Source organism: Pseudarthrobacter sp. NPDC058119 (assembly GCF_042884655.1).
In the GTDB taxonomy this organism is placed as follows: Bacteria; Actinomycetota; Actinomycetes; order Actinomycetales; family Micrococcaceae; genus Arthrobacter.
This window is the reverse complement of record NZ_JBHVTN010000001.1, coordinates 880,859-937,211: the sequence shown is the minus strand read 5'-3', so window position 1 is coordinate 937,211 and position 56,353 is coordinate 880,859. Positions and strand designations below refer to the sequence as shown.

At 67.5% G+C, this 56,353-nt stretch carries 53 protein-coding genes (2 of these 53 cut by a window edge); 31 read left to right on the top strand and 22 right to left on the bottom strand.

The window, feature by feature from the left end; translation table 11 throughout:
• The 10 genes from ACFVTD_RS04470 to ACFVTD_RS04425 form a co-directional block, all read left to right on the top strand.
• On the top strand, positions 1-486 hold the 3' portion of the coding sequence (locus tag ACFVTD_RS04470) for a histidine phosphatase family protein (protein WP_387558597.1). The gene continues 195 nt to the left of window position 1, outside the view; 486 of the gene's 681 nt are visible here — the last part of the coding sequence; its start codon lies off the left edge, out of view; the stop codon is at positions 484-486.
• Positions 487-488: 2 nt separating this feature from the next.
• Positions 489-1,100 (top strand): TlpA family protein disulfide reductase, encoded by a 612-nt coding sequence (locus ACFVTD_RS04465; protein ID WP_387558594.1) that lies wholly within the window; start codon positions 489-491, stop codon positions 1,098-1,100.
• A gap of 15 nt (positions 1,101-1,115) precedes the next feature.
• Positions 1,116-1,871, top strand: a complete 756-nt coding sequence (locus tag ACFVTD_RS04460; protein WP_387558591.1) for a cytochrome c biogenesis CcdA family protein — start codon at positions 1,116-1,118, stop codon at positions 1,869-1,871.
• Positions 1,871-3,628 carry a cytochrome c biogenesis protein ResB gene (locus tag ACFVTD_RS04455; protein WP_387558588.1) on the top strand — a complete coding sequence of 586 codons (1,758 nt, stop codon included), beginning with the start codon at positions 1,871-1,873 and terminating at the stop codon, positions 3,626-3,628. The genes ACFVTD_RS04460 and ACFVTD_RS04455 overlap by 1 nt, the downstream gene beginning before the upstream one ends.
• Positions 3,628-4,716 (top strand): c-type cytochrome biogenesis protein CcsB, encoded by a 1,089-nt coding sequence (gene ccsB, locus ACFVTD_RS04450; RefSeq protein WP_387558585.1) that lies wholly within the window; start codon positions 3,628-3,630, stop codon positions 4,714-4,716. The genes ACFVTD_RS04455 and ccsB overlap by 1 nt, the downstream gene beginning before the upstream one ends.
• Before the next feature lie 172 nt (positions 4,717-4,888).
• Positions 4,889-7,024: an Hsp70 family protein gene (locus tag ACFVTD_RS04445; protein WP_387558582.1), complete on the top strand. Its 2,136-nt coding sequence runs from the start codon at positions 4,889-4,891 to the stop codon at positions 7,022-7,024.
• Between the two features lies 1 nt (position 7,025).
• A complete protein-coding gene (locus tag ACFVTD_RS04440; protein WP_387558579.1) occupies positions 7,026-9,113 on the top strand; it encodes a LuxR C-terminal-related transcriptional regulator in 2,088 nt (695 codons plus the stop codon).
• Positions 9,114-9,276: 163 nt separating this feature from the next.
• Positions 9,277-10,332: an IniB N-terminal domain-containing protein gene (locus ACFVTD_RS04435; protein ID WP_387558577.1), complete on the top strand. Its 1,056-nt coding sequence runs from the start codon at positions 9,277-9,279 to the stop codon at positions 10,330-10,332.
• A 109-nt stretch (positions 10,333-10,441) separates the two neighbouring features.
• The gene (locus ACFVTD_RS04430) at positions 10,442-12,310 is read left to right on the top strand and encodes a dynamin family protein (RefSeq protein WP_387558574.1); all 1,869 of its coding nucleotides are present in this window, start codon (positions 10,442-10,444) and stop codon (positions 12,308-12,310) included.
• Positions 12,307-13,812 carry a dynamin family protein gene (locus ACFVTD_RS04425; RefSeq protein ID WP_387558571.1) on the top strand — a complete coding sequence of 502 codons (1,506 nt, stop codon included), beginning with the start codon at positions 12,307-12,309 and terminating at the stop codon, positions 13,810-13,812. Before ACFVTD_RS04430 ends, ACFVTD_RS04425 begins: the two co-directional genes overlap by 4 nt.
• An 8-nt stretch (positions 13,813-13,820) precedes the next feature.
• Here ACFVTD_RS04425 and ACFVTD_RS04420 read toward each other — a convergent pair whose 3' ends face one another.
• Positions 13,821-14,390, bottom strand: coding sequence for a hypothetical protein (locus ACFVTD_RS04420; RefSeq protein WP_387558568.1), 570 nt, complete (start codon positions 14,388-14,390; stop codon positions 13,821-13,823).
• Between the two features lie 5 nt (positions 14,391-14,395).
• A complete protein-coding gene (locus tag ACFVTD_RS04415) occupies positions 14,396-14,785 on the bottom strand; it encodes a PLDc N-terminal domain-containing protein (protein WP_387558565.1) in 390 nt (129 codons plus the stop codon).
• A gap of 61 nt (positions 14,786-14,846) precedes the next feature.
• Here ACFVTD_RS04415 and ACFVTD_RS04410 point away from each other — a divergent pair, with 61 nt between their 5' ends.
• Positions 14,847-15,158, top strand: coding sequence for a DUF4229 domain-containing protein (locus tag ACFVTD_RS04410; protein WP_387558562.1), 312 nt, complete (start codon positions 14,847-14,849; stop codon positions 15,156-15,158).
• On the opposite strand, the gene ACFVTD_RS04405 is transcribed toward ACFVTD_RS04410, so the two are convergent.
• The 5 genes from ACFVTD_RS04405 to ACFVTD_RS04385 all read right to left on the bottom strand — a co-directional run bounded on the left by ACFVTD_RS04405 (position 15,155) and on the right by ACFVTD_RS04385 (position 19,577).
• Positions 15,155-16,036, bottom strand: a complete 882-nt coding sequence (locus ACFVTD_RS04405) for a 1,4-dihydroxy-2-naphthoate polyprenyltransferase (protein ID WP_387558559.1) — start codon at positions 16,034-16,036, stop codon at positions 15,155-15,157. The two genes, ACFVTD_RS04410 and ACFVTD_RS04405, sit on opposite strands and share 4 nt — an antisense overlap.
• Positions 16,037-16,111: 75 nt before the next feature.
• A complete protein-coding gene (locus ACFVTD_RS04400; protein ID WP_387558556.1) occupies positions 16,112-17,335 on the bottom strand; it encodes an AMP-binding protein in 1,224 nt (407 codons plus the stop codon).
• Between the two features lie 12 nt (positions 17,336-17,347).
• Positions 17,348-18,301: a 1,4-dihydroxy-2-naphthoyl-CoA synthase gene (locus tag ACFVTD_RS04395; RefSeq protein ID WP_387558553.1), complete on the bottom strand. Its 954-nt coding sequence runs from the start codon at positions 18,299-18,301 to the stop codon at positions 17,348-17,350.
• Between the two features lie 22 nt (positions 18,302-18,323).
• Positions 18,324-18,764: a VOC family protein gene (locus ACFVTD_RS04390; protein WP_387558550.1), complete on the bottom strand. Its 441-nt coding sequence runs from the start codon at positions 18,762-18,764 to the stop codon at positions 18,324-18,326.
• Between the two features lie 51 nt (positions 18,765-18,815).
• A complete protein-coding gene (locus tag ACFVTD_RS04385) occupies positions 18,816-19,577 on the bottom strand; it encodes a CPBP family intramembrane glutamic endopeptidase (protein ID WP_387558548.1) in 762 nt (253 codons plus the stop codon).
• Between the two features lie 208 nt (positions 19,578-19,785).
• Here ACFVTD_RS04385 and ACFVTD_RS04380 point away from each other — a divergent pair, with 208 nt between their 5' ends.
• Positions 19,786-21,246, top strand: coding sequence for an amino acid permease (locus tag ACFVTD_RS04380; protein WP_387558545.1), 1,461 nt, complete (start codon positions 19,786-19,788; stop codon positions 21,244-21,246).
• Positions 21,247-21,359: 113 nt separating this feature from the next.
• Here the strand turns inward: ACFVTD_RS04380 and ACFVTD_RS04375 are convergent, their stop codons facing one another.
• Complete coding sequence (locus ACFVTD_RS04375) at positions 21,360-22,127, bottom strand: dienelactone hydrolase family protein (RefSeq protein WP_387558542.1); 768 nt, start codon at positions 22,125-22,127, stop codon at positions 21,360-21,362.
• A gap of 126 nt (positions 22,128-22,253) precedes the next feature.
• Here ACFVTD_RS04375 and ACFVTD_RS04370 point away from each other — a divergent pair, with 126 nt between their 5' ends.
• A complete protein-coding gene (locus tag ACFVTD_RS04370; RefSeq protein WP_387558979.1) occupies positions 22,254-23,309 on the top strand; it encodes a DNA polymerase IV in 1,056 nt (351 codons plus the stop codon).
• Between the two features lie 156 nt (positions 23,310-23,465).
• Here the strand turns inward: ACFVTD_RS04370 and ACFVTD_RS04365 are convergent, their stop codons facing one another.
• A complete protein-coding gene (locus tag ACFVTD_RS04365) occupies positions 23,466-23,642 on the bottom strand; it encodes a CsbD family protein (RefSeq protein WP_043452369.1) in 177 nt (58 codons plus the stop codon).
• Between the two features lie 123 nt (positions 23,643-23,765).
• On the opposite strand from ACFVTD_RS04365, the gene ACFVTD_RS04360 reads away from it, so the two are divergent.
• The 4 genes from ACFVTD_RS04360 to ACFVTD_RS04345 all read left to right on the top strand — a co-directional run bounded on the left by ACFVTD_RS04360 (position 23,766) and on the right by ACFVTD_RS04345 (position 27,467).
• Positions 23,766-24,440 carry a pentapeptide repeat-containing protein gene (locus ACFVTD_RS04360; RefSeq protein ID WP_387558539.1) on the top strand — a complete coding sequence of 225 codons (675 nt, stop codon included), beginning with the start codon at positions 23,766-23,768 and terminating at the stop codon, positions 24,438-24,440.
• Between the two features lie 118 nt (positions 24,441-24,558).
• Positions 24,559-25,785, top strand: coding sequence for a thiolase family protein (locus tag ACFVTD_RS04355; protein ID WP_387558536.1), 1,227 nt, complete (start codon positions 24,559-24,561; stop codon positions 25,783-25,785).
• Entirely contained in the window at positions 25,785-26,591 is an 807-nt protein-coding gene (locus ACFVTD_RS04350; protein ID WP_387558533.1) for an enoyl-CoA hydratase/isomerase family protein, read from the top strand. Before ACFVTD_RS04355 ends, ACFVTD_RS04350 begins: the two co-directional genes overlap by 1 nt.
• 3 nt (positions 26,592-26,594) lie before the next feature.
• Positions 26,595-27,467 carry a 3-hydroxyacyl-CoA dehydrogenase family protein gene (locus ACFVTD_RS04345; RefSeq protein WP_387558530.1) on the top strand — a complete coding sequence of 291 codons (873 nt, stop codon included), beginning with the start codon at positions 26,595-26,597 and terminating at the stop codon, positions 27,465-27,467.
• Positions 27,468-27,491: 24 nt separating this feature from the next.
• Here ACFVTD_RS04345 and ACFVTD_RS04340 read toward each other — a convergent pair whose 3' ends face one another.
• On the bottom strand, positions 27,492-27,725 hold the full coding sequence (locus ACFVTD_RS04340; RefSeq protein WP_141159459.1) for a DUF6480 family protein: 234 nt from the start codon (positions 27,723-27,725) through the stop codon (positions 27,492-27,494).
• A gap of 72 nt (positions 27,726-27,797) precedes the next feature.
• Here ACFVTD_RS04340 and ACFVTD_RS04335 point away from each other — a divergent pair, with 72 nt between their 5' ends.
• Complete coding sequence (locus ACFVTD_RS04335) at positions 27,798-28,406, top strand: GNAT family N-acetyltransferase (RefSeq protein ID WP_387558527.1); 609 nt, start codon at positions 27,798-27,800, stop codon at positions 28,404-28,406.
• A gap of 7 nt (positions 28,407-28,413) precedes the next feature.
• Here the strand turns inward: ACFVTD_RS04335 and ACFVTD_RS04330 are convergent, their stop codons facing one another.
• Positions 28,414-29,283 (bottom strand): SGNH/GDSL hydrolase family protein, encoded by an 870-nt coding sequence (locus tag ACFVTD_RS04330; protein WP_387558976.1) that lies wholly within the window; start codon positions 29,281-29,283, stop codon positions 28,414-28,416.
• 212 nt (positions 29,284-29,495) lie between these two features.
• On the opposite strand from ACFVTD_RS04330, the gene ACFVTD_RS04325 reads away from it, so the two are divergent.
• Both ACFVTD_RS04325 and ACFVTD_RS04320 read left to right on the top strand, forming a co-directional pair.
• A complete protein-coding gene (locus tag ACFVTD_RS04325; RefSeq protein ID WP_387558973.1) occupies positions 29,496-30,215 on the top strand; it encodes a tyrosine-protein phosphatase in 720 nt (239 codons plus the stop codon).
• A 70-nt stretch (positions 30,216-30,285) separates the two neighbouring features.
• Positions 30,286-32,406 carry a S1 family peptidase gene (locus ACFVTD_RS04320; RefSeq protein ID WP_387558524.1) on the top strand — a complete coding sequence of 707 codons (2,121 nt, stop codon included), beginning with the start codon at positions 30,286-30,288 and terminating at the stop codon, positions 32,404-32,406.
• Positions 32,407-32,421: 15 nt separating this feature from the next.
• Here the strand turns inward: ACFVTD_RS04320 and ACFVTD_RS04315 are convergent, their stop codons facing one another.
• Positions 32,422-32,865: a PaaI family thioesterase gene (locus ACFVTD_RS04315; protein WP_387558521.1), complete on the bottom strand. Its 444-nt coding sequence runs from the start codon at positions 32,863-32,865 to the stop codon at positions 32,422-32,424.
• Between the two features lie 143 nt (positions 32,866-33,008).
• On the opposite strand from ACFVTD_RS04315, the gene paaZ reads away from it, so the two are divergent.
• Together paaZ and ACFVTD_RS04305 are read left to right on the top strand one after the other, a co-directional pair.
• Entirely contained in the window at positions 33,009-35,120 is a 2,112-nt protein-coding gene (paaZ, locus tag ACFVTD_RS04310; protein WP_387558518.1) for a phenylacetic acid degradation bifunctional protein PaaZ, read from the top strand.
• Positions 35,121-35,298: 178 nt separating this feature from the next.
• Positions 35,299-35,694, top strand: a complete 396-nt coding sequence (locus tag ACFVTD_RS04305; RefSeq protein WP_387558515.1) for a VOC family protein — start codon at positions 35,299-35,301, stop codon at positions 35,692-35,694.
• 78 nt (positions 35,695-35,772) lie between these two features.
• On the opposite strand, the gene ACFVTD_RS04300 is transcribed toward ACFVTD_RS04305, so the two are convergent.
• The 4 genes from ACFVTD_RS04300 to ACFVTD_RS04285 form a co-directional block, all read right to left on the bottom strand.
• Positions 35,773-36,078, bottom strand: a complete 306-nt coding sequence (locus tag ACFVTD_RS04300) for a hypothetical protein (RefSeq protein ID WP_387558512.1) — start codon at positions 36,076-36,078, stop codon at positions 35,773-35,775.
• Between the two features lie 103 nt (positions 36,079-36,181).
• On the bottom strand, positions 36,182-36,811 hold the full coding sequence (locus ACFVTD_RS04295) for a TetR/AcrR family transcriptional regulator (RefSeq protein WP_387558509.1): 630 nt from the start codon (positions 36,809-36,811) through the stop codon (positions 36,182-36,184).
• A 97-nt stretch (positions 36,812-36,908) separates the two neighbouring features.
• Positions 36,909-38,261, bottom strand: coding sequence for a phenylacetate--CoA ligase PaaK (gene paaK / locus ACFVTD_RS04290; RefSeq protein WP_387558506.1), 1,353 nt, complete (start codon positions 38,259-38,261; stop codon positions 36,909-36,911).
• Positions 38,262-38,268: 7 nt separating this feature from the next.
• Entirely contained in the window at positions 38,269-38,745 is a 477-nt protein-coding gene (locus tag ACFVTD_RS04285; RefSeq protein WP_387558503.1) for a hotdog fold thioesterase, read from the bottom strand.
• A 267-nt stretch (positions 38,746-39,012) separates the two neighbouring features.
• Here ACFVTD_RS04285 and pta point away from each other — a divergent pair, with 267 nt between their 5' ends.
• A complete protein-coding gene (pta, locus tag ACFVTD_RS04280; protein ID WP_387558501.1) occupies positions 39,013-41,082 on the top strand; it encodes a phosphate acetyltransferase in 2,070 nt (689 codons plus the stop codon).
• Between the two features lie 122 nt (positions 41,083-41,204).
• Here the strand turns inward: pta and ACFVTD_RS04275 are convergent, their stop codons facing one another.
• Positions 41,205-42,536, bottom strand: coding sequence for an MFS transporter (locus tag ACFVTD_RS04275; RefSeq protein ID WP_387558498.1), 1,332 nt, complete (start codon positions 42,534-42,536; stop codon positions 41,205-41,207).
• A 261-nt stretch (positions 42,537-42,797) separates the two neighbouring features.
• Between ACFVTD_RS04275 and ACFVTD_RS04270 the strand changes: the two genes are divergently transcribed.
• The 4 genes from ACFVTD_RS04270 (at position 42,798) to ACFVTD_RS04255 (ending at position 47,715) form a co-directional block, all read left to right on the top strand.
• On the top strand, positions 42,798-43,520 hold the full coding sequence (locus ACFVTD_RS04270) for a GntR family transcriptional regulator (RefSeq protein ID WP_387558495.1): 723 nt from the start codon (positions 42,798-42,800) through the stop codon (positions 43,518-43,520).
• A gap of 165 nt (positions 43,521-43,685) precedes the next feature.
• On the top strand, positions 43,686-45,032 hold the full coding sequence (locus ACFVTD_RS04265; RefSeq protein ID WP_387558492.1) for an L-fuconate dehydratase: 1,347 nt from the start codon (positions 43,686-43,688) through the stop codon (positions 45,030-45,032).
• Entirely contained in the window at positions 45,029-46,513 is a 1,485-nt protein-coding gene (locus ACFVTD_RS04260) for an aldehyde dehydrogenase (NADP(+)) (RefSeq protein ID WP_387558490.1), read from the top strand. The genes ACFVTD_RS04265 and ACFVTD_RS04260 overlap by 4 nt, the downstream gene beginning before the upstream one ends.
• Positions 46,510-47,715 carry a fumarylacetoacetate hydrolase family protein gene (locus ACFVTD_RS04255; RefSeq protein WP_387558487.1) on the top strand — a complete coding sequence of 402 codons (1,206 nt, stop codon included), beginning with the start codon at positions 46,510-46,512 and terminating at the stop codon, positions 47,713-47,715. Before ACFVTD_RS04260 ends, ACFVTD_RS04255 begins: the two co-directional genes overlap by 4 nt.
• 70 nt (positions 47,716-47,785) lie before the next feature.
• Here ACFVTD_RS04255 and ACFVTD_RS04250 read toward each other — a convergent pair whose 3' ends face one another.
• Complete coding sequence (locus ACFVTD_RS04250) at positions 47,786-48,076, bottom strand: hypothetical protein (protein WP_387558484.1); 291 nt, start codon at positions 48,074-48,076, stop codon at positions 47,786-47,788.
• A 138-nt stretch (positions 48,077-48,214) separates the two neighbouring features.
• On the opposite strand from ACFVTD_RS04250, the gene ACFVTD_RS04245 reads away from it, so the two are divergent.
• Both ACFVTD_RS04245 and ACFVTD_RS04240 read left to right on the top strand, forming a co-directional pair.
• On the top strand, positions 48,215-49,375 hold the full coding sequence (locus ACFVTD_RS04245) for an acetate kinase (RefSeq protein WP_387558481.1): 1,161 nt from the start codon (positions 48,215-48,217) through the stop codon (positions 49,373-49,375).
• Between the two features lie 5 nt (positions 49,376-49,380).
• Positions 49,381-49,941 carry a GNAT family N-acetyltransferase gene (locus ACFVTD_RS04240; protein ID WP_387558479.1) on the top strand — a complete coding sequence of 187 codons (561 nt, stop codon included), beginning with the start codon at positions 49,381-49,383 and terminating at the stop codon, positions 49,939-49,941.
• A 3-nt stretch (positions 49,942-49,944) separates the two neighbouring features.
• On the opposite strand, the gene ACFVTD_RS04235 is transcribed toward ACFVTD_RS04240, so the two are convergent.
• The 4 genes from ACFVTD_RS04235 to ACFVTD_RS04220 all read right to left on the bottom strand — a co-directional run bounded on the left by ACFVTD_RS04235 (position 49,945) and on the right by ACFVTD_RS04220 (position 54,465).
• Positions 49,945-51,141 (bottom strand): NAD(P)/FAD-dependent oxidoreductase, encoded by a 1,197-nt coding sequence (locus ACFVTD_RS04235; RefSeq protein WP_387558476.1) that lies wholly within the window; start codon positions 51,139-51,141, stop codon positions 49,945-49,947.
• 4 nt (positions 51,142-51,145) lie between these two features.
• Positions 51,146-51,352, bottom strand: coding sequence for a DUF2945 domain-containing protein (locus ACFVTD_RS04230; RefSeq protein WP_043452340.1), 207 nt, complete (start codon positions 51,350-51,352; stop codon positions 51,146-51,148).
• Positions 51,353-51,448: 96 nt separating this feature from the next.
• Complete coding sequence (locus tag ACFVTD_RS04225; protein WP_387558473.1) at positions 51,449-52,333, bottom strand: alpha/beta fold hydrolase; 885 nt, start codon at positions 52,331-52,333, stop codon at positions 51,449-51,451.
• Positions 52,237-54,465: a S9 family peptidase gene (locus ACFVTD_RS04220; protein WP_387558470.1), complete on the bottom strand. Its 2,229-nt coding sequence runs from the start codon at positions 54,463-54,465 to the stop codon at positions 52,237-52,239. Before ACFVTD_RS04220 ends, ACFVTD_RS04225 begins: the two co-directional genes overlap by 97 nt.
• A 154-nt stretch (positions 54,466-54,619) precedes the next feature.
• On the opposite strand from ACFVTD_RS04220, the gene ACFVTD_RS04215 reads away from it, so the two are divergent.
• Together ACFVTD_RS04215 and ACFVTD_RS04210 are read left to right on the top strand one after the other, a co-directional pair.
• Complete coding sequence (locus ACFVTD_RS04215) at positions 54,620-55,180, top strand: hypothetical protein (RefSeq protein WP_387558467.1); 561 nt, start codon at positions 54,620-54,622, stop codon at positions 55,178-55,180.
• Positions 55,181-55,193: 13 nt separating this feature from the next.
• On the top strand, positions 55,194-56,353 hold the 5' portion of the coding sequence (locus tag ACFVTD_RS04210) for an FAD-dependent monooxygenase (RefSeq protein ID WP_387558465.1). 460 nt of this gene lie beyond the right edge of the window; 1,160 of the gene's 1,620 nt are visible here — the first part of the coding sequence; it begins with the start codon at positions 55,194-55,196; its stop codon lies beyond the right edge, outside the window.

Sequence of the window (56,353 nt, the reverse complement as noted above, 5' to 3'; positions counted from 1 at the left end):
GCGCAGGAAACCGCACGGCCGACGTCGGAAGCGCTGCGCCTGCAGATCCATACCGACCAGCGCATCATCGAGGCGGAAAACTACTTCGAGGGCATGAAGGTCACCAAGGCCGAACTGCGCCGGCCAAAGCACTGGCCGCGGCTGGTCAACCCGCTGCGCCCGTCGTGGGGCGAGCCGTACAAGCAGCAGGCGGCAAGGGTGGCGGCTGCAGTCCAGGACGCGCGGCTGCAGGCCATCGAACTGGCCGCCGGAGATTTTGGTGCCGCAGGCCCCGAGGCGATCCTCGTGAGCCACCAGCTGCCCATCTGGGCGGCCCGCCTGAGCGCCGAAGGCCGCCCCCTGTGGCACGATCCGCGCAAGCGCGAGTGCACCCTGACATCCCTAACGTCCCTGGTTTTCGACGACGACGGCTCGCTTGTGCGGGTGGAGTACAGCGAGCCTGCGGCGTCCCTTCTTCCCGGTGCCGCCAGCACCCCTGGAGCCTAGCAGTGAGCAACAACAACCTTCCCTCGCGCCGCAGCCTGCTCTCGGCAGGCGGCCTGGCCCTGACCGCGCTGACCCTCGGCCTTTCCGGCTGCGCCCAGGAGGATGCACTGGCCAAGCAGGCCAAGGCAGGCGACAACAAGAACTATGTTGCCGGTGACGGCTCCGTAACGGAGTTCGCCGCCGCGGACCGCAAGGAAGCCGTGCAGATCCAGGGCGCGCTCTTCAGCGGCGACAAGGTGACCCCAGCCGATTTCCAGGGCAAGGTCAGCGTGCTGAACTTCTGGTTCGCCGCCTGCGCACCATGCCGCGTGGAGGCACCGCTCCTGGAGGAGCTGCACCAGGAGTTCAAGGACCAGGGCGTGCAGTTCTTCGGCGTTAACCTCCGGGACGAGAAGCCCACGGCCGAAGCATTCGAGAAGACCTTCAACCTGACCTACCCCAGCTTCGACGACAAGGACGGCGGCGTCCTGCTCTCCGTGTCTGGCCTGGTCCCGCCCGGCGCCGTCCCTACTACCCTGGTGCTGGACAAGCAGGGACGGGTGGCCTCCCGCGTCCTCGGCGAAATCGAGAAGGGCACCCTGAAAGCCCTCATCACCGCCGCCGTGGCGGAATAGGGACGGCCCGGGACCGTGAACAGCCCCTTCGCCGAAGCCATCCTCAGCGGCTCCCTCCTGCTCGCCATACCAGTGGCCCTGCTGGCAGGCCTGGTGTCCTTCCTTTCGCCCTGCGTCCTTCCCCTGGTTCCCGGCTACCTGGGCTACGTGACCGGCCTGAGCGGCGTGGACCTGCAAAAGCAGAAACGCGGGCGGATGCTGGCGGGCATTGGATTGTTCGTCCTGGGCTTCTCCGTGATCTTCGTCCTGCTGGGTGGTGCGTTCGGCCAGCTGGGCACCCTGATCACGGGCAGCCAGAATGCCTGGATCACCCAGCTCCTGGGGGTCCTGGTCATCATCATGGGCATCGTCTTCATGGGCGGCTTCAGCTGGCTGCAGCGTGACGCGAAGATCCACGCCAAGCCGCCCGCCGGACTCTGGGGAGCGCCGCTGCTGGGCCTGACCTTCGGCCTGGGCTGGGCCCCCTGCATCGGGCCAACCTACTCCGCCGTGCAGTTGCTCAGCCTCTCCGGCGGATCCTCTGCCGCCAAGGGTGCATTCCTGGCCTTTGTCTACAGCCTGGGACTTGGCATACCGTTCCTGCTGATCGCACTGGCCCTGCGCCGTGGGATGGGCGTCATGGCGTTCTTCCGCAAGCACCGCCTGGCCATCCAGCGGACCGGCGGCGGGATCCTGGTGGCGCTCGGGATCCTGATGGCTACCGGGGTGTGGGGTGCCTGGGTGACCGGGCTGCAGTACTGGTTCCAAACCGACGTGAAGTTGCCGATCTGATGAGCGAGCGTGTGAACGTAAAGAAGAAGCAATCCGCCCCCGTAGCAGCGGCGAAAGCCCAGGCCTCCCTTCCGGCCCTGGGACCCAAGGGCATGCTGCGGTGGGCCTGGACCCAGCTGACCAGCATGCGCACAGCGCTGTTCCTGCTGCTGCTCCTCGCCGTCGCCGCCGTCCCTGGATCACTGTTCCCGCAGCGGCCCGCCAACCCGGCCACGGTCACCCAGTACATCAAGGACCACCCGGAGTACGGCAAGCTGCTGGACACCCTGCAGCTTTACGACGTCTACTCCTCGGTGTGGTTCTCGGCGATCTACCTGCTGCTGTTCATCTCCCTGATCGGCTGCGTGGTGCCCCGCGCCATCGCCCACTACAAGGCCATGCGCTCCCAGCCGCCGCGGACACCGCAGCGGCTCTCCCGGCTGCCCGAATACGGCACCCTGGTGATCCCCTCCGGCGCCGCCATCCCGGCGTCGGACGCCATCAACGGTGCTGCGGCGGTGCTGCGCAAGCGCGGCTACCGGGTGGAGGTCAGGGATGCCGACGGCGCCCTTCCGTCCCTGGGTGCCGAACGCGGCTTCATGAAGGAAGTGGGCAACCTGGTCTTCCACACCGCACTCATCGGCGTGCTGGTGTCCGTGGCCGCCGGCGGCCTGTTCGGGTACAGCGGCCAGCGCATCCTGGTGGAGGGCGACACGTTCGTGAACACCCTGGTGGGCTACGACCAGTTCAACCCGGGCACCAACTTCCAGTCCAGCCAGCTCCAGCCCTATTCGCTGCAGCTGGACAAGTTCAACATCACGTTCGACCGTGAATCCAAGGGCAAGTTCGGCCAGCCCATCGACTTCGCCGCCACCGTGACCACCAAGGAAGACCCGGACGCTCCGCCCAAGCAGGAGACCCTGAAGGTCAACGACCCCGTGAGCCTGGGCGGCACCAGCATCTACCTCACCGGCAACGGCTACGCCCCGGTGGTGACCATCCGGGACGGAGCGGGCAACGTGGCCATGCAGGGACCCGTGGTGGCAAAGCTGCAGGGCGAGAACTACTACTCGTCCGTGGTGATCAAGGTCCCCGACGCCCAGCCGGACCAGTTGGGCTTCGTGGGCTTCTTCCTGCCCACCGCGTTCGTTACGGACAAGAATGTCTCCTTCAGTGCCGACCCCGAGCTGTTCAACCCGCAGCTGACCCTGAACTCGTACTACGGCGACCTCGGCCTGAACAAGGGCGCCCCGCAGAACGTCTTCGAACTGGACGTCAAGAACCTGACCCCGCTCAACGCCCGGAACCTCGCAGCCGGCGGCATCACACTGGCACCGGGCTCCACCTACACGCTGCCCGACGGCAAAGGCAGCATCAGCTTCGACGGCGTCAAGCGGTACATCGGCGTGGACATCCACCACAACCCCGGGCAGCTGTACGCCTTGGTCTTCGCCCTCCTGGCCGTGGCCGGCCTGATCCTCTCGCTGTACGTGAACCGCCGCCGCGTCTGGGTCCGCACCGGCACCGCAGACGACGGCCGCACCATGGTGGAATACGGCCTCCTGGCCCGCGGCGAGGACCACCGCCTGGCCGGTGAGGCGGCAGCGCTGCGGAAACTCTTCGCCGCAGAGTGGCAGCTGCCCGAAGAGACTGCCTCCGAGGACGCTGCGTCCGAAGCCGCCGCCCCGTCCCAGCAAACTCCCAGCCGGACAGGCGATAATGTCGCAGGCTCCGTCAGCACCCCAGCAGGCCCCACCGGGCCCGAAAAGGACCAGTAATGCCATTTGGAATCAACGAAACCATGGGCCAGTACAGCGAACTCTTCATGCTGCTGGCGGCGGGCACCTACACGGTGGCCTTCATTGCCTTCGCCTGGGACCTGGCCAAGAGCAGCAAGGCCCTGCGCGCCGTGGACCTCAAGGCCGCCCAGGCCGGGGCCACCGCCAAGGTTCCCGTTGGAGCCGGCGTTGCCACGGGCTCTGCCGGGGGCCGCCTGGGCGGGCCCGCCGACCGTGCCGAGCGCCCGTCGTCGTCCACCGCCAAGGCCGGCGGGGCAGGAACCGACGGCATCGTAACGGCCGACGGCGACATGAAGTATGCCGCGGAGCGCCGGGCCCCGGCGCGGGTCGCAGTGGCCCTGACCACCCTTGCCGTCCTGATCCACGCCGCCGGCGTAGTCACCAGGGCGCTGGGAGCCGGGCGGGTGCCGTGGGGCAACATGTACGAATTCCTCACCACCGGCGCATTCCTGGTGGCTGCCGTCTTCCTGCTCTCGCTCATCCGCCGCGACCTGCGCTTCCTGGGCACCTTCGTGGTGGGCCTGGTGATCATCATGATGGTCGCCGCCTCGGTGGCCTTCTGGACCCCCGTTGGCCACCTGGTTCCCGCCCTGCAGAGCTACTGGCTGGTCATCCACGTTTCCATCGCAGTGCTGTCCTCGGCCCTGTTCACCCTGACGTTCGCGATGTCGGCACTGCAGTTGGTCCAGTCCCACCGGCAGAAAACCGTTGCCGCCGGCGGGGCGGACAAGCTGGGTTTCATGCGCCTGGTGCCTTCCGCGCTGAGCCTTGAGAACCTGTCCTACCGGATCAACGCCATCGCCTTCATCGGCTGGACCTTCACCCTCATGTTCGGCGCCATCTGGGCCGAGAAGGCCTGGGGCCGGTTCTGGGGCTGGGACACCAAAGAGGTGTGGACGTTCGTGATCTGGGTGGTCTACGCCGGCTACCTGCACGCCCGTGCCACCCGCGGCTGGACCGGCACCCGCGCCGCCTGGCTGTCGATTGTGGGCTACTGCTGCGTGATCTTCAACTTCACCATCGTGAACACCTTGTTCAACGGGCTCCACTCCTACTCCGGCCTCTAGGAGGGCCTTCCCGGCCTGCAGCGGCCGGGAAATCACCCACAAAGCGGCACCTGCCCGCCAAATAACCATTCGATGTAGCAACAGGGCTGTCCCCGGGTCCCTCGGAATGCTACGTTGGTGACGTCCACTGTGATGAAGCTTGCATGTGGACCGCCAGCCTTCCGAGGTAACAATGAGCTACGCACTGGCCGTAGACGTCGGGACCAGTTTCACGGCAGCCGCCGTGGTCCGCTTCCACCAGGGTCCTTCCGCGGTGCCCGAGTGCCTGCCCCTGGGCGGGCGTGGAACCTCCGTGCCCTCCGTGGTCTACTTCCCGGAGGAAGGCACTGTCCTGGTGGGCGAGGCTGCAGAGCGCCGCGGACTGGACTCGCCGGAACGCGTTGCCCGGGAATTCAAGCGCCGCATCGGCGATGCCGTCCCCATCATCCTGGGCACCCTGGCGCTGCAGCCGGAGGACGTCTTCGCCACCGTAGCCCGCTGGGTGGCGGACCGGGCCGCAGAGCGCGAAGGCGGTCCGGCGTCGGCAGTCTTCCTGACCCACCCCGCCGCGTGGGGCAGCCACCGGCTGTCCGCGATCCGCGAGGCCCTCACCGCCCACGGCGTGGACAACGTGACCCTCCTCCCCGAACCCGAGGCAGCAGCACTGCACTACGCATCGCAAGTGCGCGTGGAGGAAGGCAGCACCATCGCCGTGTACGACCTCGGCGGGGGCACCTTCGACACCGCCGTCCTGAGGAAGGCCGGCAGCAGCCGCTTCGAACTGCTGGGCCGCCCCGAAGGCATTGAAGACCTCGGCGGCGCGGATTTCGACGCCGCGGTATTCAGCTACGTCGCCGCCCACACCGGCAATGCCCTCGCGGACCTTGACGCCACCGATCCCGCAGTCCTGGGCGCCCTGGCCCGGCTTCGGCGCGAATGCGTCGAAGCCAAGGAAGCGCTGTCTGCGGACAGCGAGGCAAGCATCCCGGTGCTCCTGCCCGGCGTGCAGCAGCAGGTCCGCCTGGTCCGTTCAGAGTTTGAGGCCCTCATCGAAGAGCCCGTGCGGGAAACGGTGGACGCGCTGGAACACTCCCTGGCCCAGCTCCACCTTGCGCCGGCGGACCTGTCCACGGTGCTGTTGATCGGCGGTTCGTCGCGGATCCCGCTGGTGGCGCAGGTGGTCTCCGAGGAGCTGGACCGGCCCATTGCAGTGGACGCGGACCCCAAGTCCTCCATCTGCCTGGGGGCGGCCGTGGCGGCGCTGCTTGCCCACACCGCAGCAGCCCTGGAATCGGCCGCACCGGCAGGAACTGGAGCCGCGGAAACCGTTGCGGCACGGACTGAAGCGGGCATCGGAGGGGCTCCCCCCGCCGTCGTACCTGCCGCCCTCCCGCCTGGTCCCACCGGACCGGAGATGCCCAGCTGGTCGCGGAAATATGCGACGGCGGGAGCCGGGCCCGGGCAGGGCACCGGCCGCCGTGAGTGGCACGGTGGAAGGGGCGCCCATGCCCCGAAACCCACCGTCCGCATCACGGCCGTCGCCGCGGCGGCTGCGCTCCTGACGGTCCTCACGGCAACTGCCGCCCAAAGTCCCGACGGGTTCGGAAGCCTGACCGCCATGTTCGTGCCGCAGGCCGGGGCGAGCACGGAGGGCGGCTCCACGGGCCCGGCAGCTGCGGGCGCAGGGGAAACCCCAACAGTGGGTGCGCCCCAGCCACTCGCAGGCATCGAAGCCAGTGTCCGGAAGCCGATCGGGCAGGAACCCGGACTCGACGTGTCCGCCTCACCCACCACCCGGCAGGCCCCGGGCGGTGAAGCGGCCGTGGGCGGAGCAAACCCGGGCGGCCCGGAAGCCGCTGGCGGGAACCCACCTCCCGCGGACACGGGTGCAACAGGGACGGGAATCATTCCCGATTCAACCACCGTGGGCCCGGCAATGCCGCCGGGCACCCCCGGGCCCGCACCAACAGATCCTGCCCCCGTCGACACGGCGTCGCCGGACACCACGACGCCCACGCCGACGGACAGCACCCCGCCGGCGACGACGGACCCGGCAACGTCGACGCCCGGCGGCACCGGCGACCCGTCGGGTTCCGGCACCCCTACCCCTGATCCCGGCACGTCGTCCCCAGGCACCGGGGAACCGACCCCCACAGTAGTGCCCACCACCATGGCGGCTCCGTCCCCGACGGGTGACCCCGTCGTTCCCCCCACGGCTGACCTGACGCCCACCCCGGCCGTTGCACCGTCGCCCACTCCGGAGGACACCACCGCCAGTCCCATTGAAACTGCCGTCGCGACGGCCTCGACCACCTCAACGGGGGCCTGACATGGATGGAAACCTGCAGCGGGCAGAGCGGCCCGTACCACTGCACACCGCACCGGACCACCAGGGGCACCCACCCCATGTGGCGGAGCTGATGGCCAAACAGCTGAAAGGCGCGAACGCTGCCCTGCGGGAGCTGCTGCTGGCCCTCTCGGTCGGCTTCGCCCTGCCGGGCCCGCTGCCCGCGGACCTCCAGCACAAGTTCATGAGCGGCACCGTGGAGGACCTCGACTCCCTGGTGGACCGCGCCGAAGCAGCCGGACTGCTGACTCCGGACGGGACGGTGGTGGGGACCGCCCAACACGCGCTGCTGAGCGCCGCGCCCACCGCCAAAGTCCACGCCCTCCAGCGTGAGCTGGTCACGGTCTTCGCGTCCGCCGGCCAACCCCTTGGCAACCTGGCCCGCGAGCTGGCCAGGGGCGGCCTGGCGGATCACCGCGTGGCCGCGGAACTGGAACAAGCGGCTGACGCCATGCTTGAAACCGACCCCCGGCTAGCCACGCAACTCTACGAGGAAGCACTCCTGGCCGGCGCCGATCCACTTGCTGTGGCGGCCAGGCGCGCCCAGGCCGCCGCCGGTGACGGGGAACTCGACGCAGCGGCACGCATCATCGACGCCCTCCTGGTCAGCCCGGATCCGCCGGATGTGCGCCGCGGAGCCGACGTCGCAGCGTCCGTGTGGGCGCAACGCGGCATGCTGGCCCGCGGCGCAGACGTCTACAGCTGGCTCGGCCCAGGACGGGTGGGCCCCTCCGCGCCGCTCGCCGCCGTCGCAATGATCGGCGCAGGTGACCGGGCCGCGGCGGAGGCCTTCTTCCAGCCCGATGCTCCGGCGGCCTCGCCAACGCTCCTCGCAGCCGCCCTGGTGCAGACCGGCCAGGGAATCCTCGCATCGCTGGGAGACAAGCCGCACCAGGGCATCCCCATCCTGATCCACGCCTCGGACATGCTGAACTCTGCGGGCACGGCCCTTCCGCTGCCGGAGACGCCTGCAGCGCTGGCCGCCCTGCTGGCCCTGCACAGCGGGGAACCGCACCTGGCCGAAACGGTCTGCCGGGCAGCCGCAGCAGCCGGGCAGGGCGGCCATACTGCCCAGCCCAGGCTCCTGCTGCTCCAGGCCTGGGCAGCCATGATGCAGGACAAGCTTGAGGACGCCCGCCTGGCGGCCACGGAGGCGGCCAAAGCAAATCATTGGCCGCTGGTCCCACGTGATGAGTTCATGGGAGCGGCACTGGAAGTGGGGCTCGCCCGCAGGAACGGCGATGTTCCTGAACTGATCAGGGCGTGGGAGCGGGCGCGCGAAGCCATGCTCCACACATCGGTGGACCTGTACAACCTGTTGCCGTGGGGGGAACTGCTGATCGCAGCGGCAAGGCTGCGCGAGACGCGCCGCGTGGCGCAGTACCTCGAAGACGCCTGGAAGCTGCTGGGGCGCCTGGGCGGCCCTGCACTGTGGGCCGTTCCCCTGCACTGGTCCGCCGTGCAGGCTGCGCTGCTGAGCGAAAGCCCGGCCGATCTCGCCCCGCACGCAACCGCACTGGCACGGGCGTCCGCCCACAGCCAGCTCGCCGCGGTCCTCGCCACGGCAGGCAAAGCCTGGGTCTCCGTGCTGGCCGGCAGGTTCCGGACCGCGGAGGTGGAGGGGGCGGCAAGGCTGCTCGGTGCGGTGGGAATGCCATGGGAGGGTGCTCGGCTCGCCGGCCACGCCGCAGCGCGGGCCGAGGAGCGACGGGACATGATGCGGCTGCTTTCGTGCGCCCGGGACCTTCATCCGCAGGGGAGTCCCGTCGGCGCAGCTTCGGGGGCAGCAGAAGTGCAGGCAGGCAACGCCGGCGACAGCGGAGGCAAAGGGGCCCCGCCGGACGCGTCCGGTTTGAGCGAGCGCGAAAAGGAAGTGGCCAGGCTGGTGCTTGAAGGCAAGACGTACCGGGAGATCGGCGAGGCAATCTACATCTCACCCAGGACGGCGGAGCACCACATAGCCAGGATCCGGCGCCGGCTGGGGGCGGAAAACAGGTCCGACCTGCTGGCCCGCCTGCGCCTGTCCCTCGGCGTGGAACATTCCCAGCAGCTGAATCCACAGCAGGAATAACCCTAATACCCCTAGGCGCGGAGGTGGTGGTGCCCCGGAAGGGCATTTACGGGTAGGGGGGATGCGCCCGATGCCCTGTCCCCGGCGACGAATCTAGGTTGGAAGCACCCAGATACGTTCACCGGATGATCCACAACTCAACGAAGATGTGAGGACCACGCATATGCCAACACTCGCAAATGACCTTGTCCAGTTCCTCATGCAACTTTTTGGGAACCGGGAAGCGATCCAGGAGTTCCTGGATGACCCGGAACGGGCGCTTGAGGAACACGGGCTGGCCAACGTGTGCTCGGCTGACGTTGACGCCGCGATGCCAGTCGTCCTTGACTACGCGCCCATCACCCTCAACGCACTGTCCTTCGTCCGGGGAAACGCCGGCAGCGTGTGGCACGGGTCCGCAGGTGCTTCCGCCACGCATGCCGGAAGCGCCTCCGCGATCCACGCCGGCGGGATGGCTGCCGGCTATGGCAGCGCCAACTACGACCACGATGACCACGCCCACGCAGTACAGCAGCTCCAAAACGTGGTGAACCACTTCTCTTACACCACGCAGACCACCATGCTGGACGACCGGGATACCATCACGGACCAGTCCGTAAACCAGAACATCTGGGCGCATGGGGACGTGGAGCAGTGGTTCGACACCCACGCCGTGGTGGCTTCGGGAGACCGCGCCGTGGCCGCCGGCGACGACGCCGCTGTCCGGGACTCCAACAATGCCAGGGATTCCTACAACACCGACCACTCATCCGATTACTCCACGGACAATTCCGTCCATGCCGGCGGCGACGTCGGCATCGGAACCGAGGAGACGGACATCTCCGGCTCCTTCAACAACGACCTCGGCCTGGACGTGGACGATTCCTTCAACGACAGCTCGGACAATTCCTACCACCCGGACTATTCGGACCACTCCGTCAACACCGAGATGGACCTCGACGCCAGGGACTCGTTCAACGACAATTCCGGCAACTCCACGAACAGTTCCGTGGATGTGGACGATTCCTTCAACCAGGACAGTTACACCAGCACAGCAGTTGAGGTCCACGTGGACGACTCCTTCCAAGACAACCGGGCCACGAGCATCGTTGAGGACAACCTGGTGGTCGCGGACAATCAACTCGACTTCACGGAGGACAACTCCACCCACACTGATGTTGACCTGGACAACCACCCCACCATCGATGATGCAGTGGTTGACGACTCCACCGCGCTGTAACACGCTAGTTCCGTAAGGCGAACCGCCCGGCGGGCGGGCACTGGGCAGGGGACACTGGGCAGGGGGACACGCTGTGGCAGAGGCAGGACCGGCAAGGCCACCGGGGCCCATGACCGCCGGGCAGCTGGTCAAGCTCCTGGAACAGGGGCTCCAGCTGGTGGGCGACGGGGACCGCGCCGACCTCCGCCGGAGGCTGGGCCAGGCCATGGCCCGGCTGCAGGACCCCAGCATCAGGGTCATCGTGGTGGGGGAGTTCAAACAGGGCAAGAGCAAGCTCATCAATGCTTTGCTGAACGCTCCGGTCTGCCCGGTGGACGACGACATTGCCACCTCGCTGCCCACGATCGTCCGCTACGGAGATCCGGCCTCGGCCGCCGTCCTGGTCCCCGCTGCGGATACGCCGGCCGGGGACGCTGCAGGGCCGCCCCCGGAGGACAGCGTGGAGCGCCGCCCCGTCGAACTTTCAGACCTGCCGGCACTTGTTTCGGAGCAGGGCAACCCGGGAAACAGCCGCAATTTCACAGCTGCCGAAGTCTGCCTGCCCCGCCGCATCCTGACCGGGGGCCTCACCATTATCGACTCCCCGGGCGTTGGCGGCATGGGCTCCGCCCACACCCTCACCACCCTCACCGCCCTCCCCACCGCGGATGCCATGCTGCTGGTCTCGGACGCATCCCAGGAGTACACCGAGCCGGAGCTGCGGTTCCTGCGCCAGGCCATGCGGATCACCCCCAGCGTGGCCGCTGTCCTGTCCAAGACCGACCTCTACCCCGACTGGCGGCGTGTCGAAGAGCTGGACCGGGCCCACCTGGAGCAGGTGGCACCGGACATCCCGCTGTTCCCGCTGTCGGCCGACCTCCGCCTGGAGGCGTCACGTCTCCAGGACGCCGAGCTCAACAGTGAATCGGGCTTCCCGGACCTGGTGGCCCACCTGCGCAACGACGTCGTGGGAAAGGCCCAGCGCATCCAGCGGCGCTCCGTCAGCCAGGACCTGCTCTCCGTCACCGAAAACCTCCGACTGTCCCTGCAGTCCGAGCTTGAGGCGCTGGAGAACCCCGGCGGCACCCCGCAGATGCTCGCGGCCCTGGAACAGGCCAAGACGGAGGCGGACGAACTGCGGAAACGGTCCGCGCGGTGGCAGCTGACGCTTAGCGACGGCATCAACGATCTCATCGCCGACATGGAGTACGACCTCCGTGACCGCCTGCGCCGGATCCTGCGGGAAGCCGAGACCGCCATCGACCAGGGCGACCCCGGACCGGTCTGGACGCAATTCTCCCAGTGGCTTGAGGAATGCGTCGCCGCTGCGGTTTCGGACACGTTCGTCTGGACCAGCGAGCGGTCGCAATGGCTGGCGGCACAGGTGGCCGAGCACTTCGCCGCCGACGAAGTGGCCCTGCCCGTCCTGCATGTCTCGGAGTCCGGAGACGCGCTGGACCCGGTGGACCAGATGCCGGAGCTGGACCCCGGCCGCGTGAACCCGATCCAAAAAGTCCTCATCGGCATGCGCGGGTCCTACGGCGGCGTCCTGATGTTCGGCCTCCTGACCGGGATTTTCGGGATGGCCCTGATCAATCCGCTCTCGGTGGGCGCCGGGCTGCTGCTGGGACGCAAGGCCTACCGGGAGGACAAGGAAACGCGGCTGAAGCGCCGCCAGGGGGAGGCGAAGGCGCTGGTCAGACGGCAGTTGGACGATGTGACATTCCAGGTGGGAAAGCAGTTAAAGGACAGGTTGCGCCTGGTGCAGCGCACCATCCGGGACCACTTCACCGAGATCGCCGACGAATACCACCGGTCGCTGTCGGATTCGGTGGCAGCAGCCCAGAAGGCAGCCAATTCCTATGCCCAGGAAAAGGAGGGCCGCATGCGGGACATCAGGGCCGAACTAAGGAAGGTTGATGCCCTGCACCGCGCCGCTGAAGCGGTGGCCGCCGAGGTTTCCGCCGCTGGAAGCCGTTCTGCAGCGGGGGTGGGATGACGGCGTCAACCACGGCCGGAGCTGCAGGACTGATCCGGGAGGCACTTGAGGTCTATGCGGATGACCCGCTCGCCACCAAGGCGTTGCGGGGCCATGCACAGCGGTTGGCCGAGCCCCTGAGGATTGCCATTGCAGGAATGGTGAAAGCCGGAAAATCCACCCTCCTGAACGCCATCATCGGCGAGGAAATCGCCCCCACCGACACCGGCGAGTGCACCCGGATTGTCACCTGGTACCGGTACGGCCACACACCCCGCATCACGTTGCATCCTTTCGACGGCGAGCCCCGGAACCTCCCCCTGAAGCGCGCAGACGGCCGCCTGGTCTTCGTCCTCGACGGCGCTCAGGCGGAAGAAGTTGAACGCCTCGACGTCGAATGGCCTTCCCCGGCCCTGCAGGCCATGACCCTGATCGACACCCCCGGGATCGCCTCCCTTTCCCAGGAGGTGTCCGCGCGGTCGGTCAGGTTCCTCACCCCGGAAGATTCGGCGTCGGAAGCTGACGCCGTGATCTATCTGCTGCGGCACCTGCACGCATCCGATATCAGGTTCCTCGAGTCCTTTCGCGACACGGCGGCCGGCCGCTCGGGCACCGTCAATGCCATCGCGGTGCTCTCGCGGGCGGACGAGGTGGGAGCCGGGCGCATCGATTCGCTGTTGTCCGCCGGTGCCATCGCGGAACGGTACAGCCGGGACCCCAGCCTCCGGAAGCTCGCGCTCGGCGTCGTCCCCGTGGCGGGGCTCCTGGCCCAAAGCGCCCGCACCCTGCGCCAGGCGGACTTCGAAGCCCTCCAGCTCCTGGCCACCGTTGACCGGGCTGCCCGCGAGAAGATGATGCTCTCGGCAGACAGGTTCCGCCGCTCAGCGGAACCGCTGGAACTGGCGGAAGACGCCCGCGCGTCACTGCTGGAACGCTACGGGCTCTTCGGCATCCGGCTGTCGGTGGTCCTGGTCCGCAACGGGTTTGGCGACCCCACCCCACTGGCCCACGAACTGGCCAGGCGCAGCGGACTGGATCCATTGCTGGAGCTGCTGGACCGCCAGTTCAAAGCGAGGGCAGAAGCACTGAAAGCCCGGACGGCGCTGGCAGCCGTGGAAAGCCTGCTGGCCAGCCGGCCCCGGGAAGGGACCGAACGCCTGGCAGAGGCCCTGGAGCGGCTGCAGGCCAACGCACACGAATTCCGCGAGCTGAGGTTGCTGGCCGCGCTCCGGACTACGGGCGTGGAACTGGCCCCGGAGCTGGCGGCGGAAGCCGAACGGCTGATCGGGGGCCTGGGCGCCGAAGCAAGCCAGCGGCTGGGCGTGGCGTCCGGCACGGGTCCGGAGGCGCTCGCCACCGAGGCACGCCGCGTGCTGGCCCGCTGGCGCAGGGTGTCCGAGAACCCCCTGACCGCACGCTCCGCCGTGGAAGCCTGCCGCGTAGTCATCCGCAGCTGCGAGGGCGTGCTGGTGGATTGCACCGGCAGGGAAACGGGCACGGCCCGGCAGCCGCAGTCAGCGTAGGGGTACGCTCAGCCCTGCCCGCGCCCGCCCTTCAGCCACGCTGCTGCAGGAGGCAGGAACAGGAGCACCAGTCCTGCCAGGGCCAGGAGCAGCCCCGCGCCCCACAGCATCACCACGTAGCTGCCCGCGGCACCCCCGGGGACCAGGAATGCGGAGGCGAGGACCATGATGGGCACATGGATGGTCAGCAGCAGGACCAACGTCCAGCGGGCCCAGGTCCTGCGGCCCAGCACGGCGGCCAGCACAGCGGCCTCAAGCACCGTCACCAGGAGCAGGGCGAGGATGCTGCCCCAAAACACGATGTTCGCCGCGGTGCCCACCGATTCGGCGTCGCGGCCTGCGGCCATGCCCGCCACCACCCCGCGAAGCCGCTGCAGGTTGGAGTCGCGGGCTGCGAAGGACCCCAGCAGGACGGCCAGTCCGGCGGCGAAGCTGAAGAGCCAGAATGCGCGGGCGGCACGGATGGTGCGCGGCACCGCGGGGGTGGCCGGGATGGGCGGTGGGGCGGAGTAGGACAGACCGGGCCTTGGTGGGGGAGCGGACAGGCGCCGTTCTTCGCCGCCGGCTGGGGACGCCATGGGCGCTATTTCAGTCCGTCGGTATCGTGTTCGTCCGTGCCGTGCTGGTGCTTCCCGCCGTCCTCCTTGGCCTTGGACTCGAGGTCGTCGCGGAGTTTCCGGAGGCGCTCGGCCTCGGCCTGGTTGCGGCGGCGTGCCTCAAGGTTGCGGAGGAAGTCCGGGTCATCATCCGGAGCGGTGGGGTGCGGGTAGCTGGGCCGTGGCTGCACAGTGCCCCGCGGCCGGCCGATCAGCAGCCACAGGATGGCGCCGAGGACGGGCAGGACAATTTGGACGATGATCCACGCGGGTTTCGAAATCCCGCGGGTCAGGCGGCCTTCAGTGCGGATCACGTCCACCAGGCCATACACAAAGATGACGAGGACTGCGACGGCCAAAGCCACACGGAAGAGCATGCCATTAAGTCTATCGTCAGGACGCGCAGGGGCCCCTGGCCGGGGCGGCTAAACTTGAATAGTGGCCTTTTTGAAATATTCCCTGATCCGCCTGGCGATCTTCCTGCCCTTGTTCGTCCTGTTCATGCTCCTGCAGGTCGGGGCGCTGATGGCCGTCATCTGTGCCGCGCTCATTGCCTTCGCCATCAGCTACCTCTTCTTCCAGAAGCAGCGCGACGCCGCCTCCGCAGCCCTGCAGTACCGCTTTTCGGGGAAGGCCAAGCCGATGCGTTCCGCCGGCGAGGTCCAGGACGCCAACGCCGAAGACGCCCTGCTGGACGCCAACCCTGACATCACCATCAACAACGCCAAGGGCAGCGGCAAGAAGAGCTAGAACCCGTGGCTGAGGATCAGCCCCAGTGAGAACAGCACGCTGTAGCCGAGGTTGATCAGGCCGGTCTGCTTCAGGACCGGGATCAGGCTCTTGCGCTTGCGCCCGTTGATCATCAGCCAGGCCGGCATAAGGCACGCCGGAATGAGCAGCAGCACAATCAGGATCCACGGCCGGCCGGGTGCCAGGATCACCACCAGCAGGATCGCGACGGCGAGCATCAGGACGTAGCTTTCGCGCGCGTGCTTGTCGCCAAGCCGCACGGCCAGGGTCTTCTTGCCCGCCTGCATGTCCGTGGGAATGTCCCGGACGTTGTTGGCCATCAGCAGTGCGGTGGCGATCAGGCCGGTACCGATGGCGCCGATGACCGCGGACAGGCTGATGTGCCCGGCCTGGGTGTAGGTGGTGCCCAAGGTGGCCACCAGGCCGAAGAAGACGAACACGAACAGGTCGCCCAGGCCCATGTAGCCGTAGGGGTTCTTGCCGCCCGTGTAGCCCCATGCCGCCATGACGCAGCCCAGGCCCACCAGGATCAGCCACCAGGCCTGGGTGAGGACCACCAGGACCAGGCCGAACACCATGGCCAGCGCGAACGTTCCGAACGCCGCCCATTTGACGTGTTCCGGCTTGGCGGCGCCGGAGCCCACCAGCCGCAGCGGGCCCACACGGTCGTCGTCGGTGCCGCGGATGCCGTCCGAGTAGTCGTTGGCGAAGTTCACGCCCACCTGCAGCAGGAGCGCCACCAGCGCCGCGAGGATGGCGTTGGGCAGGAGGAACGAGCCCATTTCATAGGCTGCGGCAGAGCCGATCAGCACCGGCGCGATCGCTGCCGGCAGCGTCCGGAGTCGGGCGCCTTGGATCCATTGGGCGGCTGTTGCCACGGTTAGTACCTCGTGTTGTTTCGGTAAGACGGCTGGATGGAACGTGCGCACCCGCCGCGGTGGTGCAGGTCCACTCTACTTTCCCCCATGCTGCGTGCTGAGTTCGGCGGTCATGGCGAGCCGGTCAGGCTTTCCGTTCGGCAGCATCCGCAGCGCCGGCGCGGTGAGGACCGTTTTGGGCGCCAGGACCCCCAGTTCCTGCTGCCAGTGCCGTTGAAGAACGACGGCGGGATCCCCGGCTTCCTGCCCGGAGCCAGCTTCCCCGGCGGTACCCCCGGCGGCTCCACCGTTGGGTGCCAGCGCCACGTAGGCCGCCACCGCCTGGCCCCATTCGGCGGAAGGCACGCCGGCCACGAAAGCTGCCGCGACGGCGTCGGACTTTTCCAGCTGCTCCTGCACGTGGCCGGCCGAGACCTTGACGCCGCCGGTGATGATGACGTCGTCGGCACGCCCCAGCACGGTGAGGCGGCCGTCGTCGTCGATCGAGCCAAGGTCGCTGGTGCGGTACCAGCGCACGCCGTCCTCCTCGAAGAACGTCCCGGTCTCTTCATCAGGGGCTTCGATGTACCCGGCAGCCACGGTGTCCCCGCCCAACAGGATCCGGCCGTCTTCCGCCACCCGGACGGAGACGCCTTCCAGGGGGTAGCCGTCGTACACGCAGCCGCCGGACGTTTCCGCGGAACCGTACGTGGTGACCACCCGCACTCCGGCGTCCCGCGCTGCAGCCAGCAGCGCCGGGGACGCAGGCGCCCCGCCCAGCAGGACCGCGTTGAAGCGCCGCAGCACCGCTAGGGTCTCGGGGGAGGGCTGGTCCAGGAGCCGCTGGAGCTGCGTGGGGACCAGGGACGTGAACCGGATCCTGTCCGTCAGTTCCAGCGCGGCGGCGGTGAAGGCCTCCGGGGTGAAGCCACCGGACATGTCCATGACCCAGGGCCGGGTGCCGGCAAAGAGGGACCGCACCAGCACCTGGATGCCGGCGACGAACTGGACGGGCAGGGCCAGCAGCCATTGCCCCTCGCCCTTGAGCCGCAGCGCGGTGGCCATCGAGGAGGCCGCCAGGCACTCCACGGTCAGCAGGGTCGCCTTGGGCGCCCCGGTGGAGCCCGAGGTGCGGACCACGGCCACGGCGTCGTCGCAGCCTGGGGTCTCCACGTGCCCGACGACGAGGCCGCCGTCCGGCCCCACGGACAGTTCGACGGCGGGGCCCTCGCCATGGAGGGCGGCCGCGAGGGCCTTCAGCGCGGGTTCGACGTTGAGCGGCCCGCCGTGGGCCGTGCTCGGTGAGTCTTCGCTGTTCATTGCCGTCCTGCCTTAGAAATAGTGCGGGAAGCGTGACCAGTCGGGGTCGCGTTTTTGCAGGAAGGCCTCCTTGCCCTCCACGGCTTCGTCCGTCATGTAGGCCAGCCGGGTGGCTTCGCCGGCGAACACCTGCTGGCCGGCCAGTCCGTCGTCGGCCAGGTTGAACGCAAACTTCAGCATGCGGATGGCCTGCGGGGACTGCCGTGCGATGTCCGCGGCGTACTCCAGGGCCACCTCCTCCAGGCGCCCGTGGTCCACGGCCTCGTTGACAGCGCCCATGCGGACCATGTCGTCTGCGGAATATTCGCGGGCCAGGAAGAAGATCTCGCGGGCCGTTTTCTGGCCCACCTGCCGGGCCAGGAGCGCCGAGCCGTAGCCGGCGTCGAAGCTTCCCACCGTGGCGTCGGTCTGCTTGAACTTGCCGTGCTGCCGGGAGGCGATGGTCAGGTCTGATACGACGTGCAGTGAGTGGCCGCCGCCGGCCGCCCAGCCATTGACGACGGCGATGACCACCTTGGGCATGGTCCGCATGAGCCGCTGGACCTCAAGGATGTGGAGCCTGCCGGCACGGGCGGGGTCGATGGTTTCCTGGGTCTCGCCGTCGGCGTACCGGTAGCCGTCCCGGCCGCGGATACGCTGGTCGCCGCCGGAGCAGAAGGAATGGCCGCCGTCCTTGGGGGAGGGGCCGTTGCCGGTCAGCAGGACGGTGGCGACGTCCGGTGTCATCCGGGCGTGGTCCATGGCCCGGTAGAGCTCGTCCACGGTCCCGGGCCGGAAGGCGTTGCGGACCTCCGGGCGGTTGAAGGCGATGCGGACCGTTGGCAGGTCACGCACCCAGCCGCCGTCGGAATCCCGCTCCACCTGGCGGTGGTACGTCATGTCCTGGAAGTCGTCAAAGCCGGAGACCACCCGCCAGCGCATGGGATCGAAGACATCGGACACCGGGGCGGGGATCTGGTTGCTCACCGTCCAAGTCTAGTAATCGGCGTCAGCTGATGCAGAACTCGTTGCCCTCAGGGTCCGCCATGGTGTGCCAGGAGTGCGGGCCCTGCCGTGCCGACCAGAGGAAGGAAGCGCCCCGGGCCTCGAGTTCGCGCCGCACCTCGTCCTTGTCCCGGCCGTCCAGCCTGACGTCCCAGTGCACCCGGTTCTTCACCGTTTTTCCCTCGGGTGCGGTCTGGAACAGGATGCGCCGCTCGGGGGCTTTCGACTCGATCTCCTCCGGCGGCCGGATGGCCGCGCCGTCCTTCCACACCAGGTTCCCGCGGTGCGTCATGGTCTGGTTTTCGGTGGCGTAGCCCTGCTCGATCATCGAGCGGATGAAGCCTGCGTCCTGCGGCTCCACCGCCCACTGCAGGGTTTCGGCCCACCAGTCGGCGAGCTCGTGCGGGCTGGCGGAATCGACAACGATCTGGATGTTCAGTCCCATCCGTCCACGGTAAGGGCGGGCGGCGCGTTGGGGAAGGTCCGGTGCAGGTGCTCAGGCCTGGACGTTCTGCATGTGGCTGATCAGTTCCGGCGGGATGGCGTACACCAGGACCACTGCCAGGAGGTTCTTGGCGGCATGGACGAAGTAGGAGAACATCACGTTCTTCCCGGTCCACATATAGACGAACACCAGCGTGGCGCCCATGGCCAGGTAGGGGAGCAGCGCCGTCAGGGTCACCGCCTCCTGGCCCACGATGTGGAGCGCGGCGAAGAGCGCCACCGAAAGCGCGCAGCAGATCCAGATGTTCACGCGCCGGGACATCTTCCCAATAAGGAGGTGGCGGAAGATGTACTCCTCCACGAACGGACCCACCACCACCAGCAGCGGAACCATGAGCCAAGCCGGGACCTGCTGCATCAGCGCCTGCAGCCCCGCCTGGTTGGCGGAGGTTTCAACCTGCCCGTTGGCGGCCACCACGACGGCGGTGAGGATCATCATGGCGATCACGGCTGCCGGCACCATCAGCAGCGTGAACCAGGGCCGGGTTGCCAGGACCTTGAGGTCCCGGACCACCACGCCGCGGGCGGCCAGGAATGCCAGTATTCCCACCGAAGCATAGAACAGCAGGTTCACTGCGTAGGACGCCGCTGCGGGGGACGGGGCGAGCTGCCGAAGCAAAGGTGCGAGTACGTTGCCGGCAACCGCAAAGAAGCCGGCGATGGCAACGTAGAGGCCCAGTGTGGCCAGGTCCAGCCGGGAAAATCGGTACAGCTGCGGCTGCGGGGCGGGCGGTAAGCGGTGGGCTGTGGCCATGCCCCAAGCCTATCGCCGGGGGCGGCCGTGTAGTGCGCGTCACGTACCACCCCGGACCGTCTTGTAAGATGGTCACGTCGCGTGAAGCTTCGGCAGTTCGGCCGATCCACCCTCACATCTGCTGGTCCCAAGGCCTAAAGGCCGAATTTTGTGAGCTTGATCATACGAAGACCGGATGCGGCCAACCCCCAACCCACAAGGAACAGTTGTGCCTCAAAGTACCCCCACAGACCTCAAGAACAGCACGGCGCCAACCTCCGCCGTCGACCCGTCCCTCAGCGCCGAGGGCTACAAAAAGACCCTGGGCCGACGCCACGTCACCATGATCGCCATGGGCGGCGCAATCGGCGTCGGCCTCTTCATGGGTGCCGGCGGACGCCTTGCCTCCACGGGCCCCGCCCTGATCTTCTCCTACGCCATCGCCGGCGTCATTGCCTACCTGCTCATGCGGGCCCTGGGCGAGCTCATCATGTACCGCCAGACCTCCGGCTCGTTCGTCAGCTACGCCGGCGAAATGTTCGGCAAGAAGGGCGCCTTCCTCTCCGGGTGGATGTACTTCATCAACTGGGCCATGACCGGCATTGCCGAGCTCATTGCCATCGGCCTGTACTTCCAGTTCTTCTTCCCCAACGTCCCCGTTGAACTGTCCGCCATCGCAGCGCTGGTGCTGCTGGTGGCCGTGAACCTGTTCAGCGTGAAGGCATTCGGCGAGTTCGAATTCTGGGCTTCCGTCCTGAAGGTTGCCGCAATCGTCATCTTCCTGGCCGTGGGCACCTTCATGGTGGTCACCAACGCCAAGGTGGGCGAGGGCCACGCCTCCGTCAACAACCTCTTCGCGGCCGACGGCGGCATGTTCCCCAAGGGCGCGCTGGTCATGATCCTGGTCCTGAACGCGGTGATCTTCGCCTACAACGCCATCGAACTGGTGGGCATCACCGCAGGCGAGATGCAGAACCCGGAACGCGAAGTTCCCAAGGCGATCCGCGCCGTCGTCCTGCGCATCGTCGTTTTCTACGTCGGCTCCGTGACCCTGCTCGCCATGCTGCTTCCCTCCGACCAGTACCATGCCGGCACCTCGCCGTTCGTCACGGTCTTCGGACAGATGGGGCTGCCGTGGATGGGTGACGTCATGAACATGATCGTCATCACCGCCGCCCTGTCCTCCTGCAATTCGGGCCTGTACTCGATCGGCCGGATCTTCCGCACCATGGCCAACAACGGACACGCCCCGCAGTGGCTGACCCGCATGTCCACCCGCCACGTGCCTTACGCGGCCATCCTGGCCATCGGCGCCGTCTACCTGGTGGGTATCCTCCTCAACATCTGGCTGGGCGGCTCGCACGCCTTCGACCTTGCGCTGAACACCGCCTCCATCGGCGTGATCTTCACGTGGGGCTCCATTTTTGCCAGCCAGATCGCGCTGCGGAAGAAGAAGGGCAACGTCTCCAGCCTGCCCATGCCGGGCTCACCCTGGACCAGTTGGGCCGGCCTCATCGCCCTGCTTGCCATCACCGTGCTCATCGGTTTTGACACCATGACCAGCAAGGACGGCGAAGTGTTCTACCTGGGCCTGTGGACGCTGGCCACCATCCCGTTCTTTGCCGTGGTCCTGTGGCTGGGCTGGCAGAAGGTCAAGAACAACCAGCCCAAGAGCGAGCTCTTCAGCTAGCACTCCAGACAACGTTCGACGGCGGGCGGCCCACTTTGGTGGGCTGCCCGCCGTCGTGCGTTAAACCTCATCGACTGCTGAGCAGGCGCCCTTTTGGAGCCTCACAAGGGCCGTTACGGAGCACTCGATTGGGCGGTGGGGTCCTCTTCCTTCAGGTGCCGTGCGAAGAAGTCCACAATCCGCTGCCAGGCCTCGGGCGCGGACTCCGGGTCCGGCCCCACTCCCATGACCCGCATCAGCGGGCTCAGGAGTACCGGCCCCATTTCTTCGTCGTTAAGGAAGGCGTGGCCGGCGCCGGGAAACTCCTTCACGCTGTGCTCGATGCCCAACTGGTCCAGGGCTGCTTCGAGCCGCCCCGCGGCCCCCTTCAGGGACCTGTCTGCGCCGCCGTAGTTGGCCACGATGGGGCAGGAACCGCGCAGCGCCTCCACCAGGTCCTGCTGCTGCTTGCCCGGGAGCCGGCCGTAGTTGACGGAGGCGGCGTCGAACCCGTCCCGCGCGGTGAGCAGGGCAAAACCGCCGCCCATGCAGAAGCCGATCACCCCGGTCCTGCCGTTGCCCAGGTCCGACTTCGCCAGCCACGTGCGCGCGGTGGCGATGTCGATGAAGGGCAGGCCCGTCCTGGCCGCCATGGCGCGCATGGTTCCTACCAGGCAGCGCCGCGGGCCGCCGTCGCTGTACAGGTCCACCGCCAGGGTGAGGTATCCGGCCTTTGCCAGCCGGTCCGCGTGCCGCCGGGTCTGGTCATCCAGGCCGAATGCTTCATGGATCATCACGACGCCGGGAAAAGGCCCTTCTCCTTCCGGTACGGCCAGGTAGCCCTTCAGGGAGGGCGAGCCGCCGGCAGCGGCGCTTTCTGCGCTCAGGTCTACGTTCGTCATTGGCCAAGGCTAATCGGCCGCTCCCGGGATGTCGCGCGGGTTGCGCCTGCGAATTACGACGGCGGGTGGCCGGGGTGGTGCCGGGCGGTCCGCCGGGGGAGACTTGGGCCTGTGAGCGAACCGTGGGTGCTGCATGTGGACCTGGACCAGTTCATCGCGGCCGTCGAGGTGCTGCGCCGCCCCGAGCTGGCGGGCAGGCCGGTTATCGTCGGCGGCCGTGGCGATCCCACCGAGCGCGCCGTAGTGTCTACGGCGTCCTATGAGGCACGGGCCTACGGCGTGGGGTCCGGCATGCCACTGCGGATCGCGGCGCGGAAAGTACCGGACGCGGTGATCCTGCCGGTGGACCACGAGGCCTACCTGGAAGCATCGGACGAAGTCATGACAGTGCTCCGTTCCCAGCCGGGAGCCACGGTACAGGTGCTTGGCTGGGACGAGGCATTCGTCGGCCTTGAAACGGCCGATCCCGAAGCCTTCGCCCGCCGGCTGCAGGAGGCAGTCCTGGCGGAAACCCGGCTGCACTGCAGCGTCGGCATCGGCGACACCCTGGTCCGGGCCAAGGTCGCGACGACGTTCGGTAAACCCGCGGGCGTTTTCCGGCTGACGGAGGGCAACTGGCTGGGGGTCATGGGGGAGCGGCCCACGATTGAGCTGTGGGGTGTGGGAAAGGCGGTGTCCCGCCGTCTCGCCACCCTGGGCATCAAGACCGTTGCCGAACTGGCAGCGGCCAACCCCGTTGACCTGGTTCCCGAATTCGGTCCAAAAATGGGGCCCTGGTATGCACAGCTCGGCCGGGGCGACGGTTCCCGGACCGTCGATGACACGCCCTGGGTGGCGCGGGGGCACAGCCGTGAAACAACCTTCCAGCGGGACCTGACGGAGCCGCAACAGATTGACGACGCCGTCCGCGAGCTTGCCGCGCACGTCCTGGAGGATGTCGCTGCCGAGGGGCGGCCCGTGGTGGGCCTGACCCTGAAGGTGCGCTACGCCCCCTTCACCACGAAGACCTATGGCCGCAAGATCCCGGTGACCACCGATGCCGCAGAGGTGTTGGCCAAGGCCCTTGAGCTGGCCGAGAAGATCGAGCCGGGGCGTCCTGTCCGGCTCCTCGGGCTGCGCGCCGAAATGACCATGCCGGACGACTCCCGCCAGGGGCACACCCCCACCCGCAGCGGCTGGTAACCCTATCGACTGCTGAGTAGATGCCGTTTACGGACTCAAAACGGCATCTACTCAGCAATCGATGGTGGGGGACAGCGAAACGGCGGCAGATCCAATGGATCCGCCGCCGTTTTGGCTGTGGCAGCACGCCCTTCGCTGCGGCTGCCCCAGCGAGGACTAGTCTCGCTTGAATTCGTCCTTGACGCTTTCGCCCACCTTCTTGGCATCCGCCTTGACCTGGTCGGCCTGGCCTTCTGCCTTCAGGCGGTCGTTGTCGGTCGCGTTGCCTGCAGCTTCCTTGGCCTTGCCGCCCAGGTCCTCTGCCGCGTTACTGATCTTGTCTCCGAGGCCCATGGTTCCGGCCTCCTTTCGTTTCCGTCGATCAACCGTGCCCCTTCACAGTAAGCAAAGCCTGCTTACTGTTTCAAGCCCTCCCGTGTGGTGTTCCTTGCCGGGGCCGGCGCTAGGCTCGGGGCTATGGATAAAGTGCGTGGCAGGCGGCCCGCGGCAGTTGTGGCGCCCAGGCTCTCCCCGGTGCAGCTGCCGGACCTCGAAGACTCCCCGGAAGTCACCATCCAGCACGCCGGCAGGCATGACAATGTTCGGTTCAGCCGCATTGACGGTGATGGGCTGGAACTTGGCGGAACGGTCTTTTCTGAATGCCTTTTTGAGGGTGCTTCCTTCAATGAGGCGCAGCTGCGCGGTGCCTCATTCCGCGACAGCATCCTCGGGGAGCTGTATGCACCCGTGTTCCGCGGGGCCCGCAGCACCTGGCGAGAGGTCGAGTTCCGCAATCCGCGCCTGGGCTCCGCGGAACTCTATGAGAGTGGCTGGCAGTCCGTCCGGATCGACGGCGGCAAGGTGGACTTCCTCAACCTCCGGGGGGCCAAGCTCACCGACGTGCTGATCAGCGGCTGCATCATCAACGAACTGGACCTGGGGGCTGCCACCGCCACAAGGGTGAAGCTGGAGGACTGCACCATTGGATCGCTGGACCTGGCCGGAACCACATTGAAGGACTTCGACCTCAGGGGCACGGAATTCCGGAAGATCAGCGGCCTGGGCAGCCTGTCAGGGCTGGTCATCGACGAGTACCAGTTGGGCCTCCTGGCGCCCCTAATCGCCGCGCATCTGGGGGTAACTGTCCTGTAACCGGATGCGCAGCATGACCCCGCCGTGTACCATTTACAGAACGAACGGTCGGTAAGTGGAGGATTCCGCTGTGCCAACCGCCGATGACAGTGCTGTTTATCGCGTGAAGGGTGTTTCCATGGCTGCAACCGCAGGTCCACAGGCTTTCCTTGTTGGCGGCGTCCGAACGCCCGTGGGCAGGTACGGTGGGGCGTTGTCCGCCGTGCGGCCGGATGATCTTGCGGCCCTGGTGGTCCGCGAGGCAGTGGAACGGGCAGGGCTCGACCCGGAGAGCATCGACGAAGTCATTCTGGGCAACGCCAACGGTGCGGGCGAGGAAAACCGCAACGTGGCCCGGATGGCCACCCTGCTCGCCGGGTTGCCGCTTCATATTCCCGGAATTACGGTCAACCGGCTCTGCGCGTCGGGTCTGAGCGCCATCATCCAGGCCAGCCACATGATCAAGGCCGGCGCTGCGGACATTGTGATCGCCGGCGGCGTGGAATCCATGAGCCGCGCCCCCTGGGTCCAGGAAAAACCCACTGCTGCGTTCGCCAAGCCTGGCCAGATCTTCGATACCTCCATCGGCTGGCGTTTCACCAATCCCCACTTCCAGCGCGGCGAGCTGTCCCGGGACGGGAAGATGACCTACTCCATGCCCGAAACGGCGGAGGAGGTGGCCCGCGTCGACGGCATCTCCCGCGACGACGCTGACGCGTTTGCCGTCCGGTCCCACCAGTTGGCCCTCGACGCCATCGAAGCCGGCCGGTTCAAGGATGAGATCGTGCCGGTCACGGTCAAGACCCGCAAATCCGAGACTGTGGTGGACACGGACGAAGGCCCCCGCCCCGGCACCACCCTGGACGTCCTCGCCAAGCTCAGGCCCGTGGCGCACGGTGGCTCCGTGGTCACGGCCGGGAACTCCTCATCCCTGAACGACGGAGCCTCCGCCATCATCATCGCCTCCGAAGCAGCCATCGAACGGCTTGGCCTCATTCCCCGGGCACGCATCATCGACGGCGCCTCTGCCGGCTGCGAGCCCGAGATCATGGGCATCGGCCCAGTGCCCGCCACCCAGAAGGTGCTCAAGCGGAGCGGCCTGAGCGTCGGCGACCTGTCCGCCGTCGAGCTTAATGAAGCCTTCGCCACGCAGTCCCTGGCCTGCATCCGCCGCCTGGGATTGGAACCGGAAATCGTGAACCGCGACGGCGGCGCCATCGCCCTGGGACACCCGCTCGGTTCCAGCGGCTCGCGGATTGCCATCACCCTGCTGGGGCGGATGGAACGCGAGGATGCCAAGTACGGCCTGGCCACCATGTGCGTCGGCGTGGGACAGGGCACCGCGATGCTGCTGGAGAAGATCTGATGGCGGCCCCGGTGGACCTCGCCACAGGAAACTTCTCCGCGCTCCTCGTCGAGGAACGCGAAGACCGGGTGGTGGTACTGCTCAACAGGCCCCAGGTAAAGAATGCGATCGACCAGCAGATGGTGGACGAACTCCACACCGTCTGCGCAGCCCTGGAACAGAACCCCAAAGTGCTGATCATCGCCGGCGTGGACGGGGTCTTCGCCTCCGGCGCCGATATTGCCCAGCTGCGCGAACGCCGGCGGGACGACGCCCTGCAGGGCATCAACTCCACCATTTTCGTGCGGATCGCCAAGCTGCCCATGCCGGTCATCGCCGCGCTGGACGGCTACTGCCTCGGTGGCGGCGCGGAACTTGCCTACGCCGCGGACTTCCGCATCGGCACCCCCAGCGTCCGGATCGGCAACCCGGAAACGGGGCTGGGAATCCTGGCCGCGGCCGGTGCCAGCTGGCGGCTCCGGGAACTTGTGGGCGAGCCGCTGGCCAAGCAGATCCTGCTCGCGGGGCTGGTCCTCGGCGCCGACGAAGCCAAGGCCGCCAACCTCATCACGGAAATCCACGACCCCGCCGATCTCCTGGACGCGGCCCACAGCCTGGCCAACAGGATCGGGCGGCAGGATCCGCTGGCCGTCCGCATCACCAAATCTGTGTTCCACGCGCCCGCCGAAGCACACCCGCTCATCGACCAGCTGGCCCAGGGAATCCTCTTCGAGTCCCAGGCCAAATTCGACCGGATGCAGGCGTTCCTGGACCGCAATGCGGCGAAGAAGGCAGCCGCCTCCGCCAACCCCGCCGACGGAAAGTAGACCATGAGTAATTCATCAGTAGCCCCCGGCCTTCCCGCCTTCGTCGGCGTGCTGGGCGGCGGCCGCATGGGCGCGGGCATCGCCCACGCCTTCCTGATCAAGGGCGCCAACGTGCTGGTGGTGGAGCGCGACGACGTCTCCGCCGAAGCCGCGCAGGAACGGGTGCAGTCCGCTGCATTGAAGAGCATGGAGCGCGGTGCAGTGGATGCCAACTTCGAAGAGCTGGTGACCCGGCTGACCGTCAGCACCGACTACGACGCGTTCAAAGACCGCCAGCTGGTGGTCGAAGCCGTCCCCGAGGACTGGGACCTCAAAGTCACGGCTTTGAGGGGAATCGAGGAACGGCTGGGCCAGGACGGCTACATCGCGTCCAACACGTCCTCGCTGTCCGTGAACGGCCTGGCCCGTGAATTGAAGCGGCCCGGGAACTTCCTCGGCCTGCACTTCTTCAACCCTGTACCGGCATCCACGCTTATCGAGGTGGTGCTGGGCGAACAAACGTCTCCCGAACTCGCTGCCGCGGCAAAAACCTGGGTGGAGGCACTCGGCAAGACCGCCGTCGTCGTCAACGATGCTCCGGGTTTTGCCTCCTCCCGCCTTGGCGTAGCCCTTGCTTTGGAGGCGATGCGGATGGTGGAGGAAGGCGTGGCGTCGGCGGAAGACATCGACGCCGCCATGGTGCTGGGCTACAAACACCCCACCGGCCCGCTCAAGACCACTGACATCGTCGGCCTGGACGTCCGCCTGGGCATCGCCGAATACCTGCAGTCGACGCTGGGCGAGCGGTTCGCGCCGCCGCAGATCCTGCGCGACAAGGTGGCGCGCGGTGAGCTCGGCCGCAAGACCGGCAAGGGATTCTTCGACTGGCCCAGCTAGGCTGACTGCCGGCCGGAAAACGCCCTAGTCGAAAAAGCCCACGATGTAGCCGATGAAGTACAGCAGGAACAAAAGCACGCCCGCTCCGATGGCCGCCAGCCAGAAGATCTGCTGCCCCCTGCCAGACCCCGGCTGGCGGGGCTCCTGGGTTCCCGCCACCGAACCTTCGCCCGGTGGGGTTTCTCCCGGGGGCACGCCGCCGCCGGGCTCCAGGCCGGTGATCTTGTCGTCTTCCGGGTCCGGATTGGTTCCTGACACGTTAACTCCCTTGCTCGCGGTCTGGGCTTTCCCAGCGTAACCGGCCCCGGTGGATGGTCCTAGGCTGGTGCAGTGACTTTCCTTGAACCCCTTACCCTGACCGGCCGGCATGTAATCCTGGAGCCGCTGGCGGTGGAACACCACGACGGCTTGCTGGAAGCAGCCAGGGACGGCGAGCTTTGGAAGCTCTGGTACACCTCGGTTCCGGAACCGGACGCCATGGCCGCGGAGATCCGGCGCCGGCTCGCCCTGCAGGAGCTGGGCTCCATGCTGCCCTTCACCACCCGGCTCATTGATCCGGGAACGGGTGGGCCGGGCCGCATCATCGGCATGACCACCTACATGAACATCGACCCGGCCACGCCCAGGGTGGAGATCGGCTCCACCTGGAACGCAGCCTCCGTGCAGGGGACAGGAACCAATCCCGACTCCAAGCTCCTGCTCCTCCGGCATGCCTTCGAAGTGCTGGGCTGCCCGGCCGTGGAGTTCCGCACGCACTGGCTCAACCACCAGTCGCGGAAGGCCATCGCACGGCTGGGCGCCAAGCAGGACGGCGTGCTCCGCAGCCATTCACGGACCAGCGACGGCAACCTGCGCGACACCGTGGTGTTCTCCATCCTGGAGCACGAATGGCCGGCTGTCCGCGCGGGGCTTGAGTACCGGCTGGACCGGCGGGCTTAGGCGAAGGCTAAGGGCGGGCGAGTTGCGCGAGCCTAACGGACGAGAGCAGGGCGGCCGCGTACTGTGCATGTCCCTCCTGCGTTGGATGGAAACTGCGGGGATCGAACTGCAGAACCCCGTTGGTGTCCACTGAGGTGGCAAGAAAGATCCAAGGGAGTGCTGTGTTCACTTCGTGGCCGGCAAACCCGCTCGTGACATCGACGTACTGTGAATTGGCGCCATACAAGATATTGGCCGCCGCGACGGATGAGGCAATGGTGGTGTTCAGCAACGTGGTTCCCCGGTTGACAAGATTCTGATTATCAACAGGGATAATGGGAGCTCCCGCGGTATTGAACAATCGGGGGTATCCGAGCACCACGATCCGCGCCCGGGGCGCCTGCTTGTGGATGGCGGATAGCACCTTGACCAGGTTTGCACCAACTGCGGGCATAGTGGCGGCCGCGGCGTCAACTGCCTGACTGCAGGTTGCGGCTGCAGAGGTGGCGCACACATAGAGGACAGTATTGACGCCAACGTCATTGGCACCCGCCGTCATGCTGACCAGTTCAGTATCTTTGGACAGAGCCCCTGACGTGGTGAGTGTGGCCAGTTGATCGGTCACGCTGGGAACGCCGTCCCACGTGGGCTTGGCCAGCAGAGACCCGTGGCACGCTGCGTTGGCCGCAAGATTGACCAAGTCCGCTCCGTCCACGATGTCGACGTAACCCTTATGCGTTTGAGTGCAAGGCAAAGTCGGAAGAAAGGGGCCCCAGGCAGTGCGAAGACTGGTGTCCGCCCCTGTGCCTGCGGTGTAGGAGTCCCCCAAGGCGACGTAGTCGACGTCCCGTGACGCCGTCGCTGCTTCGGCTGGTAGGGCCGTGAAGCCAAGCGTCATCGCCAAGGTGGCAAGGCCGGCTAGGAGGGCTGCGCAACGCCGTCGTACTGGTGAATGTCCCACGTAGTTCTCCTTCGAACGTGAATGACCGTGCAGGTCAATGCGTGATGCCACATTACGATCGGAGCCATGGGCGCGTCATGGGGCCTTTCTACCCTTCCCGGTGGGCGGCTTTGGGGGCATCCTCCAGCAGCGTGTGGTTAGCTGTGCGGATGGGCGAACAGGGCAGGTCCGTGGACTGGGACGGTGCGGTCAATGCGTGGCGCGTATCCGGTGGAATCTACCGGATGGGGCGGCGTGAGTGGCTGACCCAGGAGGGGTGGAAACAGGCGTCCGACGACGGCGTCCGCACCGTGGTGGATCTGCGGAACCCCGGCGAGGGGCGGCGCCGGGACGCTGATCCGCTGGTGCCGGCCAGCGCATGGGCGGCTTTCGATGTGGTCCAGGCGCCCACCGAGGAGGCGGGCGACCCGCGGTTCACGGCCGTCACAGGACCGTACCTGAACGATCCAGTGCACTATTCCGAGAATGCCAGGCTGTTCCCGGGGAAACTGGTGGGCGTTTTCCGGGCTTTAGCCCTTGCTGCACCCCGGGGAGACGTCGTGCTGCACTGCGCCGCGGGCCGCGACCGCAGCGGACTGGTGGCAGCCATGATCCAGGACCTGGCGGGCGACTCCGACGAGGAGATCGCCGAGGGCTACCGGCTGGCCGCCCGCGGCATCAACGAGCGGTACCGCACGCACGGGACGCCACACAGCCGGGAGCGATACCTGCCAGAGGCGGAACTTGAGCCCCTGTTGGAGCAGCGCGGGCTGGCAGTGGTGGAGTTCGTCCGCGCGCTGGACACGCGCGGTTACCTGCTTGCCCATGGTCTGCTGGAAGGGGAATTGAATTCTGTTTCCGACCTTGCCTCCCGGACGATAACCTTGTGACTTAAGTTACTGGAGTGACAGCTGATATTTGTTTTCAGCAGTTGATGTCACAGGGCGCCTCAATGCGGGCGTGGACGAGCGGAACGGCGTGCCCATGAAGAGAATCTTTGCCGCAGGAACCCTGGCCGGCGTGATGCTGTCATTCGGGCTTGCTGCCGGACCCGCAGAGGCACTGCCCGTGCCGGCCACCTCGGACGTCCCCCCGGACGCAACCGGACCCTCCAGCGCAGGACTGGCTGAGGCGCTTCGTCGGGATCTCGGCATTAGCCTGGCCGAATTCAACGCTGCCGGTGAACTCGGCCGCCGGGCCGCGGAGGCGGCACCAGGCCTGCGGACCCTGCCTGGCTTTGTGGGCATCAGCCTGGACGCCGGCATCATCAAGGTGGAGGGCGACGGTGCCGAACTCCGGGCCAGGGTGGACGAACTGAACCGCTCAGGCGACGCGGATTTTGTACTGGCCCCACCCCCGGACGCCGCCCCTGCGTCCACATCGGCTGCCCCGTCCGCCGCCGGTTTGCAGGACACTTCCCCGGCACCTGTTCTCGTCGCGGGCGACATCGACCAGCTCTACAGGGCCTACATCCGCGACGTCGGACCCCGGGGCCTCCAGGCAATTGCCTACACCGGCGGCCACTTCGTCATCCGCACCGGGTCCGTCAATACCCCTGAGTCGGGAACCCAAACCAACCAGCCGGAGCCCAACCCGGCCACCAGCGGGCCAGCAAGCACCGGCAAAATGACGCCGGCACAGTTTGTTGCCCTTTACACCAACGTGAAACTGGAGAAGGGCGCCGCAGTAAAAACCGAGGGAGACCTCTTGGGCGGCCAAGGGTACTACGCCGACAACACCGCGATCTGCTCGGCTGGTTTCAGCGCGTTCAGCCCGGCCGGGCTGCCCATGGTCCTAACGGCCGGGCACTGCACCAACGATGGACTGGCACGGCAGGCGGCCGTGGAGCCTCCCGCATGGGCGCCCGCCAGCGGCCCCGGCGCAGCCACGCCCCAACCGCTGCCGCAGCTGTCACCCTTGGGTACCTTCGGGTTCAGCCAGTTCGGCGGCCCCGGCAACTCGGCGGCAGCGGCGAACGGATCGGTGGCCGGAACCGATATCGCCGTCATCCAAAACATCGCGCCGTCGGTGAACCCCCTGCCGGCAACCACCACCTGGGCGTTTCCGTCGGCACCGGACCCGGTCAAAATTATCGGGACCTTGGCGCCCTTCCAAGGCCAGGACGTCTGCAGGTCGGGCCGGACATCCGGCTGGAAATGCGGCACGGTTGACGCGGTGGGCATCTGGATGATGCCGGGCGAAAAGAGTCTTCCGCCCAACTACGACAACGATCTCCGGCCGGTCCGCGCCTTTGATTCAGCGACGGTCAAGTCGGCCGGTGGGGACTCCGGCGGCCCGTGGATCAGCGGCAACTTTGCCGTTGGCACCCATACAGGCGCCGAGAGCGAGAACGGCGTCCAGACCCGGGCCATTGCTGCGACCCTGCAGGATGCCCTTGCCGTGCTGCCCGGCTACCAACTGGATTTGTTCCTCAACAAGCCTGCCGTCACGGCGCCTGCTTCCGGGAAGGTCTACCAGCCCGGCCAGCAGATCAGCGGGCAGGTTCCCGCGGCTCCGGCATCGGCGGTTGCTGCCGGATCCTCGGTCCGTATCACCTTCCAGGGAAAGGACCCGTTTGAGGTGCCTGTGGACTCCGCCGGGATGTGGACCTTCACGGCTCCGCAGGATGGCGGCACGCTGCGGTTCACCGCGGAAACGGTGAACGGGTACAGCCGGTCCGGTGCGAACAGCTTTGAGTTTGCGTCCGCCATGCCGCCGGCTCCGCCGACAAGTCCGGCACCTGCCGCGCCGCCAACCAGCCCGGCACCGTCATCGCCCGCGCCAACCCCTGCTCCGATCGCTCCCGCCTCAACCCCGGCCGTCCCTGCCCCCGCAGATCCGTCACCGGTCCCACCCGCTGAAGCTCCCGCCGTCGTACCTCCGCCGGCAACCACCCCGGCACCGAGCGCACCGCCCGCTGGCCTTGCCAACACGGGCGGAAACGGGCATGCCGCCAGCGGCGGGCTCGCCTTCACCGGGGCATCCGGACTGGTGCCCGCGGGGGCTGCTGCGGCCGCTGCACTGGTCATCGGGATCCTGCTGACGGTCATTGTGCGCCGCAGGAAGAGGCCGACGGACTAGGGTTCGAAGCCGCCGCTACTTGTGGCGCTTCATCAGCAGGTTGGTGATGCGGAGCGTGCACAGCCGCTGCCCGGCCTCGTTGGTGATCAGCACCTCGTGCGTGGTGAGCGTGCCGCCCAGGTGGATCGGGGTGGCGGTGATGGTTACCTGGCCCTCGCGCGCAGAGCGGTGGTGGGTGGCGGAAACATCCACGCCCACCGCCGTCTTGCCCATGGTGCTGGCATGGATCACAGCGGCCCAGGATCCCACCGCCTCTCCCACGGCCAGGGAAGCGCCGCCGTGCAGCAGCCCGAACGACTGCCTGTTCCCTTCCACGGGCATGGTGGCCACCACGCGCTCCACGGACTCTTCCAGGATCTTCACGCCCATCTTCTCGTCCAGCTCCCCGAGGGTGATTTTCCAGGGTTCGTGCTCGGAGGGCTGGCTTCCGGCGTCATCTTTCGGGGCGGGGGCGTTCATGGGTTCTCCTTTGAGGCAGCCAATTCAGTGCTGGCCTTCTAGTCTGCAGCACGGCACGTCATGTATGGTGAATATATTACCGAACGGACGGTCAGTAATGACCGGCCGGTTTGCCTGCCCCCTTGTTGGAAGGACCGTCAACGATGACCACCACAGCCACAGCTCCCCAGGCCACGGTCGACACCGTGGAGACAGTGCCCAGCTTCGTCATGGACGCCTGGTGGACGCCCAACGCCGGCTCCTCGGCTTCCGCGGTCCCCGTCCGGGACGCGAGCACGGGGGAGGTCCTGGCCAAGGTCAGCACGGAGGGGCTGGACCTCGGCGCCGTCGTGGAGTACGGCCGCGCCACCGGCCAGGCTGAACTGGGCAAGCTGACCTTCCATCAGCGCGCCCTGAAGCTCAAGGAACTGGCCCAGTACCTGAACGCCCGCCGTGAGCACTTCTACAACTTCTCGTTCCAGACCGGCGCCACCAAGATCGACTCCATGGTGGACATCGACGGCGGCATCGGCGTCCTGTTCACCTTCGGCTCGAAGGGCCGGCGGGAACTGCCCAACTCCCAGGTGGTGGTGGACGGCCCCATGGAGGCGCTCTCCAAGGACGGCTCCTTCGCCGGCGAGCACATCTACACCCGCATCCCCGGCGTCGCGGTACAGATCAACGCTTTCAACTTCCCGGTCTGGGGCATGCTGGAGAAGTTCGCGCCCGCGTTCATTGCCGGCGTCCCCACGATCGTCAAGCCCGCCACCCCCACCGGCTACGTTGCCGCGGCCGTGGTCAAGGCCATCGTCGAGTCCAACATCCTGCCCAAGGGCTCGCTCCAGCTGGTGTCCGGCTCCGTCCGCGGGCTGCTGGACGTGCTGGACTACCGCGACCTCGTGGCGTTCACCGGCTCCGCGTCCACTGCCAAGTCGCTGAAGTCCCACCCGAACGTGGTGGAGGGCGGCGTCCGGTTCACCTCCGAGACCGACTCCCTGAACGCCGCCATCCTGGGCCCGGACGCCGTGGAGGGGACTCCGGAGTTCGATGCCTTCGTCAAGTCCGTGGTCACCGAGATGACCGTCAAGGCCGGCCAGAAGTGCACCGCCATCCGCCGCGCCATCGTGCCGCAGGAAGTGGTGCCCGCCGTGTCCGCGGCGATCGGCAAGCGCATCGCCGAGCGCGTGGTCCTCGGCGACCCCCGCGGCGAGGGCGTCACCATGGGTGCCCTCGCGTCCGTGGAACAGCTGGAGGACGTCCGCGCCGCTGTGCAGTCCATGCTCGACGCCGGCGGTGAGCTTGCGTACGGAACGCTCGATTCGCCGTCGGTCACCTCCGCCGACGGAACCACCGGGGTAGTGGACGCTGGGGCCTTCATGGCACCTGTGGTCCTGAACTGGGACAACCCGGAAGCTGAGGCCATCCACTCGCTCGAGGCGTTCGGGCCTGTGTCGTCCGTGATCGGCTACAAGGACCTGGCCGATGCCGTCCGCCTCGCCGCCCGTGGTGGCGGCTCGCTGGTGGCCTCGGTCTGCACCAACGATCCCGATGTGGCCCGCGAGCTGGTCACCGGCATCGCCGCCCACCACGGCCGCGTCCTCATGCTGAACCGTGAAGACGCCCGCACCTCCACCGGCCACGGCTCGCCGGTTCCCCACCTGGTCCACGGCGGGCCGGGACGCGCCGGCGGTGGCGAGGAGCTCGGCGGCATCCGGTCCGTGCTGCACCACATGCAGCGGACCGCCATCCAGGGGTCGCCGAACATGCTGACCGCCGTCACCGGTGTGTGGCATACCGGGGCCGACCGCAACTTCACTGTGGAGACCGAGGGCGCGCATCCGTTCCGGAAGCACCTGTCCACCCTGCGGATTGGCGACGCCGTCCGCTCCGACCTGCGGCAGGTCACCCTGGAGGACATCACCGCGTTCGCCCACTCCACCGGCGACACGTTCTACGCCCACACGAACCAGGAAGCAGCCGAAGCCAACCCGTTCTTCCCCGGCATCGTGGCGCACGGCTACCTGCTGCTGAGCTGGGCCGCCGGGCTCTTCGTGGAACCTGCGCCGGGCCCGGTCCTGGCCAACTACGGCCTGGAGAACGCGCGCTTCCTCACCCCCGTGGCCGCCGGCGATTCCATCCGGGTGACCCTCACCGCCAAGAAGATCACCCCGCGCGAAACCGACGAGTACGGTGAAGTGGCCTGGGACGCCGTCCTGACCAACCAGGACGACGAGATCGTGGCCACCTACGACGTCCTCACCCTCGTCGAAAAGTAGCCACACGCCCCATCACTTACTGTCGGTTTTTCCCACACGCCCCATCACTTCTTTGAAGAAAGTGATGGGGCGTTTGGGTTTGGTGGGCGGGAGGTGATGGGGCGTTTGGACCCGGGTCTTTTTGGGGCCGCCGGGCGTATGATTCTGCCCGTAGGAGGTGGCCCCAATGACCCTCAAAATGAACACAGCCACAACCATCCTGCCTGTCGACGACGCAGCCCGTGCCCGCAGTTTCTATACCGAAAAGCTTGGGCTCCCGCACCGCGGAATGACCGACGACGGCAGCGAATTGCTCGGAACCGACGGCGGCCCGTTGCTGCAGCTGATGCCGGTCTCCGACGGCAGGCACTCGGACCACACGGCGCTGAGTTTCGAGGTTGCGGATATCGAGGCCGCCGTCCGTGACATGGAGGCGAGGGGGGTCATGTTCCAGGACTACGACCTGCCCACCCTGAAGACCGAAAACCACATTTGCACCACGGCATCCGAGAAGTGCGCATGGTTCATGGACACCGAGCACAATATCCTCTGCGTCCACCAGAACCTGGGCAGCGAACCCGAGTACCAGCTCTAGGCACGCGGACAGAATAAAACAGCAGGGGCACCCCGGTCGGATCGGGGTGCCCCTGGTGTTTGAGTGGTTGCCGCGACGTCAGCTCTCGGCGCCGCCGTGCAGGCCGTCGTCGCTGCTGTCATCCTCGCGTCCGGTGCCAGGGCCGTCCTCGCTGCGGTCAGAAAGATCCATGTTGCCGCGGGCCTCGTCCATGGTGGGGCCGCCCGGCGGGACGCTGTAGGTATCGGGGCGGATTCCGTGCGCCTGCTCCTCGATCAGGGCCTGCTCCTCGCTGAAACGGATCGCGTTGGCCTCGTCGCCGGCGTCGCCGGGGATGTCCTCGCGGAGCTTCGACGGATCCGGGACAATGAATCCTGCGTCGGGCTCTTCTTTGTGGGTACTCATCTTCCCTACCTCCCTGGAATCACTGGTTTCCTACCACCGTAGCCGGGGAGCAGCTAAATACCAAGCACGCTTAGTACTTCGCTCCGGCCAGGGCCTGCGCTGTCTATAAGTCTGCGTGCAGGCCGTCGAATGCCATGGTGATGACGTCGTCGGCCAAGCGCTGCGGAGAGAGGGCCCCGCCCGGCTTGTACCATTCCACGATCGAGTTGATCATGCCGAACAGGAGCCTCGTCACGGTGCGCGGATCGATGTCCTGGCGCAGCGAACCCTCGTCACGGGCGGCCGAAATCAGCGCGGCCACCTTGTGGTCGAAGGTCCGGCGCCGTTCCAACGCGTCCCGCTCAATCTCCGTGTTGCCGCGCAGCCGCAGCAGCAGCGTGACGAAGGGCAGGCGGTCCACCAGCACCGCCACCGTCTGGCGGAGCACGAACTCCAGCCGGGCATCGGCGGCACCTGAGGTGGCCTCCGGCTGCTCAAGGATGGACTCAAGGCCGCCGAGCGCGTGGTCGAGGGCAAGTTTGAGCAGGTCGCCCTTGGACGGCACATGGTGGTAAATGGCCGACTTGGAAATGCCCAGGTTGTCCGCCAGAATCCCCATGGACGTGGCGTCGTAGCCATGGCGGTTGAAAACGTCGACGGCGATGCGCAGCACGGACTGCTGGTCATAGCCGGGTCGGCCGCGCTTGGCGGTGCCGTTGCCGGCGGTGCTGGTGGTCTGGCTGGTGCTGGGCATAGTGGCTAGTTTCTCACGAACGGTCGGTCGGTCCGGGAGCTCCGGGCCGGCCGGGAGGTATCCCGGCCGGCGTCGGCCGCGCCCGCAGCATGTTCCGCTACGCCTTGGGCCGCATGTCGTAGATGCGGCGGAGCTTGCCGTTGGACCGCTCCAGCGAGCCCGGCTCCACTACATTCACGGTGCACGAAGAACCCACATGGATCTTGATCTGTTCCTTCAAGGTGCGCGCCGCCGTCGTGCTCTGCTCAATGGTGACGGCGTCCCGGCGCTCGATCTTGACCGTCAGCTGGTCCATCCGCTGGCCTTCCGGCCGGGTCAGCTCGAGCTGGAAGTGCGGGCTCAGCTCGGGGATGCGCAGGGCGATTTCCTCGATCTGGGACGGGAACAGGTTCACGCCGCGCAGGATGATCATGTCGTCGCTGCGGCCGGTGATGCGGCCCATCCGGCGGTGCGCCGGACGTGCCGAGCCGGGCAGCAGTCGGGTGAGGTCCTTGGTGCGGTAGCGGATGATGGGCAGCGCTTCCTTGGTGAGCGACGTGAAAACCAGCTCGCCGTGCTCGCCGTCGCGCAGGACGTTTTCCCTGCCCGGGGCCGGGTTGAAGGCGTCGATGATTTCGGGGCGGAAGTGGTCCTCCCAGATGTGGCTGCCGTCCTGGGTTTCAACGGCCTCGCCGGCCACACCCGGGCCCATGACCTCGGACAGGCCATAGATGTCGCACGCCTTGATGTTCATCATCACTTCGAGTTCGTGGCGCATCTCCTGCGTCCACGGCTCGGCGCCGAGGACGGCGAACTTCAGCGAGGTGGAGGCGGGGTCGATGCCCATGTGGGCCATGGCGTCGGCGATGGTGAGCAGGTAGGTGGGGGTGGCCAGGATGGCGTCCGGCTTGAAGTCCTGGATCAGCTGGATCTGGCGTTCGGTCTGGCCGCCGGACATGGGGATGACGGTGCAGCCCAGGGCTTCGGCGCCGGCGTGCGCGCCGAGGCCGCCGGTGAACAGGCCGTAGCCGTAGGCATTGTGGACCTTCATGCCGGGGCGGATGCCGGAGGCGCGGAAGCTGCGGGCGACGAGCTTGGCCCAGTCGGCCAGGTCCTGCTTGGTGTAGCCGACGACGGTGGGCCGGCCGGTGGTGCCGGAGCTGGCGTGGATCCGGGCTACTTCATTTTGCGGCACCGCGAACATGCCGAACGGGTATTCCTCCCGCAGGTCGTCCTTGGTGGTGAAGGGGAAGTTGCCGAGGTCCTCGAGTTCGCGCAGGTCTTTGGGGTGGATCCCCGCTTCGTCGAACTTGCGCTTGTACAGCGGCACGCGCTCATAGGCGTAGGCCACCGTGTGCTGGAGGCGGGTGAGCTGGAGGGCCTCGAGCTCGTCGCGGGAGATGGTTTCCTCGCGGTCCAGGCCAGGATCGATGCCGGCAGCGGCGGGGGTTTCGGGGGCATGCAGGGTCATGATTTTCCTACTTCTTGGGGATGGTGCGGCTGCGTCCGCGGAACTCGGCGATGAGCTCGCCCGGGGTGCTGGAACTGGCCTGGCCTTCGGGAGCCGGCGCACCGGCGTCGGCGGCGAAAATTTGGATGTCGTACAGTCCGCTGCGGCCGGCGCTGGAACGGCGGTCCGCGACGGCGGTGAGCACCTGGCCCCGGAACGCGGGCTTGAGGAAATTAATGTCGACGCCCGAGGCAACCGTGATGGTGTTTTCCTCACCGGGTGCAGGGTGGATGGGGTTGCACGCCAGGGCGAAGGCAGTGTCGCCGAAGGCGAAGATCATTCCGCCGTGGGCCATGCCGAAGCCGTTGAGCATTTCCTGCCGGAGCGTCATCCGGATGGTGGCGTGGCCGTCGCTGAGTGCGAGGACCTCGATTCCCATCCACTCGGAGGCGTAGTCGTTTTCCAGGATGGGGTGGGTGGCCCCGGAAAGTGTAGTTTCAGCCATGCGTCATTGCCTCCAGCTTTATTTACCGAATGTTCATTAGGTAATCCTATGAGGGGGTCCGGTGTCAAGGGGAGCCGTGCCTTCCCGCCCGGTTACCCGGCCGGCTTTCCCCACTTGGGCCGGGGACACGCCGTCGTCCGCGGCGCGCCGCAGGGTGCCGGGGAAAGTAACTGGGCTGGAACGCACGACGACGGCACGCACCTTTGTTCGTTGCGCCGCCGGAAGTGCAAGGATTGGGGGACCGGCACCAACAGCAAAGGGCGGACCATGGCCACAGGCATCTACGTCAGCGCAACCACCCCCGGCTCGGGCAAGTCCCTCGTGGCCCTGGGCCTGGCGGACACCCTCCACCGGCACGCGGACAGGATCGGCTTCTTCAAGCCGGTGGTCCACGGACCCTCGGCTGCCGATGACCCCATGGTGGCGCTGATGAAGGCCCGGTTCGCCCTGGAGGACGAGCGCTGCCGCGGCGGCCTGACCTACGATGAAGTCCGCACCCTGCTCGCGGAAGGGAACCGGGCGGAAATCGATGCCCGGTGCGTGGAGATCTTCGCGGACATCGCCCGGCACTGCGATGTGGTGATCGTGGAGGGGACGGACCTGGTGGGCCAGGACTCCGCCGTCGAATTCGACCTCAACGCCCGGCTGGCGAACAACCTCGCCACGCCCGTGGTGGCGGTGGTGGGCGCCAAGGGGCGGACAGTTTCCGAGACCGCCGCCGCCGTCGAAGTTGCCCGCAAGGAACTCGCCGCCGAACGGTGCGCGCTGCTGGCCATCATGGTCAACCGGGCCGGCGCGGGAGACCTGGACGCAATCGCGGCCGCCCTGAAGCCCGGCGCATCCGGCCGCCCGGTGTACATCCTGCCGGAGCTGGAGGAGATCGCCCGCCCCACCACCGGCGAGGTGGCTGCGGCCCTGGGCGTCCGCCAGATCGCTGGAACGCCGGACATGGAACGCGACGTCCGTGACATCAAAGTGGCCGCGATGAACGTGGGCAACTTCCTGAATGTGCTGGACGAGGGCGCCCTGGTCATCGTGCCGGGGGACCGGGCCGACGTGATGGTGGCCTGCCTGGCCTCGTCCTTCTCACCCGAATTCCCGGTGGCGTCGGCGCTCATCCTCACCGGTGGCCTGGCGCCGGACGCCAACATCTACCCGCTCCTGGCGCAGGCGCCGTTCCCGGTCTTCGCGGCGGACGAGGACACCTACCACACGGCCCGCAGGGTGTCCGAGGTCCGCAGCGAGATCTGGTCGGGCCACCGTCGCAAGGTCGCCTCTGCCCTGGGCCTCTGGTCCCGCCGCGTGGACGAGGCCGAGCTGGTGGAGCGGCTGCATTTGCCGCGGGCGGAACGGATGACCCCGCTGCGGTTCCTGCACGACCTGATCGAGCGGGCCCGGGCGCAGCGACGCCACGTGGTCCTGCCCGAGGGAACGGACGTCAGGATCCTGCGGGCCGCCGAGATCCTGCACCGCCGCGACGTCTGCGACCTGACCCTGCTGGGCCCCGAATCCGATGTCCGGGAACTCGCCGCCGCCCACGGCATCGACCTGACCGGCATCAACGTCATCGACCCCGCCACCTCCGACCTGCGGCAGAAGTTCGCCGAGAAATACGCGGAACTGCGGGCGCACAAGGGCATCGACCTGCCCAAGGCACTGGAGATCATGCAGGACGTCAGCTACTTCGGCACCATGATGGTCCAGCTCGGCGTGGTGGACGGGATGGTGTCCGGGGCCGCCCACACCACGGCGCACACCATCCGGCCCGCGCTGGAGTTCGTGAAGACGCGGGAGGGCGTGAAGATCGTCTCCTCGGTGTTCCTGATGCTCATGCCGGACCGGGTCCTGGTCTACGGCGACTGTGCCGTGAACCCGGACCCGAACGTGGAGCAGCTGGCGGACATTGCCCTCGCCTCGGCCGAGACCGCCGCCCAGTTCGGGGTGGAACCGCGGGTGGCCATGCTGTCCTACTCCACCGGCGGCTCGGGCGCGGGCGAGGCCGTGGACGAGGTCCGGCAGGCCACCGAACTGGTGCGCGAGCGGCGCCCGGACCTGGCCGTCGAGGGCCCCATCCAGTACGACGCCGCCGTTGACGCCTCGATCGCCGCGTCCAAGATGCCCGGCTCCTCCGTGGCCGGCCAGGCGACGGTGTTCATCTTCCCGGACCTGAATACCGGCAACAACACGTACAAGGCAGTGCAGCAGAGCTCCGGTGCGGTGGCGGTGGGGCCGGTCCTGCAGGGGCTGCGGAAACCGGTCAACGACCTCTCCCGTGGCTGCACGGTGGAGGACATCGTGAACACGGTGGCCATCACGGCCATCCAGGCCCAGGCCTGACGGCGGACGGGCCTGTCGGCACCCCGGACGCGGGTTCCCACAGGCCCAGCCGCCAGTAAGGCAAACAACGACGCCGGCACTCGGGTGAGTGCCGGCGTCGTCCTTTTGGGGCGCTGGGGTTGCTAGGCGGCTGCCTTGACCTTCAGCGGCTCGATCCTGCCGATAACGAACAGGTAGTTGGCCGCGCCGATAAGGGAGATTGCGCCGATCACGGCCAGCGGTGCCACGAAGGACCCCGTCTGGTCCACCAGCACGCCGATCAGGATGGGCGTGAAGATGCCGGCCAGGTTGGAGGCGAAGTTCTGCAGCCCGCCGATGGATCCGACGTGCCGGGAGCTGGGAGCAACGTCGGCCGGCAGCGACCAGATGCCGGTAGCGGCCACCGTGAGGCTGGAGTAGGCGACCGACAGCAGGGCCAGGGCCATCCAGGCCTCCGGAACCAGTGCGGCGAACATGATGACCGACCCGCCGGCCAGGCCGCCGGCAATGGCTGTCTTGCGGACCTTGCTGACCGGCGATCCTGCGCGGACGGCACGGTCGGCAAGGTATCCGCCGAGCCAGCCGAACAGGACCGCGCAGATGCCGGGGATGGCACCGAAGAAGCCGAGCTTGAGGAGGTCGAAGCCGCGTTCCTTGACCAGGTAGCTGGGGAAGAACGTGATGAAGAAGTAGATGGCGCTGTTCAGGCAAAAGAACCCAAACATCATGCTGAGGATGGTGCGGTACTTGAAGAGCGAACGCCAGGGAAGCTTGGCTGCGCTTTCGTCATCGCTTGCCGCGCCGCGGGCGCCGCCATCCTGGATGTAGCTGACCTCGGTGGCGTTCGCGCCGCCGTGCTCTTCAGGGTTGCGGTAGTACTTCCACCAGACGGCGGCCCAGATGATCCCGAGGACGCCGATGATGATGAAGACCGCATGCCAGGAGGTGAATGCCACGATCAGGGTCACGATGGGCAGTGCGATGACGGCCCCGACCCGCGACCCGGAGTCCCAGATGCTGGTGGCGAAGGCGCGTTCCCGGACGGGGAACCAGATGGCCACCACCTTGGCGGCAGTACTGGGCGCGGGGCTTTCGCCGACGCCCAGGAGGAACCGTGCGGCGAACAGGGACCAGAAGCTGGAGGCTGCCGCCGTCACCATGGTGAAGACGGACCACCACAGCGCGGCCAGGGAGAAGGAACGGCGGGGGCCCACCTTATCCACGTACCAGCCGGCGGCGAGCTGGAAGAAGTCGTAGGCCCAGAAGAAGGCAGCAAAGATCAGCCCCTGCTGGGTGGCGCTGAGCTCGAAGTCCTTGCCCATGAAGGGCAGGGCGACGCTGAGGCTGGACCGGTCAAGGTAGTTGATGCTGAGGCCGATGAAGGCAAGCCAGATGATCACCCAGCGCTTGCGGGTCATGAGGCGGGGCTGCCGGGATGGATTGGTGATGGAGGTCTTACTTCCGAGCGTAGTCATGCGGTCTCCTTCGACTTTTACATGGCTTCGGGTGCGGGTCGCACGGCGGGAGGGGGAGACGCGGAAGATCGCAGCGCCAAAATCGTATAGGAATCGGATTAATCATATAGAAAGTGTGACCGGGATCAAGTACCTGTCCAAAAAAACCCATTCACGAAGGCTGCCGCGGGGTGTGGCTTATGATTCCCCCAGGTGACTCCCGGCCGAAAAGGCCGCGTCCAAGCTCCGCAGCAAGTCCAAACCAGTGCAAGAGGTAACCGCGTGCCCCCACGTCAACCGTCCGAAACCTCCCGCGGCAAAGCCGCCGTGCCCGACGTCTATTCGGCGATGCGTGCCTCAATCCTGGAAGGCGAGATAGCGCCCGGCACCCGGATCAACATCGACGCCGTCGCCCGCAGCCTGGGCGTGTCCCAGACGCCCGTCCGCGAGGTGCTGCAGCGGCTCGAAGGCGACAACCTGGTGGTGTACAACCCCGGCCGGGGATACAGCACCACCCCGCTGCTGGACCTCCCGGAACTGCGCTCGCTGTTTGAATTCCGGCTCCTCGTGGAACCGTGGGCGGCCCGCGCGGCCGCTGTTGACCGCCTCACCAATCCGGCCGGTGCGCTTGAGAAGGAGCTGGGCAGCTTCCGGAGTGCTATGAAGCGGAGCAAGGACCTGCGGCAGGACCTGGTGGCCCATGACACGCGGTTCCACGACACGATCCTTGCCGCATCCGGGAATCCCGTGGTCCGGCATGCCTTCGCGCAGACCCATTGCCACCTGCATACCTTCCGGCTGTATCCGGCCGATGTGGACGGTGCCATTACGGTGGCCGAGCATACGGCGGTCCGGGAAGCTATCGAGGCGTGCGATCCGGAAGGGGCAGAGGCGGCCATGACGACGCATATCCGCAACTCCTTTGACCGCTTTGCGCAGGCCTTTGAAGTGGAACTCGCCCCGCTGGAGGACAGTGGACCGCCGCGCAGGCACATCATCACCTAGCTCTCGACGGACAGCCCCGGCCCTGGGTGGCCGGGGCTGTCGCGTTTGCGGGGCCAGCCGGAGCGGTCATTAGTTGACGTAGATCACGCCTCCTATATGATTTTAGAAATTCGTATAGGAATCGAATCTTTCCCTTCTCCAGCTCCGCACCGAAAGTTGAGATCCATGCCTTCCATCACGTCCATCAACACCCAGGACGTCCGCTTCCCCACGTCCCTTGAGCTCGACGGTTCAGACGCGGTCAACGTAGACCCTGATTACTCGGCCGCCTATGTGGTCATCCGCACCGACGCGGGCGACGAGGGCCACGGCTTCGTCTTCAGCTGCGGCCGCGGCAACGAAATCCTGACCGCAGCCATCGACGCCTATGCCCGCCTGCTGGTGGGCCGCAACATCGAGGAGCTCATCAGCGACCTGGGGGCGGCCTCCAGGCTCCTCATCCACGACTCCCAGCTCCGCTGGCTGGGCCCCGAAAAGGGCGTGACGCAGATGGCCTGCGGCGCCCTGGTCAGCGCCCTGTGGGACATCCGTGCCCGCCGGGAAAACAAGCCCCTCTGGCTCCTCCTCAGTGAGATGACACCCGAGGAACTGGTCAGCGTGGTGGACTTCACCCATATCCGCGATGCCCTCAGCCCGGAGGAAGCACTTGGGATCCTCCGTGCCGGCCAGGAGGGCAAGGAACAGCGCATCGCCGGGCTCAAGGCTGACGGCTTCCCCGCCTACACCACCTCCCCGGGCTGGCTGGGCTACAGCGACGAGAAACTGGTCCGGCTCAGCAAAGAGGCTGCTGCCGAGGGGTTCTCCATGATCAAGCTCAAGGTGGGCGGGGACTTCAACGACGACCGCCGGCGCATGGCACTGGCCCGCGAGGCCGTGGGTGGCCTGCCCATCGCCATTGATGCCAACCAGCGGTGGGAGGTTTCCGAAGCGGTTGAGTGGGTCAACCAGCTGGCAGAATTCAGCCCCTACTGGATCGAGGAACCCACCAGCACCGACGACGTCCTGGGCCACGCCGAGATCCGCCAGGGCGTGGCCCCGGTCCGGGTGGCCACCGGTGAAGCAGTGCAGAGCCGCATTGTCTTCAAGCAGCTGCTGCAGGCAGGTGCCATCGACGTGCTGCAGCTCGATTCCACCCGCGTGGCCGGCGTCAACGAAAACATCGCCATCCTGCTGCTGGCCGCCAAATTCGGGGTGCCCGTCTGCCCGCACGCCGGCGGCGTAGGCCTGTGCGAACTGGTCCAGCACTTCTCCTTCTTCGACTACGCAGTGGTGGGCCGCAGCCAGGAAAACCGCATGATCGAATTTGTGGACCACCTGCACGAGCACTTCGCGGAACCCGTCAGGATCGTCGACGGCCGCTATGCCGCACCGGAACTGCCCGGCACCGGCGCGGAGATGCTCAGTGCCTCCCGCACCCGCTGGCAATTCCCCAACGGCGCCGGATGGCAGGAAGTGGGCGGCCGCGCCGCCGTCACCGGCGCAGCCCTGGCCCCCGCCGGAGCGGTCCGATGACCGCAGGAGTGAACGCCGTCGTCGAGGCCGCAGCATCCGCTTATGAAAAGGGCCGGACCGTGGATCCCAACACCCGCGCGGGCTGGCTCGAAGCCATCGCCGCCGGACTGGAGCAGGATGCTTCCGGGCTGGTGGAAACGGCCGTCCGGGAAACCCACCTGGGCACCCCGCGGCTGGAGGGCGAGCTCAAGCGCACCGTCTTCCAGCTGCGGCTGTTCGCGGACGAGATCCGCCGCGGCGAGCACTTCGACGCCACCATCGACCACGACGACCCGGCGTGGGGCATGGGGCCGCGGCCGGACCTCCGGCGGTACAACGTGCCCCTGGGCGTGGTGGGGGTTTTTGGTGCCTCCAATTTCCCCTTCGCGTTCAGCGTGATGGGCGGGGACAGTGCCTCGGCCCTGGCGGCGGGCTGCTCCGTGGTGCATAAGGCCCATGACGCCCACCGCGAACTGGCCGCCCGCACCGCCCAGGTAGTCATCGATGCCCTGGAGAACGCCGGGGCCCCGCACGGACTCTTCTCGATGGTGACCGGCCGCCAGGCGGGGGAGGGCCTTGTTGACCATCCCCTGGTCAAGGCCATCGGCTTCACCGGCTCAACCGCCGGCGGCCGCGCTTTGCTCAACCGGATTGCGGCGCGCCCCGAACCCATCCCGTTCTTCGGCGAACTGGGCGGCATCAACGCCGTTTTCGTTACACCCGGGGCATGGTCAGCCCGGCGGGCAGAGATCATCAAGGGCTACGCAAGTTCCTTCACCCTGGGGATGGGTCAGTTCTGCACCAAGCCCGGGCTGCTGTTCGTCCCCGCCGGGGACGCGGAGGCGCTCCGCAGCGAGCTGGGGGAGGCCCTGGCAGGGTTCGCCCCCGCCCGGCTGCTCAGCGAGCGCCTGCACGCCGGCTACACCGGCGCCGTCGCCACGCTCCGGGACAGCGGGGGAGTGGGAGTCCTGCTGGAAGGGGACTTTGCGGACGAGCCCGCGCCCACCGTCCTGCGCACCACGGCGGAGGAGGTCCGGAAGAATCCCGCCTTGCTGCGGCAGGAAATGTTCGGGCCCGCCAGCCTGGTGGTGGAGTATCGGGACCAGGCGGAGCTGCCGGAACTGGCGGCGCTGCTGGAAGGGCAGCTGACCACCACGCTGCAGGCAGAGGAGGACGACGACGTCTCCGAACTCGCTGCCCGGCTGGCGGACATCAGCGGGCGGGTCCTCTGGAACGGCTGGCCCACTGGTGTGACAGTCAGTTACGCCCAGCACCACGGCGGCCCCTACCCGGCCACCACCTCGAACACCACCTCCGTGGGGACGGCGGCCATCCGCCGCTTCCTCCGCCCGGTGGCATACCAGTCGTTCCCCGCAGCCCGGCTGCCCGAACCCCTGCAGGACGGCAACCCGTGGCGGGTCCCGCAAAGGGTCGACGGCGTCTGGCGGCACCCTGCGCCGGGCACCACAGCTGACGGGGCCGGGACGGGGGTACAGCAGTGAGTTCCACGTCCGCGGCAGTACGTTCCGTTCTTCCCGAGGACGCCGGCCAGGCACTGCTCATTGGCCGGGTCTGGGACGTTGAAACGGCCGGTCCGCGCGTGGTGGCCGTCAGCGGGGACACCGTCTTCGACCTGCACCGACTGGCCGCCACGGTCTCCGGCCTGCTGGAACTGCCGGACCCGCCCGGAGCCGTCCGCGCGGCCTTGCTGGATCCCGACCTGGCCGAACCCCGCTGGGCGACGGCCGACGTCGTCAATTCCTCCCTGGCCGGCGACGGGGCCGCGCCGGATGACAGCAGGCCCAGGCTCTTGGCACCCATCGACCTCCAAGTCATCAAGGCCTGCGGCGTCACGTTCGTGGACAGCATGATCGAACGGGTCATCGAGGAGCGGTGCGCGGGCGACGCCGCAAGGGCGGCCGAGGTGCGGGAGCTGGTGGGGCGTGCCCTGGGCGGAAGCCTGGCCGACCTTCGGCCCGGATCCGCGGAGGCGGCCGAAGCCAAGCGGATCCTGATTGCCGAAGGGCTGTGGTCGCAGTACCTGGAGGTAGGAATCGGCCCGGACCCGGAGGTCTTCACCAAGGCGCCGGTCCTGTCATCAGTGGGCCTGGGCGCGGAGATCGGCATCCCGTCGTTTTCGTCCTGGAACAACCCGGAACCCGAACTGGTGCTGATCGCCACGTCCTGCGGCCGGGTGGTGGGTGCGACGCTGGGCAATGATGTGAACCTGCGAGATGTGGAAGGCCGGAGTGCCCTGCTGCTAGGGAAGGCCAAGGACAACAACGCCTCCAGTGCGCTGGGGCCGTTCATCAGGTTGTTCGACGGTGGCTTCACCCTCGACACGCTGCGCGATGAGGAAATCCTGCTCCGCGTGGACGGTGCTGACGGCTATTTGCTGGAGGGCCGGAACAGTGTGGCCCGGATCAGCAGGCCCTTCGAGGAGCTGGTGGCCGCCACCTACGGGAAGCACCACCAGTATCCGGACGGCTTCGCCCTGTTCACGGGGACCCTCTTTGCGCCCACGCAGGACCGGGACGAACCGGGCCAGGGCTTCACCCATAAGCATGGCGACACCGTCACCATCCGCAGCCGCCACCTGGGTGCCCTGGTCAATCGGGTGGGCCCATGCGAGGAACTGCCGCCCTGGACGTTCGGCCTCCGGCAGCTGTTCGACTACCTGGCACGGCAGGGGGCAAGGGCTTAGCTGCGGGGCAACAAACAATGACGCCGGCACTCGGGTGAGTGCCGGCGTCGTCCGTTTTGCCCCGGAACCGTCAGCTGTTGTCCGGTTTGGCCACGCTCTCCGGGTCTTCCTCCTTGGCAGGCTCGTCCGAGAGGCCCTGCGGCGTCAGGTCCAGGCCTTCCCGGTCCTCAGGGGCCTCGGGAGCTTCCCCGGTTTCGGCTGCCTTGAGGTGGCCGGTATCGTCCAGGGCCGGGTTGGCGCCCTCCACCCCCGTGGGGTCATCCTTGCTGCCCGAATCGGGCTGCGCGTTGAGCGGGGCGGTGCTGCTGGATCCCGTGTTGGTGGGGTCGTTCTCGTCGATCGAATTGGGCTCGTTCGTCATGGAATTGTCCTCTCGGCGTGGTCCAGCCTTATCTGCCGACTCTATGCACAGGCTTCGCCGCTCCGCAAGGAACGGTGCGGGAGCGCAGGCACCTATAGTGGGGGTTGAACTGCAGACGCCAGGCTGAGGAGGCCCCGCATGCTCGTGCTCGTCATCAACTCCGGTTCGTCGTCGCTGAAGTACCAGGTCCGTGATGTGGCGGCCGGGACGGTGCTCACCGAGGGACTGATCGAGAAGATCGGCATGGGCAACGGCGGCGGCGGGGACGGTGAGGTGGAAGGTCCGCGGGACCACGCCGAGGCCCTGGAGCAGGTTGACGCAGCGATCCATGCGGAACTGGGGGACCGGGAACTGGGCGCAGTGGGGCACCGGGTGGTCCACGGCGGTGAGCGGTTCGCCGAGCCGGTGCTGGTGGACAACGAAATCACCCGTGCCATCGAACGCCTCAACCCGCTGGCGCCGCTGCACAACCCCGCCAATGTCCTGGGTATCCGCGCCATCACCAGGAAATGGCCCAAGATGCCGCAGGTGGCCGTGTTCGACACCGCCTTCCACCGCACCTTGCCCGAGCACGCCTGGCGCTACGCCGTCCCGGACGAGCTCTACACCAACCACGGCATCCGCCGGTACGGCTTCCACGGCACGTCGCACGAATACGTTGCGCGCCGGGCTGCGGCGCTGCTGGACATACCCATCGAGGAGTTCGACGGCGTCATCGCCCACCTGGGCAACGGCGCGTCCGTGACCGCCATCCGGGGCGGCCTCTCAGTCGACACCTCCATGGGCTTCACTCCGCTCGAAGGCCTGGTGATGGGCACCCGCTCCGGCGACCTGGACCCGTCCATCCTGGTGTTCCTGGGCCGTGCCGGGTGGACGCCGGAGGACATCGACACCATGCTGAACCGTGAATCGGGGCTGAAGGGCCTGGCCGGCAACTATGACATGCGCTCTGTGGTGGAGGCCTCGGAGGCCGGCGATGAACGCGCCTCCATGGCGCTCGCGGTGGCGTCCTACCGGCTGGCCAAGTACATCGGCGGCTACCACGTGGCCGTCGGAGGGGCCAAGGCGCTGGTGTTCACTGCCGGGATCGGTGAGAACTCGCAACAGTTCCGGGCGCACGTGGCCGACCGGCTCGGCGCCCTGGGCATCGAGCTCGACGGCCGCCTGAACGTAGGGCGGTCAAAGGAACCGCGCGTTATATCCACGCCGTCCTCGGCGATCCCCGTCCTGGTGGTTCCCACGGACGAGGAGCGCGCCATCGCGGAGGCGACGGCCGCCGTCGTGTCCGCCGCCAGCTAAGCCCCATGCCTGAGATCCGCCTGCCCATCACCACCGAACGGCTGGTCCTGCGCCGGTTCAACGGCGGCGACCTGGACGCCTTCCACGCCTACCACTCGCTGCCCGACACCGCTCGCTTCCTGCCCGGGCCGGCCAAGACCTATACGCAATCCATGGAGCGGGTGGGCAGGTACGCCAACTTCGTTTTCGAGAAGGAGGGCGACTGGGTGGCCCTGGCCATCGAAGCGGCCGAAGAGCCGGGCCTGCTGGGTGAAGTGGTCCTGAAATGGCTCCCCGGCCACGGGCAGGCCGAAATTGGGTGGACCCTGGCGCCGGCGGCCCGCGGCAAGGGCTACGGGACGGAGGCGGCTGACGCCATGCTCCGCCGTGGCTTCGAGGAACTTGGCCTGCACCGGATCGAGGCACGGCTGGATGAACTCAACCATGCCTCGGCAGCACTCTGCAGCCGGCTGGGCATGCGGCTGGAGGCACGGCACATCGATAAGTGGCGTTACAAGGGACAGTGGGCCACCGAGCTTGTCTACGCGATCCTCGCCGCTGAATGGCGTGTAGGGGCCGGCGGTTAGCCGTCAGGCCCGGCCCTTGAGGATGAGGTTCCAGTAAATCCTGGGAAAGAGGTCCCGGTCCACCACCCAGGACAACCTGCTTTCGTTCCAGGTAGGCACCCGGGGGATGGTGGGCTTGGGCCTGTATGTGTCGTCGAATTCGGCGAACACCACGGTGTCCCGTGACACGGTGAATGGGCAGACCGAGTAGCCGTCATACTTGGCCCGCAGCGGCTTTCCTTTCCTGGCGGCCACCAGGTTCCTGGCCACCACCTTGGTCTGCTTGCGCAGCGCCCCGCCGGACTTGGAATTGGTGGTCCCCGCGGCGTCGCCCAGTGACCACACGTTGGGATAGCGGAGATGGCGCAGCGTCTGCCGGTCCACTTCCACGAAGCCGCCCGCGTCACCGGGAGCCGGCAGGTCCGTGGCCTTGAGCCAGTCCGGGGCCGACTGCGGCGGGACGGCATTGATGAAGTCGTATGCCAGGTCCTCCGTGGTATTCGCCGCGTTGTTGCGGATGGTGGCCCTGCGCCCGGCGGTGCTGACCGCCACCAGCTCGCTGTTGGTCCGCAGTTCAATCCCGTACTCGGCGATCTTGCGGTTCAGTTCGCGGTCCACCTCCGGCACACCGAACACGGTGGGGTAGGGCTGCACCATCACCACCCGGATCTTGTCCAGGACCCCCTGTTCGCGCCAGTAGTCGCAGGCCAGGTACATGGGTTTCTGGGCGGCGCCGCCGCACTTGATGGGCCCCGCCGGCATGGTGAACACGGCGGTTCCGGAGGTCAGGGCGCTGAGCAGCGTCCAGGCTTTGGGGGCCAGTTCAAACTCGTAGTGGGAGGCACCATTCGGCGAATGGACGGCCTCGGCGAGTCCGGGCACCGCGTCCCAGTCGTACTGCAGTCCCGGGCATACCACCAGCTGCCCGTACGCCACCCGGGCCCCCGATTCCAGCGTGACGGTGTTGCCCACCGCATCCACGCCGGCGGCCGCATCCCGGATCCAGGTGACGCCGTTGGGGATGACCGATTGCTGCGGCCGGATGGCCTCCGCGGCCTGGGCCCGGCCGCCGGCGATATGCGAGAACAGCGGCTGGTAGAGGTGGTGGTCCCGGGGTTCGATCACTGCCACGTCCTTGACGCCGTAGCGCTGCAGGCGGGCCGCCAGGGAGATGCCTGCGTTGCCGCCGCCAATGACCACCACCTCGTGCTGGGCCGCCACGGGACTACTTCTTCTCGGTCAGCGCGGATGCCTTGTGCGCCGCCCGGGCGCCGGTCTTGTCCGATTCCACCACGTACTGCGGTTCGTCCTCGCTGGCGCGGTGGGTGTTGCCGTCGAGCTCGAAGTCGCTGGTCTTCTTCTCAACGATCCTGCCGTGCGTCTTGCCCTGTGAAGTGTTCCACTCCACGTGCGTTCCCTTGCTCAAAGACATGCCTGCTCCTCTGGTATCCCGTGCCGAAAAACAAGTGCCCCCCAATAGTAAGCATGGTGAGCTTTTGCGGGTATGGGCAGCCGCCCGATCCGTTCCTCACCAGGAGCGGAGCGCCTTTGCCGCTGCGGCCGCAAACCCCTCCGGCTCGTCCACCCAGGGAAAGTGTCCTGCACCGGCAACCACGTGCAGGCGGGCGTTTGGGAACAGCCCGGCGAGTTCCTCCATGGTAGTGACCGGGAGCCCCACATCCACCGACCCCGCGAGGATGTCCACGGGCACCCGGAGCGTTGCCAGGGCTGCCCGTGTCGCTGCCGGATCGAAGGCACCCTCCGCCCCGAAGGCTGCTGAGGCAGCGGGCTTTGCCGCTGCCTCCATTCCGGCGTGGTATTCCGCCGCGGCCTGGTCCCACCGTCCGAAGCTGAAGGGGGCGATGGCGTCCCAGTCCCCGTCGCGGGCCTCTCCGGACTGGATCCGTCCGAGAGCCGCGGACGCCGCCGCGTACCAGGGTTCCCCGGCACGGGAACGGGCGGCGGCGGACCGGGCGCCGTCCGCGATGTCGATCCCGACCGCCCGGGTACTGGGTGCAACGAGCAGGAGCCTGGCGACTCGGTCCGGGTACAGCCCGGCGTAGCGGAGCACGATGTTCGCTCCTGCGGAGTGCGCCAGCAGGTCCAGGCGCTCCGGGCCGAGCCGTACCCTGAACCGTTCCAGCCCGCCAGCCACCGCATCGCACCGGTACGCGGCCGGTACCGCGTCGTCGCCAATGTCCGCTCCGGGGTCGAAGAAGGCGAGTTCGGCGATCCGGTCCAGGCCGCCAAGGTCCCCCAAGTACGCGGCGGGAAGGAACGGGCCCCCTGGAACGCAGACCAGCGGGCCGGCCGCCGTCAGCGGTGCCCCGGCTTCAGGCCGGCGCCGGGAAGGACTTCGGTGGCGCCCAGGGCATCGGCGATGAACGCGTAGTCCCAGGCCCGTTCCCGCCACTGCACGTACCGGCCGGAGGCGCCGCCGTGGCCGCCGTCCATCTCAATTTTCATGACAATCGGCGCCGAACCGGTGGTCTTGTTCCGCAGTTCCTGCACCCACTTGGCCGGCTCCACGTAGAGGACCCGGGTGTCGTTGAAGGACGTCACGGCGGCGATCTTGGGGTAGGCCACCTCCCGCACGTTCTCATACGGGGAGTAGGACTTCATGTAGGCGTAGGCCTGGGGATCGGTGATGGGGTTGCCCCATTCCTCCCACTCCAGGGCGGAGAGCGGCAGGTCCGGGTCCAGGATGCTGGTGAGCGGGTCCACGAACGGCACCTGCGCCACAATGGCGGCGTACTTCTCCGGTGCCATGTTGGCAATGGCGCCCATCAGCAGCCCGCCCGCGGAGCCCCCGAGGGCTGCGATCCGGGCCGGGTCCACCCAGCCTGAGTTTGCGAGCCAATCAGTGGCGTCCACGAAGTCGGTAAAGGTGTTCTTCTTGGAGAGCTTCTTGCCGTCCTCGTACCAGTGCCGGCCCAGCTCGCCGCCGCCGCGGATGTGGGCGATCACGAACACGATGCCGCGGTCCAGCAGCGACAGCCGTGCGATGCCGAAACCCGGATCCATGCTCATCTCGTAGGAGCCGTACCCGTACACCAGGCCAGCCGCCGTCGAATCCTGCTTCACGCCCTTGTGCCGCAGGACGGACAGCGGGATGCGCGTGCCGTCGCCGGCGGTGGCCCATTCCCTGGTGGCCACGTAGTCGCTGCCGTCGTAGCCGCCCAGGACGGGGCTTTCCTTGCGCAGCAGCAGTTCGCCGGCAGGCTGCTCCGGGGTGGGCAGCACGAAGTCGTAGATGCGCGACGGCGTGAAGTAGGACGTGTAGCCCAGCCGGATGACGGGAGCCTCATAGTCCGAGCCGCCCACGCCGGCGGTGTAAAGCTCCTCGTCGAACGCCGGTTCCACGGGCTCCTGCTGGGTGCGCGTGCCGAGCCCGGCAAGCCCCATCACCTGCACACGCTCAATGGTGTCCTTGCGGATGGACACCACAAGGTGCGTGGCGGTGACACCGGCGCCGTTGACGCGCACGTCGTCGGAATGCCCGACGACGGTCTGCCAAGCCTGTTCGGCCAGCGGCTTTTCCAGCTCGGCCGGGTCCGCCAGGGAGACCATGGAGTTGATGGCGCCACGGTTGTGCGTGAGCAGGATGCGTTCCTGCCCGTCGAGCAGGAAGGGCTCGGCCTCGTACAGGACGCGCTCGTTGCGGGAAATCACCGTGGTGACGGTGCCGGTGGGATCGTCGAAGCGCAGCAGCCTGGTTTCGCTGTACTCCGAGCACCCGATCCCCAGCACCAGGTGGCGCCGGTCCGCGGACAGCTCGAAGCCCAGCCACATGGCGGCGTCGTCCTCCTGGTACACCACCACGTCCTCCGACACGGGGGTGCCCAGGACGTGCGCCTTCACCTGGTAGGGGCGCCAGGACTCGTCCACTACGGTGTAGAACAGGCGGGTGCCGTCCGGGGAGAAGGCAACCCCGTAGAAGATGTTCTCGATGACATCCGGCAGCAGCCCGCCCGTGCGCAGGTCCTTGATCCGCAGCGTGAAGCGTTCGTCGCCAGCGTTGTCCACCGCGTAGGCGTACAGGTTGCCGTCAATGGTGACGGCGGTGCCGCCCACGGAGAAGAACGGCTTGCCTTCGGCCTCCACGTTGCCATCGAGGAGGATCTCCTCGCCGGGGATCCCTACCCCGGCCTCCACGGCCGGCGGCGTCCAGTCGGCCACCTTGTCTCCGGTGTCCTGCGCCTTTACCCGGCAGTGGATGCCGTACTCCTTGCCTTCCGCGGAGCGGCTGAAGTACCACCAGCCGTCCTTTCGGTGAGGGACGGACAAGTCGGTTTCCTGGGTGCGGCCCTTGATCTCCTGGAAGATGGCCTCACGGAGCGGTTCCTGGTGCGCGGTGACGGCTTCCTGGTAGGCGTTTTCGGCCCGAAGGTGCTCCACTACCTCGGCCGATTCCTTGTCCCGCAGCCATTCGTAGTTGTCCACGAAGGTCTCCCCGTGGTGGGTGCGCTCGGTGGGGATCTTCTTGGCGGCCGGGGGAGCCGGGACCGCAGTGCCGGCGGAATCCTGCAGGGAAGTGGAGGTCATGGATTCAATATATCCACCACCCCGGGCGGGCCAGGGGGCCGTTCGCTGACGGGGGAGACGCGCCGGGCTGGAAGGGGGCGAAAGACTCTGGGCCTCCTGGCCGGCGACGGTCAGGCTGGAAGGGTGCTGGGGCACGCTGGCAAAGGAGATTGGCATGACCCCTCAAACCGGACCTGCTCCCCGGCCCAGGGCATGGCTGGCCGTGGCCCGATGCGTGGGAACGTCCTGCGTGATGCTCGCCCGCCGGCGGGTGCATCTTCCCAAGGACAACGTGGGCCGGGTGCTGCGTTTCGCCGATGGAAGCACGTCACGGGTCTACCGGGAGACCGCCGTCGAACGCCAGGTAACCGAGCCTTGCGTGCTGGTGGTGGCCTTCACGCTCCGGTGGGTGCGGGGCCGGGCCCACCGCCTGTTCGAGGTGGAAAGCCTGCTGAACACGCCCCTGTTCGTAGGTTTTCCCGGGTTTGTCTCCAAACTTTGGTGCGCGCATGACACCTTCGGCGCCTACCGCGGGCTGTACGAGTGGGACGGCGCCGAACGGGCCCGAAGGTATGCTGCGGCGCTCTGGCGGGTCCTGGAGCTGGTCAGCGTCCCCGGATCCATCAGCTACAAGGTGCTGCCCGGCCTGCGCCGCGACGAGGTGCTGGCGGACCCGGCCAGGATTGGAACCGCCGGCCCGGAGCACGCCTGGTGGCGGCTCCGCCCGCAGGACTGACAGCTGTCCGAGCGTGGGAGGCGGACAAGGCGCGACGGCGGACACCGACGTCGTGGTCATCGGCGCCGGTCCCGCAGGGCTCACCACAGCCCTCCAGGCTTTGGCCCATGGGGCCACCGTGCGGGTGGTGGACCGGCGGGAGCACCGGTCCCGGCCGTCCCGGGCGCTGATGCTGCATGCCCGGGCGCTGGAGGGCCTCCGCCCACTGGGCGTGACGGATGAGCTGCTGGGCAGGGCGGACACCGCTCCTGAAGCCCGGATCCATCTGGGCCGGCGGGTGGTCGAAGCCCGGTTGGGGCACGCGGACCTTCCGGACACCGCCTTTCCGCACCTGACCCTGGTCCGGCAGGCCGACGTAGAGGAGGTCCTCTGGCAGGCATTGAAGGCGAGGGGCGTGGAGGTGGAATGGGGTGTGGAATTCCGGCGCCTGCACATCGGACACGGGGCAGGGAACGCACCGCAGGGTGAAACCCTGGTCCACGCGGAGTTGCGGGGTGCCAACGGGCCTGGACATCACGTATCCCGGTTCCTGGCCGGGTGCGACGGGCAGTGCAGTACCGTCCGCGGCGGCACCGGTATTCAGTGGCGCGGCGGCCCGTACCGGGTGGAGGCGGTCCTGGCCGACGTCGAACTTGACGGCGCCCTGGATCCCGGTCTGCTGCACGTGGCGGTGGGAAGCGCCGGGCTGGCCTTCCTCTTCGCCCTGGGCGAGGGCGCCACCTGGCGGATGCTGGCCACCCGTCCCGCGGCACCGGACCCGGCGGCCGCCTTTGGCCAACTGGGCCCGGCACTTCCGCCGGAGGAAGTGGCGCGGCTGGTCAGGGAATCGGGATTGGAGGCCACAGTGCGTGAGGTGCGATGGTCCGCGCAGGTGCCACTGCAGCACCGGATTGCCGGCACTTTCGGGCGCAGTCCCGTCTTCCTCGCTGGCGACGCCGCCCATGCCCATTCCCCGGCGGGAGGGCAGGGCATGAACAACGGCATCCTGGACGCCCTCAACCTTGGCTGGAAGCTTGGTTTCGCCTCGACCGCAGGCAGGCCGCTTCCGGAACTGCTGGCCACCTACGGGCAGGAGAGGTTGCCCGCGGCCCGGCGGGTGCTGGCGCTGACGCACCTGATCTTCTTCGGCGAAGCCTCGCCGCATCCTGCGGCCCGCGCAGCCCGCAGCGTTAT

Coding starts and splice junctions, on each gene's coding strand:
- ACFVTD_RS04455 (WP_387558588.1), top strand. CDS start 1,871: ATGAGCGAGCGTGTGAACGTAAAGAAGAAGCAATCCGCCCCCGTAGCA.
- ccsB (WP_387558585.1), top strand. CDS start 3,628: ATGCCATTTGGAATCAACGAAACCATGGGCCAGTACAGCGAACTCTTC.
- ACFVTD_RS04445 (WP_387558582.1), top strand. CDS start 4,889: ATGAGCTACGCACTGGCCGTAGACGTCGGGACCAGTTTCACGGCAGCC.
- ACFVTD_RS04440 (WP_387558579.1), top strand. CDS start 7,026: ATGGATGGAAACCTGCAGCGGGCAGAGCGGCCCGTACCACTGCACACC.
- ACFVTD_RS04435 (WP_387558577.1), top strand. CDS start 9,277: ATGCCAACACTCGCAAATGACCTTGTCCAGTTCCTCATGCAACTTTTT.
- ACFVTD_RS04430 (WP_387558574.1), top strand. CDS start 10,442: ATGACCGCCGGGCAGCTGGTCAAGCTCCTGGAACAGGGGCTCCAGCTG.
- ACFVTD_RS04425 (WP_387558571.1), top strand. CDS start 12,307: ATGACGGCGTCAACCACGGCCGGAGCTGCAGGACTGATCCGGGAGGCA.
- ACFVTD_RS04420 (WP_387558568.1), bottom strand. CDS start 14,390: ATGGCGTCCCCAGCCGGCGGCGAAGAACGGCGCCTGTCCGCTCCCCCA.
- ACFVTD_RS04415 (WP_387558565.1), bottom strand. CDS start 14,785: ATGCTCTTCCGTGTGGCTTTGGCCGTCGCAGTCCTCGTCATCTTTGTG.
- ACFVTD_RS04400 (WP_387558556.1), bottom strand. CDS start 17,335: ATGAACAGCGAAGACTCACCGAGCACGGCCCACGGCGGGCCGCTCAAC.
- ACFVTD_RS04390 (WP_387558550.1), bottom strand. CDS start 18,764: ATGGGACTGAACATCCAGATCGTTGTCGATTCCGCCAGCCCGCACGAG.
- ACFVTD_RS04385 (WP_387558548.1), bottom strand. CDS start 19,577: ATGGCCACAGCCCACCGCTTACCGCCCGCCCCGCAGCCGCAGCTGTAC.
- ACFVTD_RS04375 (WP_387558542.1), bottom strand. CDS start 22,127: ATGACGAACGTAGACCTGAGCGCAGAAAGCGCCGCTGCCGGCGGCTCG.
- ACFVTD_RS04365 (WP_043452369.1), bottom strand. CDS start 23,642: ATGGGCCTCGGAGACAAGATCAGTAACGCGGCAGAGGACCTGGGCGGC.
- ACFVTD_RS04360 (WP_387558539.1), top strand. CDS start 23,766: ATGGATAAAGTGCGTGGCAGGCGGCCCGCGGCAGTTGTGGCGCCCAGG.
- ACFVTD_RS04355 (WP_387558536.1), top strand. CDS start 24,559: ATGGCTGCAACCGCAGGTCCACAGGCTTTCCTTGTTGGCGGCGTCCGA.
- ACFVTD_RS04350 (WP_387558533.1), top strand. CDS start 25,785: ATGGCGGCCCCGGTGGACCTCGCCACAGGAAACTTCTCCGCGCTCCTC.
- ACFVTD_RS04345 (WP_387558530.1), top strand. CDS start 26,595: ATGAGTAATTCATCAGTAGCCCCCGGCCTTCCCGCCTTCGTCGGCGTG.
- ACFVTD_RS04330 (WP_387558976.1), bottom strand. CDS start 29,283: ATGACGCTTGGCTTCACGGCCCTACCAGCCGAAGCAGCGACGGCGTCA.
- ACFVTD_RS04325 (WP_387558973.1), top strand. CDS start 29,496: ATGGGCGAACAGGGCAGGTCCGTGGACTGGGACGGTGCGGTCAATGCG.
- ACFVTD_RS04315 (WP_387558521.1), bottom strand. CDS start 32,865: ATGAACGCCCCCGCCCCGAAAGATGACGCCGGAAGCCAGCCCTCCGAG.
- paaZ (WP_387558518.1), top strand. CDS start 33,009: ATGACCACCACAGCCACAGCTCCCCAGGCCACGGTCGACACCGTGGAG.
- ACFVTD_RS04305 (WP_387558515.1), top strand. CDS start 35,299: ATGAACACAGCCACAACCATCCTGCCTGTCGACGACGCAGCCCGTGCC.
- ACFVTD_RS04300 (WP_387558512.1), bottom strand. CDS start 36,078: ATGAGTACCCACAAAGAAGAGCCCGACGCAGGATTCATTGTCCCGGAT.
- ACFVTD_RS04295 (WP_387558509.1), bottom strand. CDS start 36,811: ATGCCCAGCACCAGCCAGACCACCAGCACCGCCGGCAACGGCACCGCC.
- paaK (WP_387558506.1), bottom strand. CDS start 38,261: ATGACCCTGCATGCCCCCGAAACCCCCGCCGCTGCCGGCATCGATCCT.
- ACFVTD_RS04285 (WP_387558503.1), bottom strand. CDS start 38,745: ATGGCTGAAACTACACTTTCCGGGGCCACCCACCCCATCCTGGAAAAC.
- pta (WP_387558501.1), top strand. CDS start 39,013: ATGGCCACAGGCATCTACGTCAGCGCAACCACCCCCGGCTCGGGCAAG.
- ACFVTD_RS04275 (WP_387558498.1), bottom strand. CDS start 42,536: ATGACTACGCTCGGAAGTAAGACCTCCATCACCAATCCATCCCGGCAG.
- ACFVTD_RS04265 (WP_387558492.1), top strand. CDS start 43,686: ATGCCTTCCATCACGTCCATCAACACCCAGGACGTCCGCTTCCCCACG.
- ACFVTD_RS04260 (WP_387558490.1), top strand. CDS start 45,029: ATGACCGCAGGAGTGAACGCCGTCGTCGAGGCCGCAGCATCCGCTTAT.
- ACFVTD_RS04250 (WP_387558484.1), bottom strand. CDS start 48,076: ATGACGAACGAGCCCAATTCGATCGACGAGAACGACCCCACCAACACG.
- ACFVTD_RS04245 (WP_387558481.1), top strand. CDS start 48,215: ATGCTCGTGCTCGTCATCAACTCCGGTTCGTCGTCGCTGAAGTACCAG.
- ACFVTD_RS04240 (WP_387558479.1), top strand. CDS start 49,381: ATGCCTGAGATCCGCCTGCCCATCACCACCGAACGGCTGGTCCTGCGC.
- ACFVTD_RS04230 (WP_043452340.1), bottom strand. CDS start 51,352: ATGTCTTTGAGCAAGGGAACGCACGTGGAGTGGAACACTTCACAGGGC.
- ACFVTD_RS04220 (WP_387558470.1), bottom strand. CDS start 54,465: ATGACCTCCACTTCCCTGCAGGATTCCGCCGGCACTGCGGTCCCGGCT.
- ACFVTD_RS04215 (WP_387558467.1), top strand. CDS start 54,620: ATGACCCCTCAAACCGGACCTGCTCCCCGGCCCAGGGCATGGCTGGCC.